The organism is Geomicrobium sp. JSM 1781026 (genome assembly GCF_041949955.1).
Classification (GTDB): Bacteria; Bacillota; Bacilli; order Bacillales; family Marinococcaceae; genus Geomicrobium_A.
On the sequence record NZ_JBHFQF010000011.1, the window covers coordinates 1 to 57,671 of the forward strand.

At 42.5% G+C, this 57,671-nt stretch carries 51 protein-coding genes; 23 read left to right on the plus strand and 28 right to left on the minus strand.

Annotated elements, in window-relative coordinates:
• Nucleotides 1-179: 179 nt before the first annotated feature.
• Entirely contained in the window at nt 180-521 is a 342-nt protein-coding gene (locus tag ACE1TF_RS17260; RefSeq protein ID WP_375018623.1) for a DUF4870 domain-containing protein, read from the minus strand.
• A gap of 77 nt (nt 522-598) precedes the next feature.
• Between ACE1TF_RS17260 and ACE1TF_RS17265 the strand changes: the two genes are divergently transcribed.
• A complete protein-coding gene (locus ACE1TF_RS17265; RefSeq protein ID WP_375018625.1) occupies nt 599-1,387 on the plus strand; it encodes an alpha/beta hydrolase in 789 nt (262 codons plus the stop codon).
• Here ACE1TF_RS17265 and ACE1TF_RS17270 read toward each other — a convergent pair.
• Together ACE1TF_RS17270 and ACE1TF_RS17275 are read right to left on the minus strand one after the other, a co-directional pair.
• A complete protein-coding gene (locus ACE1TF_RS17270) occupies nt 1,373-2,137 on the minus strand; it encodes a dimethylarginine dimethylaminohydrolase family protein (RefSeq protein WP_375018627.1) in 765 nt (254 codons plus the stop codon). The genes ACE1TF_RS17265 and ACE1TF_RS17270 overlap by 15 nt on opposite strands.
• Before the next feature lie 22 nt (nt 2,138-2,159).
• Nucleotides 2,160-2,660 carry a GNAT family N-acetyltransferase gene (locus ACE1TF_RS17275; protein WP_375018629.1) on the minus strand — a complete coding sequence of 167 codons (501 nt, stop codon included), beginning with the start codon at nt 2,658-2,660 and terminating at the stop codon, nt 2,160-2,162.
• A 96-nt stretch (nt 2,661-2,756) separates the two neighbouring features.
• Here ACE1TF_RS17275 and ACE1TF_RS17280 point away from each other — a divergent pair, with 96 nt between their 5' ends.
• On the plus strand, nt 2,757-3,536 hold the full coding sequence (locus tag ACE1TF_RS17280; RefSeq protein ID WP_304412685.1) for a class I SAM-dependent methyltransferase: 780 nt from the start codon (nt 2,757-2,759) through the stop codon (nt 3,534-3,536).
• A gap of 33 nt (nt 3,537-3,569) precedes the next feature.
• Here the strand turns inward: ACE1TF_RS17280 and ACE1TF_RS17285 are convergent, their stop codons facing one another.
• Nucleotides 3,570-4,895 carry a short-chain fatty acid transporter gene (locus tag ACE1TF_RS17285; RefSeq protein ID WP_375018632.1) on the minus strand — a complete coding sequence of 442 codons (1,326 nt, stop codon included), beginning with the start codon at nt 4,893-4,895 and terminating at the stop codon, nt 3,570-3,572.
• 119 nt (nt 4,896-5,014) lie between these two features.
• On the opposite strand from ACE1TF_RS17285, the gene ACE1TF_RS17290 reads away from it, so the two are divergent.
• From ACE1TF_RS17290 to ACE1TF_RS17305, 4 genes are read left to right on the plus strand one after another with little or no spacing between them, the layout of a single operon-like run.
• The gene (locus ACE1TF_RS17290) at nt 5,015-6,079 is read left to right on the plus strand and encodes a M20/M25/M40 family metallo-hydrolase (RefSeq protein ID WP_375018634.1); all 1,065 of its coding nucleotides are present in this window, start codon (nt 5,015-5,017) and stop codon (nt 6,077-6,079) included.
• A 22-nt stretch (nt 6,080-6,101) separates the two neighbouring features.
• The gene (locus tag ACE1TF_RS17295) at nt 6,102-6,653 is read left to right on the plus strand and encodes a DJ-1/PfpI family protein (protein ID WP_375018636.1); all 552 of its coding nucleotides are present in this window, start codon (nt 6,102-6,104) and stop codon (nt 6,651-6,653) included.
• Nucleotides 6,654-6,664: 11 nt separating this feature from the next.
• A complete protein-coding gene (locus tag ACE1TF_RS17300) occupies nt 6,665-6,904 on the plus strand; it encodes a DUF4190 domain-containing protein (protein ID WP_375018638.1) in 240 nt (79 codons plus the stop codon).
• A 54-nt stretch (nt 6,905-6,958) separates the two neighbouring features.
• On the plus strand, nt 6,959-7,489 hold the full coding sequence (locus tag ACE1TF_RS17305) for a DUF4064 domain-containing protein (protein ID WP_375018640.1): 531 nt from the start codon (nt 6,959-6,961) through the stop codon (nt 7,487-7,489).
• A gap of 31 nt (nt 7,490-7,520) precedes the next feature.
• Here the strand turns inward: ACE1TF_RS17305 and ACE1TF_RS17310 are convergent, their stop codons facing one another.
• Genes ACE1TF_RS17310 through ACE1TF_RS17320 form a run of 3 tightly spaced genes read right to left on the minus strand, consistent with a single transcriptional unit; the run spans nt 7,521 to nt 9,728 of the window.
• Nucleotides 7,521-8,792, minus strand: coding sequence for a protoglobin domain-containing protein (locus ACE1TF_RS17310; RefSeq protein WP_375018642.1), 1,272 nt, complete (start codon nt 8,790-8,792; stop codon nt 7,521-7,523).
• 58 nt (nt 8,793-8,850) lie between these two features.
• Entirely contained in the window at nt 8,851-9,264 is a 414-nt protein-coding gene (locus ACE1TF_RS17315; RefSeq protein ID WP_375018644.1) for a DUF3021 domain-containing protein, read from the minus strand.
• A gap of 5 nt (nt 9,265-9,269) precedes the next feature.
• Complete coding sequence (locus ACE1TF_RS17320; protein WP_375018646.1) at nt 9,270-9,728, minus strand: LytTR family DNA-binding domain-containing protein; 459 nt, start codon at nt 9,726-9,728, stop codon at nt 9,270-9,272.
• A gap of 387 nt (nt 9,729-10,115) precedes the next feature.
• Here ACE1TF_RS17320 and ACE1TF_RS17325 point away from each other — a divergent pair, with 387 nt between their 5' ends.
• On the plus strand, nt 10,116-11,609 hold the full coding sequence (locus ACE1TF_RS17325) for a helix-turn-helix domain-containing protein (RefSeq protein ID WP_375018648.1): 1,494 nt from the start codon (nt 10,116-10,118) through the stop codon (nt 11,607-11,609).
• A 207-nt stretch (nt 11,610-11,816) separates the two neighbouring features.
• Here the strand turns inward: ACE1TF_RS17325 and ssb are convergent, their stop codons facing one another.
• The gene (gene ssb / locus ACE1TF_RS17330; protein WP_042397893.1) at nt 11,817-12,203 is read right to left on the minus strand and encodes a single-stranded DNA-binding protein; all 387 of its coding nucleotides are present in this window, start codon (nt 12,201-12,203) and stop codon (nt 11,817-11,819) included.
• Between the two features lie 292 nt (nt 12,204-12,495).
• On the opposite strand from ssb, the gene galU reads away from it, so the two are divergent.
• Complete coding sequence (gene galU, locus ACE1TF_RS17335; RefSeq protein ID WP_042397897.1) at nt 12,496-13,365, plus strand: UTP--glucose-1-phosphate uridylyltransferase GalU; 870 nt, start codon at nt 12,496-12,498, stop codon at nt 13,363-13,365.
• A gap of 346 nt (nt 13,366-13,711) precedes the next feature.
• Here galU and ACE1TF_RS17340 read toward each other — a convergent pair whose 3' ends face one another.
• The 3 genes from ACE1TF_RS17340 to ACE1TF_RS17350 all read right to left on the minus strand — a co-directional run bounded on the left by ACE1TF_RS17340 (nt 13,712) and on the right by ACE1TF_RS17350 (nt 16,456).
• Nucleotides 13,712-14,398 carry a DUF4956 domain-containing protein gene (locus tag ACE1TF_RS17340; protein WP_375018651.1) on the minus strand — a complete coding sequence of 229 codons (687 nt, stop codon included), beginning with the start codon at nt 14,396-14,398 and terminating at the stop codon, nt 13,712-13,714.
• Between the two features lie 52 nt (nt 14,399-14,450).
• On the minus strand, nt 14,451-15,224 hold the full coding sequence (locus tag ACE1TF_RS17345; protein ID WP_375018653.1) for a polyphosphate polymerase domain-containing protein: 774 nt from the start codon (nt 15,222-15,224) through the stop codon (nt 14,451-14,453).
• A 173-nt stretch (nt 15,225-15,397) separates the two neighbouring features.
• On the minus strand, nt 15,398-16,456 hold the full coding sequence (locus ACE1TF_RS17350; RefSeq protein ID WP_375018777.1) for a glycosyltransferase family 4 protein: 1,059 nt from the start codon (nt 16,454-16,456) through the stop codon (nt 15,398-15,400).
• A 256-nt stretch (nt 16,457-16,712) separates the two neighbouring features.
• On the opposite strand from ACE1TF_RS17350, the gene ACE1TF_RS17355 reads away from it, so the two are divergent.
• Nucleotides 16,713-16,931 (plus strand): hypothetical protein, encoded by a 219-nt coding sequence (locus tag ACE1TF_RS17355; RefSeq protein ID WP_375018655.1) that lies wholly within the window; start codon nt 16,713-16,715, stop codon nt 16,929-16,931.
• Between the two features lie 25 nt (nt 16,932-16,956).
• A complete protein-coding gene (locus tag ACE1TF_RS17360; protein ID WP_375018657.1) occupies nt 16,957-18,330 on the plus strand; it encodes a SpoIID/LytB domain-containing protein in 1,374 nt (457 codons plus the stop codon).
• A gap of 61 nt (nt 18,331-18,391) precedes the next feature.
• Here ACE1TF_RS17360 and ACE1TF_RS17365 read toward each other — a convergent pair whose 3' ends face one another.
• From ACE1TF_RS17365 to ACE1TF_RS17400, 8 genes are read right to left on the minus strand one after another with little or no spacing between them, the layout of a single operon-like run.
• Nucleotides 18,392-19,138, minus strand: a complete 747-nt coding sequence (locus ACE1TF_RS17365) for an S-layer homology domain-containing protein (protein WP_375018661.1) — start codon at nt 19,136-19,138, stop codon at nt 18,392-18,394.
• 30 nt (nt 19,139-19,168) lie between these two features.
• A complete protein-coding gene (locus ACE1TF_RS17370; protein WP_375018663.1) occupies nt 19,169-20,476 on the minus strand; it encodes a UDP-glucose dehydrogenase family protein in 1,308 nt (435 codons plus the stop codon).
• Nucleotides 20,473-22,014 carry a murein biosynthesis integral membrane protein MurJ gene (murJ, locus tag ACE1TF_RS17375; protein WP_375018665.1) on the minus strand — a complete coding sequence of 514 codons (1,542 nt, stop codon included), beginning with the start codon at nt 22,012-22,014 and terminating at the stop codon, nt 20,473-20,475. Before murJ ends, ACE1TF_RS17370 begins: the two co-directional genes overlap by 4 nt.
• Before the next feature lie 24 nt (nt 22,015-22,038).
• Entirely contained in the window at nt 22,039-22,518 is a 480-nt protein-coding gene (locus tag ACE1TF_RS17380) for a glycosyltransferase (protein ID WP_375018667.1), read from the minus strand.
• A complete protein-coding gene (gene pssD, locus ACE1TF_RS17385; protein WP_375018669.1) occupies nt 22,515-22,982 on the minus strand; it encodes a PssD/Cps14F family polysaccharide biosynthesis glycosyltransferase in 468 nt (155 codons plus the stop codon). The genes ACE1TF_RS17380 and pssD overlap by 4 nt, the downstream gene beginning before the upstream one ends.
• Nucleotides 22,979-24,067, minus strand: a complete 1,089-nt coding sequence (locus tag ACE1TF_RS17390; protein WP_375018671.1) for a glycosyltransferase — start codon at nt 24,065-24,067, stop codon at nt 22,979-22,981. Before ACE1TF_RS17390 ends, pssD begins: the two co-directional genes overlap by 4 nt.
• Before the next feature lie 3 nt (nt 24,068-24,070).
• The gene (locus tag ACE1TF_RS17395; RefSeq protein ID WP_375018673.1) at nt 24,071-25,411 is read right to left on the minus strand and encodes an O-antigen ligase family protein; all 1,341 of its coding nucleotides are present in this window, start codon (nt 25,409-25,411) and stop codon (nt 24,071-24,073) included.
• The gene (locus ACE1TF_RS17400) at nt 25,411-26,610 is read right to left on the minus strand and encodes a polysaccharide pyruvyl transferase family protein (RefSeq protein WP_375018675.1); all 1,200 of its coding nucleotides are present in this window, start codon (nt 26,608-26,610) and stop codon (nt 25,411-25,413) included. The genes ACE1TF_RS17395 and ACE1TF_RS17400 overlap by 1 nt, the downstream gene beginning before the upstream one ends.
• Nucleotides 26,611-26,886: 276 nt before the next feature.
• Here ACE1TF_RS17400 and ACE1TF_RS17405 point away from each other — a divergent pair, with 276 nt between their 5' ends.
• The gene (locus ACE1TF_RS17405; protein WP_375018677.1) at nt 26,887-29,088 is read left to right on the plus strand and encodes an S-layer homology domain-containing protein; all 2,202 of its coding nucleotides are present in this window, start codon (nt 26,887-26,889) and stop codon (nt 29,086-29,088) included.
• A 59-nt stretch (nt 29,089-29,147) separates the two neighbouring features.
• Here ACE1TF_RS17405 and ACE1TF_RS17410 read toward each other — a convergent pair whose 3' ends face one another.
• From ACE1TF_RS17410 to ACE1TF_RS17425, 4 genes are all read right to left on the minus strand, one after another.
• Complete coding sequence (locus ACE1TF_RS17410; RefSeq protein WP_375018679.1) at nt 29,148-32,135, minus strand: leucine-rich repeat protein; 2,988 nt, start codon at nt 32,133-32,135, stop codon at nt 29,148-29,150.
• A gap of 72 nt (nt 32,136-32,207) precedes the next feature.
• Nucleotides 32,208-33,125, minus strand: coding sequence for an accessory Sec system S-layer assembly protein (locus tag ACE1TF_RS17415; protein WP_375018681.1), 918 nt, complete (start codon nt 33,123-33,125; stop codon nt 32,208-32,210).
• Nucleotides 33,118-35,496, minus strand: coding sequence for an accessory Sec system translocase SecA2 (gene secA2, locus ACE1TF_RS17420; RefSeq protein ID WP_375018683.1), 2,379 nt, complete (start codon nt 35,494-35,496; stop codon nt 33,118-33,120). The genes ACE1TF_RS17415 and secA2 overlap by 8 nt, the downstream gene beginning before the upstream one ends.
• Nucleotides 35,497-35,509: 13 nt before the next feature.
• Nucleotides 35,510-36,325 carry a tetratricopeptide repeat protein gene (locus ACE1TF_RS17425; RefSeq protein ID WP_375018685.1) on the minus strand — a complete coding sequence of 272 codons (816 nt, stop codon included), beginning with the start codon at nt 36,323-36,325 and terminating at the stop codon, nt 35,510-35,512.
• Between the two features lie 302 nt (nt 36,326-36,627).
• Here ACE1TF_RS17425 and ACE1TF_RS17430 point away from each other — a divergent pair, with 302 nt between their 5' ends.
• On the plus strand, nt 36,628-38,679 hold the full coding sequence (locus ACE1TF_RS17430) for an N-acetylmuramoyl-L-alanine amidase family protein (protein WP_375018687.1): 2,052 nt from the start codon (nt 36,628-36,630) through the stop codon (nt 38,677-38,679).
• 146 nt (nt 38,680-38,825) lie between these two features.
• Nucleotides 38,826-40,307, plus strand: coding sequence for an S-layer homology domain-containing protein (locus ACE1TF_RS17435; RefSeq protein WP_375018689.1), 1,482 nt, complete (start codon nt 38,826-38,828; stop codon nt 40,305-40,307).
• A gap of 492 nt (nt 40,308-40,799) precedes the next feature.
• Here the strand turns inward: ACE1TF_RS17435 and ACE1TF_RS17440 are convergent.
• From ACE1TF_RS17440 to ACE1TF_RS17460, 5 genes are all read right to left on the minus strand, one after another.
• Nucleotides 40,800-42,265, minus strand: a protein-coding gene (locus ACE1TF_RS17440; protein WP_375018691.1) for an IS1182 family transposase whose coding sequence is annotated in 2 segments (ribosomal slippage) — nt 40,800-41,443 and nt 41,443-42,265 — 1,467 coding nt in all. Because the reading frame shifts where the segments join, the coding sequence is not laid out codon by codon here.
• Between the two features lie 137 nt (nt 42,266-42,402).
• Complete coding sequence (locus ACE1TF_RS17445) at nt 42,403-45,375, minus strand: CotH kinase family protein (protein ID WP_375018693.1); 2,973 nt, start codon at nt 45,373-45,375, stop codon at nt 42,403-42,405.
• A 143-nt stretch (nt 45,376-45,518) separates the two neighbouring features.
• Complete coding sequence (locus ACE1TF_RS17450; RefSeq protein ID WP_042397956.1) at nt 45,519-46,547, minus strand: LCP family glycopolymer transferase; 1,029 nt, start codon at nt 46,545-46,547, stop codon at nt 45,519-45,521.
• A gap of 105 nt (nt 46,548-46,652) precedes the next feature.
• Nucleotides 46,653-47,678: an LCP family protein gene (locus ACE1TF_RS17455; RefSeq protein ID WP_042397958.1), complete on the minus strand. Its 1,026-nt coding sequence runs from the start codon at nt 47,676-47,678 to the stop codon at nt 46,653-46,655.
• A 70-nt stretch (nt 47,679-47,748) separates the two neighbouring features.
• Entirely contained in the window at nt 47,749-48,381 is a 633-nt protein-coding gene (locus ACE1TF_RS17460) for a YigZ family protein (RefSeq protein WP_375018696.1), read from the minus strand.
• Between the two features lie 242 nt (nt 48,382-48,623).
• On the opposite strand from ACE1TF_RS17460, the gene ACE1TF_RS17465 reads away from it, so the two are divergent.
• From ACE1TF_RS17465 to flgL, 10 genes are all read left to right on the plus strand, one after another.
• Nucleotides 48,624-49,760 carry a sensor histidine kinase gene (locus ACE1TF_RS17465; RefSeq protein ID WP_375018698.1) on the plus strand — a complete coding sequence of 379 codons (1,137 nt, stop codon included), beginning with the start codon at nt 48,624-48,626 and terminating at the stop codon, nt 49,758-49,760.
• A gap of 79 nt (nt 49,761-49,839) precedes the next feature.
• A complete protein-coding gene (locus ACE1TF_RS17470) occupies nt 49,840-50,559 on the plus strand; it encodes a response regulator transcription factor (RefSeq protein WP_042397964.1) in 720 nt (239 codons plus the stop codon).
• 116 nt (nt 50,560-50,675) lie between these two features.
• On the plus strand, nt 50,676-51,521 hold the full coding sequence (locus tag ACE1TF_RS17475; RefSeq protein ID WP_042397967.1) for a DegV family protein: 846 nt from the start codon (nt 50,676-50,678) through the stop codon (nt 51,519-51,521).
• A gap of 58 nt (nt 51,522-51,579) precedes the next feature.
• Nucleotides 51,580-53,031: an ATP-dependent helicase ComFA gene (locus ACE1TF_RS17480; RefSeq protein ID WP_375018701.1), complete on the plus strand. Its 1,452-nt coding sequence runs from the start codon at nt 51,580-51,582 to the stop codon at nt 53,029-53,031.
• On the plus strand, nt 53,028-53,717 hold the full coding sequence (locus ACE1TF_RS17485; protein ID WP_052363507.1) for a ComFC family protein: 690 nt from the start codon (nt 53,028-53,030) through the stop codon (nt 53,715-53,717). The genes ACE1TF_RS17480 and ACE1TF_RS17485 overlap by 4 nt, the downstream gene beginning before the upstream one ends.
• Before the next feature lie 98 nt (nt 53,718-53,815).
• On the plus strand, nt 53,816-54,226 hold the full coding sequence (locus tag ACE1TF_RS17490) for a TIGR03826 family flagellar region protein (RefSeq protein ID WP_042398111.1): 411 nt from the start codon (nt 53,816-53,818) through the stop codon (nt 54,224-54,226).
• Nucleotides 54,223-54,483, plus strand: a complete 261-nt coding sequence (gene flgM, locus ACE1TF_RS17495; RefSeq protein WP_052363509.1) for a flagellar biosynthesis anti-sigma factor FlgM — start codon at nt 54,223-54,225, stop codon at nt 54,481-54,483. Before ACE1TF_RS17490 ends, flgM begins: the two co-directional genes overlap by 4 nt.
• Nucleotides 54,480-55,010 (plus strand): flagellar protein FlgN, encoded by a 531-nt coding sequence (locus tag ACE1TF_RS17500; protein WP_042397972.1) that lies wholly within the window; start codon nt 54,480-54,482, stop codon nt 55,008-55,010. Before flgM ends, ACE1TF_RS17500 begins: the two co-directional genes overlap by 4 nt.
• Nucleotides 55,011-55,025: 15 nt before the next feature.
• Nucleotides 55,026-56,414, plus strand: coding sequence for a flagellar hook-associated protein FlgK (gene flgK, locus ACE1TF_RS17505; RefSeq protein ID WP_375018705.1), 1,389 nt, complete (start codon nt 55,026-55,028; stop codon nt 56,412-56,414).
• Between the two features lie 19 nt (nt 56,415-56,433).
• Nucleotides 56,434-57,504 (plus strand): flagellar hook-associated protein FlgL, encoded by a 1,071-nt coding sequence (gene flgL, locus ACE1TF_RS17510; protein ID WP_375018707.1) that lies wholly within the window; start codon nt 56,434-56,436, stop codon nt 57,502-57,504.
• Nucleotides 57,505-57,671: the final 167 nt, after the last annotated feature.

The following is a 57,671-nucleotide window of genomic DNA, read 5'->3' on the forward strand; positions in this document are numbered from 1 at the left end:
CAAAACTTGCTTGTGATCGCCTGACGGAACGTATGAACGAACATCACGCTTAAATTTTTGAGAGCAACCTTATTCTGATAGGATTTATCTGTGCTTTTTTAAGAGGAAGACTTATGAAATTGATTCATATAGAAAAACGTCCCGATCTTTTTGATCGGGACGTTTTTCAAACCGATGCTCTACCTTATAAATGGAATCGACAGCGGGTATTTGTATAACTCACCGTTCGATGCTTTGACGGTCGCAATGATAACGAATACGATCCAGGCAATGCCAACGATAAATACGAGCACGAAGCCAATGAATACGAATATTAGGATGGAAGACACGATCGCATAAATGAAATATGAGATCTGAAAATTGACAGCGGCTTTTCCGTGCGCATCCACATATTCAGATTCATTACGTTTGATGAGCCAAAGAATGAGAGGGGCGAGAAATGTAGCTAACGGAATGATGAAGCCAGAAAATGCACTTAAATGCAGAAACAACCCATACGTTCGTTCTGTTGAAGCATCCATTGAAAACCACTCCCGATAAAACGTGATTATTCAATGTATTCATGGTATGTTGGCATTATGTTAAGGGGTGTGGACACGTGCGATTCGCAAAGATTCTAACTATGATTGGTAGTGTTTTTCTAGCCATTGTCGGTCTGATCTATTTTTTTCAAGAGCAAATCATTTTTCACCCAACCGCTGTAGATGAGGCACAAACGGCCCGGTTAGAGGCTGCGGACGGTGTGGAAGAGATGATTGTACAAACACCGGACGGCACGCTGTTACACGGGTGGTTCGTTGGAGATTCAAAACAGGACATGATCCTTTATTACGGTGGCAATGCCGAAAATGTGTCGAACAAAGCGGCCGAAGTGAACGAGCGCTGGCCAGAAAGAAATGTCGTACTCATGAATTACCGGGGATACGGTGCAAGCGAAGGTACGCCAGGTGAAGAAGAATTATTTTCGGATGCGCTGTACGTGTATGATGAAGTGGCCGAGAACGCTGAACAAATCACGGTGATGGGCCGAAGCTTAGGAACGGCTGTTGCCGCGTATGTGGCGGACAACCGCGACGTTGACCGTGCGATTTTCGTGACCCCTTTTGATCGGCTAGCAAGCGTAGGTGCCGCGCAATTCCCGTTTTTACCGGTTGATTTGTTGTTGCGCCATCCGTTTGATACGAAGGAACATTTGCAAGACGTGAGCGCACCGATGCTCATGATCGTTGCCGGTGATGATGAAGTAGTCCCCTTCGAGCGTAGCCGTGCCTTGTATGAATCACAAGACACAGCTGAATGGATCGTCATTGGCGAGCACGGGCACAACACGATTCATACAGACCCAACGTATTGGGATCGGATTGAGCGCTTCTTAGAAACGAAGTGATAAACAAGTGAGGCTACCGTCTTGCTTTTCAAACTCAGACATGTCTAGCTCAATAATGGGCAGACCGAGTTTTTGCAATTGTGCACGAGTTTGTGGATAACCTTTTGGCATGATTAAATGATCGTTGATCCGTAGGCAGTTGGCCGCATACGCTTCTTCATCCGGCACAACGATTCGATCAAACGTTGTAAACGCTGGGTCTTGTACGAATTCGCCTGCGACGAGCATGTAATTGTCTCCCATATACGTACAACCTGTTTTAAGGTGAAGAATGTGCTGCACCGGAACGGTCGAACTACTCACATTAAAGCGTGTTAGGATCTCCATTAACTGCGTGGCGCCTTTTTCATTCGTACGAGCTGATATGCCGATGTAAACATGGTTATCCACCCGAAGCACGTCGCCGCCTTCAAGTGTGCCAGGGGAGACGATCGTTTCAGTTGTGTTAAATAACGGCGTGAGCGTGTCTCTCATAAGTGCCGTTTCTTCGATTCGCTCAGGTGTGCCCGGTCGAGTCAAAATCGCGCAATCCGGCAACACGACAGCAGGGTCTTCCACAAAAGTCGAATCAGGAAAACGATCATCAGCAGGAAGAACGGTTATTTGAACTCCGCAGTCTTTAAGCGCTTGAACGTAGTTGGCATGTTGCTCACGGGCGCGGGTAAGATCAGGTTTTCCAAGGGTGGCGTCGGTGAGACCTGAGCTAAAATTTTCACTAACTTCTTTCACGATGGCATGTGTAATCTTCATGGTCTGTTCACCTCATTGATTGTTATGTAAGCAGTTTATAGAAATAGAGTTCATCATGGTAGACATCGTCTATGCAAAGGGAAGCGTAGCGAATGCCTTCCTGTTCATAACCGAGTGATGAATAAAGGGATATGGCGGCGTGATTGTGGACAAGTGTGGTCAGTTCTAATCGGTGCACGCCGGCGTTTTCTGCCCACGTCTCTGCATGTTGCATGAGCAGTGACCCTACACCTTGTCCTCTTGCCCGCTCGTCAACACCGATCACAACAAACGCTCGGTGCTTGGTTCTTCGTAAGTCATTTCCCATCATAAATACATAGCCACAGAGTGCTTGGTTATTATTTACAGCAACAAACCAGCGGCTATGCGGGGTATGTTGAATGTTTTGAATGTGCTTTTCTAATCCATCCGGGCGTGCTTTTCGCTCACCAGGGTGATACAGCATCACATTCGATGCGTCAACGTCCTTTAATAGACGAGCGAGTGGTGCTGCGTCCTCTCGAGTGACCTCTCTCACGAACATACAAAAAACTCCTATCATTTTTTCTTATCCCTACCTATTCGACATCGTTAGTCGTGTTTTCCTTCAAGCTACCGTAAACTATTTATAGAAGGAGTGATGAAAATGAGTGACTTTAAGAAAACCGTTCAACAAACGTTTTCCTCTGCCTCTGCCAATTATGTCACGAGTCAACTGCATGCCAAAGGTGAGGACTTGCGTCTGCTCGTGGCCGAGTTGGAGCATAACAAGTATGAACGTTTGTTAGACATTGCGACCGGGGCGGGTCACGTGAGTTTAGCCGCAGCTCCCCACGTGAATGAAGTAACGGCGATGGACTTAACGAAAGAAATGCTTGGGACGGCCGAGGCGTTCATCACAAAGAACGGTTTTGAGAATGTATCCTACGTTGAAGGGGACGCAGAAAAGCTAGATTTTCCCAATTCATCGTACGATGTTGCTGTATGCCGCATTGCGGCTCACCACTTTGAACGCCCAGATCAATTCCTTGAAGGGGCGCACCGTGTCATCCAAACTGGAGGTAGCTTATACATCTTGGACAACACCGCACCTGAAAATGATGATTGGGACGAGTTTTATAATACGGTTGAAAAGAAGCGTGACCCGAGTCATTTCCGTGCGTGGAAGAAAAGCGAGTGGGTTCAGATGGTTGAACGTGCAGGCTTTACTGTAGAGCGTGTCCAACGCTTTACGAAAACGTTTCTCTTTACAGATTGGTGCGATCGTTTGGACGTACCGAACGAAACGAGAAAAGAATTGACCGATTTGTTGTTAGCATCATCAGACGACCATAAACAGAAATTCAACATCATCACAAAAAGAGATGAACTACATTCGTTTGCTGGGGAGTCCATCCTTTTGCACGCGGTGAAGAACTAGAGAACTGCGGGGACATTTGTCCCCGCAGTTGGTCTATATAAACAGTAAACCGATCGCTATCGGAATGAATGACCAGATGAGAATAATGACGCAAAAGCCCATAATGTCACGGACCTTAAGTCCAGCAATCGCGAGAAGTGGCAACGTCCAAAACGGCTGAATCATGTTCGTCCACGCGTCCCCCCAAGCAACCGCCATCGCAATTCTTGCCGGCTCTGCACCGATTTCATAGGCAGCACTCATCATAATCGGTCCTTGAACAGCCCACTGACCACCACCAGAAGGGACGAAGAAGTTCACAATGGCGGCGCTAATAAATGTGAAAAGTGGGAACGTCGCTTCATTGGAAATGAGGATAAACATTTCCGACATCATATCCGATAAACCTGATTCGACCATCATGCCCATGATCCCTGCGTAAAACGGGAACTGAATAATGATGCCACCGGCGTTACGTACCGCATCACTCACTGTTTTTAGAAATCTTCGTGGCGTTTTGTGCAACAATATACCTAGGAAAAGAAACGTGAAATTAACGATGTTTAAATTAAGATCCAAACCGTTTTGTACGAAATGCATGACGACGAATATGAGTCCAAGGCCCCCGATAACGAGCGAGATGATCTGACTGTTTTCTAATCGATCAGCTGCTGTTTTTGGCTTGTCATCGATCGTTTCTTCCTTAGCCGCGGCTTGCTCGGTAAAGACAGGCTCAATTTTTTGTGATGAGTCTGCAGCTCTCATGAGCAGTCGGTTCATAATGGGCAGTAAGATGACCATTGTAATGACGATGAACAAGTTAAATGGTGAAAACAATGTCTCCCCGATGGGGATTGTCCCCATCATATCTTCGAGAAAGTGACCGGGTGTGGCGATGGTGAGTGGGATGGAGCCAGATAGTCCGCCGTGCCAGACGAGCATCCCACTGTAAGCGGAGGCGACGAGCAAGCGGAAGTTCACTTTGGGCACTTGTTGGACGACGTGGCGTGCGAACAGTGCCCCGATGACTAAGCCAAACCCATAGTTAATGAGGCAGGCAAGGGTTGCGACGAGGGTGACGAGCATGATTGCTTGTCCAGGTGTATTGGCGAACAATGCTAAGCGGGCAAGGATGCTTTTTACGACAGAACTATTTGCGAGTATGTAGCCGGTCACGACGATCAAAGACATTTGCATAGCAAACTCTAGTAAGTCCCAAAACCCTTCTCCCCAAAACTGCACCATGGCAATGGGTGAGCTGTCGGTGATGAAAATGCCGAGCAAAAAGACGATAAAAGTTAAAATAAGGGCGAAAAGAAAGGCATCGGGCAAATAGCGTTGGACAATTTGATCGCAAAAACGTGTTACGTGCGTAAACATGAGCTAGACACCTCTTTTGTTATATTGTTTGAATAATCATACCATTTAATTTATTTGGTTGTGGAAAGAATTTTGCGATCTAAGGTACACTAATACGAGAAGCTTAGGAGGTGGACGGTTTGGAAACAAACCCGCATGATTTTTTGTATGAAATGTTACGTACGCCCTCGCCATCAGGAAGAGAAGAGCAACTGCAAGAGAAATGGTTGGAATACGTGAAGTCTTCCGCAGATGAGCTACGAACTGACGGGGCAGGAAATGCGTATGCGATTTTACAGCCAGAGGCGCCGTTTCGCGTATTGCTTGCTGGGCATAGTGATGAGATTGGATTTATGATTAAGCATATTGATGAGTCTGGCTTTTTGCGTGTGGAACCTCTTGGCGGCATTAGTCCGTTGCCCGCGCTCGGCATGCGTGTAACCATACTCGGAACTAACGGGACAATTACTGGGATTATTGGCACAAATGCTGAACATCATGGCGGGGCAAAAGAGAAAATGACGACCGATGATTTGTACATCGACTGTGGCGTTACGACGAAAGCAGAAATCGAGCGTTACGTACAAATTGGCGATCCTGCTGTATATGAGATTGAACCGCAACGGTTATTGAACGAAAGTTTAAGTGGAAGAGGGCTTGATAATCGTACGGGATCGTATATCGTTGCAGAAGTTATCCGCAGATTAAAGGATGAAACGCTTTCTGTAGGCGTGTATGGTGTAAGTACGGTCAATGAAGAAACGAATATGGGGGGTGCGTTTTTTGCAGGTGCGATGACGAAGCCGACGATCGCGATCGCGCTGGATGTGACGTTTGCGACGGATTTCCCAACTGCTAATCCCCAGAAAAATGGGGATGTCCGCTTACAAAAGGGTCCTGTATTAGCAAAAGGAGCGCCGATTAACCGAAAGATGAATGAATTGCTTGAACGTGCGGCCAAAGATGAAGGGATTTCTCTTCAGTATGAATTGACACCCAAAACAACAGGGACGGATGCTGACCAGTTGCGTTTGACCGGTTCTGGCGTGCCGGTTGCTGTTTTGTCATTGCCACTTCGGTATATGCATGCACCCCGAGAAATGATTTCTCTACAAGACATTGAGCAAGAAATCACACTGTTAACACGTTTCATTTTAAATTTAACGGGAAAAGAAGATGTAAAACCTGTTCACGTTCCGAAGTAAAGGGTAAAGGAGAGGATTGAGCATGGCAAAGATACTTATTCTTACAGGTGACGCAGTAGAAGCGTTGGAAGTATTTTATCCGTACTATCGTTTTCTCGAAGCAGGCATGGAAGCGGACATTGCGTCTCCGTCTGTGAAATCGTTGTACACCGTCAACCATGATTTCATCGAAGGATACGAGACATTTGTGGAAAAGCCTTCGTATGAACTCCAAAGTCATATTGCATTTGCGGACGTTCGCCCCGAAGATTATGATGGATTGATTTTGCCGGGAGGACGCGCCCCTGAGTACATTCGCATGCATGAACATACCCCGGCGATTGTGAATCACTTTCTAGATGAGAACAAACCGGTCGGCGCAATTTGTCACGCGGTACAAGTGTTTGCAGCGGTTGCTGGAGAACGTCTGAAAGGCCGGGAGCTGACCGCGTACGCTGCGTGTAAACCTGAAGTTGAGGCTGTCGGTGCGACGTTTCGATCAGAGAAAGTGTATGTCGACGGCAACCTCGTATCTGGTCATGCGTGGGATGACTTACCTGGCTTCATGAGAGAGTTTATGAAACTCATCCAGTAGAGGAGGCTTCTATGAACGGAAAAGCGATTGCGTCATTCGTATTAGGTATCGCATCTTTCTTTATTTCTTGGTTTGGCTTTTTAACCGCCGTGGTCGGTATCGTTCTCGGCATGATGGCCCGAAGAGAAATTGGTTCCGGAGGCGAAGGGGCCGGAGTAGCGATTTCAGGTATTATTATTAACGGTATTTCTATTTTGCTAAATGTGTTGCTATTAGTGCTAGGTATTGCTTTTTTAGGCATGTTTTTGTAACTTTGTTGACGCTTGCAACGTACATCTGTTGCAAGCTTAATTTTGGGGTGAGAAATGTTGAAAAGAACTGGGGAATTGGTGTTAAGCATTATTGGGCTAACTCTACACGGGTTTATGAGTTTCATCGCTTTAGTCTTCGCGTTACAAATTCACTTTCTTTTCGGAGTAGGAAGAAACTTTGCTGAAGCAGATCCATTCGTAACTCCTGAAGACTTGTATGCGTTTGACCTCGTCCTCGGTATACTTGTCCCTTTTACGTGGTTCGTTACGATTTTGCAATTTATAGCCATCGTTCCCGCAGCAATGGCACTCTATTGGTATCGAAGCAAAGCAAAACGAGCGGGCATTATATTTATTGTTGTCGGTGCTTTAAGCATTATCATCACAGTGGGATTGGGATTCTTTTACGGTGGTTTATACGTAGCAGCGGGCATTATGTTGCTCGTTAGAAAGCCGCCACTGAGAGAAGATAAACCGGTAGAGAACATTTACGGAGCTGACGAGCGCTTGCAAGAAATTGAGGAAGAGCAGATGGAGCGAAAAGAAAGGTTTGAGGACCAAGAAAAAACGGACGAACGCACGTAACAATACGTGTGCTCGCCCGTTTTTTCTTGTTTTATTGTTCATGAACTTCTAAGCGCAAATCGGTAAGCTCTTCTGAGAAACTACCCAGTTTATCAAAAGAAGCCATCAGTTCATGAAAACTGGATTGGAACTGTTCAACGGTCGTCGTAAATCCTTCAATCGCAGCAAAGTTCTCTCCGGCTGCTTCGGTAGAGTCAGCTAAACGCTTTTTAATCGTATTCGTTACATCGTTCATGTGATTCGCTTTGTTACTCAAAGCTTCGATGCTTTCGTGGAATTCACTTACATGGTTTTGTGTCTCTTCGATCTGACTTCGAATCGATTCTAGTGCATGTTGTGTGTTGGCAGCAAGTGTTCCAACTTCATTAGCGACGACCGCGAAGCCACGTCCGTATTCTCCAGCTCGAGAAGCCTCAATACTCGCATTTAATGAGAGCACTTTCGTCTTCTTTGCAATCTCCCAAATGGTTTGAGTCACTTTACCAATATTCATCGAGCTTTCGTTCAACAAAGAGAGCTTATCTCGGGACCTTTCCACATCGGATACCATTGCTTCAAGATTGGTCATTGATTCGCTAATATCAGATTGCGCTTCTAGCATGTTGTTTTGCATGTGCTGAGAATCTTGATACAACGATTGCAACCCGGTCGTCACGCGTTCAGTATCGGACCTTTGATTGCTTACGTGGGCTTTCATGTCACTAGAATGGTCAGCAAGATCTTTCGCTGCTTTTGTGAGTTGTTCATTCTGAGAAAGACGAGCTTCGTTGTATTGTGTAAGCGAGTCTGCGTACGTCCCGATGTATGTGCCAATTGCGATTTGCATATCTAGAGAACAGAGCCGCTGGAAAGATTGAAGGATCGACAAGGCATCCTTTTTTGGAAACTCATTTATTACGAGCGATAGCATTTCATTTTGAATCCGTGTGTAGGCAGCGATATACCATTGTTCACTAAGCCCAATTCGGTAATGAATCGCACCGACGACGTGACGGTGTTTCAAATATTCAGCGCCAATCTTTCCAGAAAACATATCCAAAAGGTAACTTGAAAACGTGCGTTTTAGACGATCAACAGATGAGTGATTGTCAATGATTGAACGAAGATGGGGGTCTTTAACAATGGGTTCATAAAACCGATCAACGAGTGACTCTACATGCTGATTAACGAACGATTGAATGCTGTGCAAGCGTTCTATATCTTCAGCTGTAAACCCTGTAAATCCAATCAAGTCGCGCTCGTTGCCCTGAATCAATTCTTGATAATAATCGGAATACGTGAATGTTTGTGTACTCGTCGTCATCAAACCACCTCTATCTGTTATTTCGGCACATAGAGTAAATTGTTTATTTCTATTTAGATTACAGAGAGTCTCGATTTAAAGATTCATTAAAGTTCTTCGCTAGTCGACGATAATATACATAAAAACCCATCCAATGAAGGGCATAAAAGAGGGTGAAGAGCGCAACAGCTAGCAGTAGCGGTAATGGTCGAAGCGGAACCCAACTTACAATCAAAGCAATGGAAAAATAAACGATGATGGAAGTCGCATAATGAACAATCGTCGCTTTTAACGTGCTCCATTTCTCAAAATCAAAGACGAAAGATGACAGGGAGAAGTATACACCAACAAGCATGCCTCCGAGCATATTTCTCCATATTTCCGCGACCGGAGGGTTGAGATCAATGATCATAAGATACGTCAAAAACACAAACGTGACAATGCCGCCAGCCCCAATTCCAGCAAAAAAGCGGTAAATAATTTCTTTTGCCATGAACATTACCCTCCTGTCAAAATATTGCGCAATGTTTTCACATATTTGCGCGATACGTATTCTTTATTTCCTGATTTGAAAAATACACAAAGATTTCCGTTAAAAGAAACTTCAAATCGGTCAATCTGGTCGATGTTTCCGATTACGGACTTAGAAAACCGCACAAACGTAAAGTCAGTGAGAAGTTCTTCAAGTTCGTACAATTTGTGTTTCATTTCATAACGCTTTTCTCCAATGGCAGCAAACACTTTCCGGTCTTCGGCATACAAATAATCAACGTCGCCAGGCGTGACTACAAACGAAGTATCCCCATCTTCTGCAAGTAAACGAAATGGACTACTTGATGGTTGGCTGTGTTCATTTAATGACCGCATTAATTGCTCTAATTCTTGACTCCATTCTGCTGCGTGGATCGTGATCGACGTTTCCGGATGATTTTCATTAATGTCGATATGAATTCTCATTACCAGCAGCCTCCTCGTTTATAAGTATACGATACACGTCGTTATGTAGAGTTTATCGTGCGTAAGATGCATTCCAGAAGGAATATCATGCACTTTTTAGTTCCTAACAAACAGCTACGTATTCATTATAGAGAAGGTTGTATAAAAACAAAATAAAAAAAGAAGCAAAGAGCGTTGCTCCATCCACTCGAGTAGGTATAAGATACTAATTTTTATCAATGTGAAGATATATTCATCGACCATAAGATCCAAAATTCTATAGTTTTTAAGGGTTTATATTGAATAGTTTATTCATTTTGTATAATAGTCGCATGTCAAAACTCTTGAGGTAGTAACAAATTAATGGTAAATTAGTAATAATGATCGTGATTAGAAGAGGTGGAAATAGTGGCAGTCCAATTTATCGTCGCAGACCAGGACCAAAATAACCATATCGGATTAAAGTGGGCCATTGAAGCTATGGACACCCATTACCAAGTTCAAAGTTTCGTGGCTACGAGCGGGGAACTACAAGACGCCCTTAGGCACCCGTTTCCTCACATATTAATCCTAGAGATTGATTTATTTGATGATGAGCAATTTTCTGATTTGAGTAGAACGCTACAGCACTTTTCTGGGAAATTGATTGTTTTTGTTAATGATGAGACCTTTAAAACGATGCAACGTACCGTTGAGCTCCAAGCGAATGGCGTCATAAGAAAGCCTGTCGATACAGAAGATTTGAAAGAATGCATAGAGTACGTTATGCAAAATGAAGGACGTAAGCACACGTCTTATCAAGACGCGATTCATATGTCTGAAAGCGAACAGTTATCCAAACAACTTCTTTCACTAGAAACACAACATGAGCAAGAATTTAGCATGCTCATGTTTCGGCCAAGAAACCGGGATCCAATTGCGTTATTCCAGTATCTTCAAGAACTGGAGTCATTACATAATTTTGAATATACGTTAACGATGATGGATGACTGTGTAGTCGTTGTTATTCATCATCATTCGACGAAGACATACAACGTTCCAAGTGAATGTTTAAACCAATGGCAACATAAAGAAGAGAACCCACTCGTTGTTGCTTACTTTGTATCTACAGGTAAAAGTACCTATCGTCAAGCATACCTGGCTTGTCGCCAAGCATTTTCTAACACATACTTCAGTGGCCTAGGTAAAGTACTCATTGCCAATCGGGTAAGTAATTCGAACGCCATTGATTTCCCATATTTAACGCATTTAGAGAAAAAACGGTTATTGGACTTTCTGCAATATACCGACGATGGAGGATTCTTAGAATGGGTGAAAGGTTGGTTGTATGAGTGTGAATCATCGTACCGTGGGTTAGTATATACGAGAAATCGTTCAACTTCCGTCATTGAGAGTCTCTATCATGAGCTTGATCATTCAATTGATAAAGAAGAGGAAACGATGCAACGCCTTAGCACTTTACTTAGACGTGTGCACTATGCTGACCATGCTGAGGAAGTACTGGACATATTGCAAACGGGATTTTCACTCATGTTGGAACTTCAAGAAAGTGAAAAGTCTACCGTCTCGGTAGAAATTGTGAAGACAGCAATGAATTATATGAAGAGCCAATATGACAATCCTTATCTTACGCTAAGAGATGTTGCCCTCGTCGTCGATCGAAACCCTTCATATCTGGGCCAGTTGTTCGTTCAGCATGAAGGTGGAACGTTTCGGCAAGTGTTACGAGATATGCGGTTAATCGCTGCTATGAAGAAGCTATCCATGACTCGCCAATCTGTAAAACACTTAGCCTTTGATGTCGGCTATCGTGATCCGAACTATTTCAGTCGTCAGTTTAAAGATAAGACTGGTTTATCTCCTCGTGCATACCGTGATGAATATAAAGAAGTCCGTCCCTGAATTGGCAGTTTTACGTTCAGGGACGGTGTACGAGCAGTTGTGAAAATATGCCCACCTAGATTCATTGTAAGCGCTTTCCGTTATCGTTATTCACATGTCGTACGAGTATTTGGGGGATAAATCTTGATGGAAGGTCTTGCTGTTTGAGAGAGTCAATGTGGGTTTCTAGTATCGGTCGTGGTAATACGATAGTGTGCAGTGTGGTCTTTATGAAGGTGTTGGTGTACTGGTTGTATCGTTCGTGGAGTGTTCAGTGCTCGAGCTCGTCGTAGCGGCCTGTAATTTGAGGAATCGAACATCATCTCCAATAATTTCAGTCACATACGTCCGCTCGTTTTGGTCATTGAGATAGTAGCGTGTTTGAATTCTTCCGGTGATTGACACCAACGCCCCTTTGTGACAGTAATTTGCGGTTGACTCAGCTTGTTTTCGCCAGATGATACATGGAACAAAGTCTGCATCAAATTCTCCTTGCGCATTTCGATAGCGGCGTTGAATGGCGAGGTGAAGTTTTACGTAAGCAACTCCAGAGTTTGTGAAGCGTAGTTGAGGATCTTTTGTAATCCTCCCAATGAGAGAGACTTGATTTAGCATCTTGGCTGCACCTCCTTTCATGGAAGTGAGTTGTAAGTGAGAAGCAAGGAATCAGACTGTGAAGTGTACCACCGAATCATAATTAATTCACTAGATATCCGGCATGTGAATCCTCCTTTCTGTATAATAGTACTGTATCATAAGTCCTAAGTATTATCTATCTAAATATTAAAATAATATAAAATATAATTCGACAATCACAGGCTGAATTGGTAATCTGCGGATGTTGCACAAGTGAGGCATATGATATACTGGAGATATTCGATGTTTGTTTTTTGGAAGGAGAATAATCTTGAAAGTAAAAAAGGCAGTCATTCCTGCAGCAGGTCTAGGAACGAGGTTTTTACCTGCAACGAAAGCACTTCCGAAAGAAATGCTACCCGTCGTTGATAAACCGACCATCCAATACATTGTAGAAGAAGCAATTGCTTCTGGAATTGAAGACATATTAATCATCAGTGGCCGTGGCAAACGTGCAATTGAAGACCACTTTGATGTTTCATACGAACTAGAACAGACGCTAGAGCGAACAGAGAAATGGGATCGTTTGGAAGAAGTCAAGAAAATATCTAACATGGCATCCATTCATTACGTACGTCAGAAAGAACCGAGAGGCTTAGGACACGCCATTGCCTGTGCAAGTACGTTTATTGGCAACGAGCCATTTGCTGTCATGCTCGGCGATGATATCGTTCGCTCCGATGTGCCATGCCTTAAGCAGTTAATGAACATCTACGAAGAAGAAGAGCGTTCTGTGCTCGGTGTTCAACAAGTTCCCGAGCACCGCGTTTCTAGCTACGGCATTGTATCTCCACAGTCCGATATCGATGAATCAGGCACAGTGCCTGTTCGTGATCTCGTTGAAAAGCCGGGACTAGAAGAAGCACCTTCTAATTTAGCAATCATGGGTCGTTACGTCCTTACGCCTGAGATCATGCCAATTCTTAAGACATTGCCACCTGGTGCGGGTAATGAAATTCAATTAACCGACGGCATTCGCAAGCTCATTAATGACCAAGACGTACTTGCTTATCACTTTGAAGGAACGCGCTATGATGTGGGTGATAAATTCGGATTTCTACAAGCGACCATTGACTTCGCCCTTGAAAGAGAAGACTATCGGTCCGACTTAACGTCGTATATACGTGAATTGAATCTATAACAAAGAAGCAGGTGAGGGAATCTATATCCTCAGCCTGCTTTTTGCTTACGGTGTATTGTGATGATTCGAGAGAACTCCTACTATGGGATGGCTAAGGGTGATATTAATTTGTTTTCACGATAAGAAGTGGAGGGATGAATGTCGATATGCCATTACGGTTATGGGAGGATGTGTGCCTGCCCAAGCACCCCCTATTAGACCGTTATGTGGAATGATATTGCAAAAAATTTTTTCTAAATGAAGCAGACTAACCTAAAAAGTTTTGGGGTCGGTTTTATCGAGAAACAGCAACTGCGCATTGCACGTACAAAAAACGCGAAGTCTATACAGACTTCGCGTTTTGCCATCAATCGGGATTTGCCATGCCGATTGATACTTTTAAGTTGGCGTTCAATTGACGGATTGCGTCAATTAAGTCTTTATCGGATACATTGTCGTTTGTCGTAATCATGTACGTCAATTGGTACATCGTACCGAGGTTCGTCGTTTCAACATTTGTCAGCTTATAATCGTGCAAGTATTCATTAAAGGTTTCTTCGAATACATTTTCGTAATGCATGTTTTCGGGGATCGTAATCCTCATGCGCTTTTGAACGGATTGGCCACCACCGTAGTCGATGACGTAAAGGAAGTAAATAATAACACTCACTGTAATCGTAAACAATATGGCTAGTAAATAAAAGCCGAGCCCTGAAGCGATACCAGCTGCCATGCCGAAGAATATGAAGGCAATGTCTTTTGGATCATTCATCGCAGAACGGAAGCGAATAATGGAGAACGCGCCGACAAGACCAAATGCGACAGCTATGTTATTGCCAATCACGATCATAATGACAGAAACAACCATCGACATAATTACGATCGTATGTATAAATGATTGTGCGTACCGTGCGCCTTTATGTGTTTTTTGGTAAAGGAATGTAATAATCATTGAAAGAACAAACGTCAATGATATAGCTAAAAAGCCGTCAACAATCGACGATTGCGTCGTCATATCGGTGAAGTTACGTAGTTCATCTAAAAAGCCTTCCATCGTCATTCTCCTTGATTAGTAGGATTACCATTACATGCAAATAGCTGGATGACTAGAAGCCAGAGCCAGCAGCGCTTGCAACTTGTGGGTTTATTGGTTGATAAGGTTTTATGAGTCCGTTCGCCATATCAATGCATGTGCAAAACTTGGACACAGATTTGCGCTCGCATTCATAATCACTGAGCATTCGTGAGAGCCAGTATGGAACGCTGTTCGAGACTTTGACTTCCATGATGACCATGTTTTGATCAACAAACAAATTACCGTTTGGACCGTCTTCAATACTCAAGTTATCATTTCTCGTCATGAGATTGAAATCAAATGTGACGCGTAAGTCCGGCTCATCGATTCCGGCGAGAGCTTGACGGTCGTAACTGACAACGACAGAGGGTTCTAATTCATACAACGAGCTAAACGCATTCACCTCTCCAAGAATTTGGCGGTTAGAAACGTTGTAATTGGCTTCATTTTTGGCGTTGTTATAAAAGAAATCGTACGCATCACTTAACGTAATTAACGTTCGCCGCTTATTCACAACTCGGTTGTATTTCTGCTTAATCTCTAGAAAAGATGTACTGTTCAAGTCAGACTCACCGTATACTCGCAGTCGCAGTTTCTGCCTGAAGTTTAAGTTGTTGCGGGTTTCATTGTATATCTTATCGTCTTTTGAATCAAAATACAGACTGACAATATTGTAACACCCGTTTTCATCTCCATAAGGGTCGAACTTCATTCGCTTCTGAAGTTGTCCGGTAACCTGCTCGTAAACATCGTAAGGAATTAAATATTTAAGCTCATAGCGTTGAAAGATTTCTAAAGCTTCCATCGTTCTTTACACCACCTTGCTACGCATACGTGTATAACCATAAGCATTTTAATATTATATCATTTCTCATATACTGTGTCTTAAAAATGATGAAATTAAGTTGCAATCAATAGCCCCTTCACTCGTCAACAAATAGCAAAGGGGCATACCTTTGTTATACGAATGAGAATCGCTTACCTTCGTGTTATATTATCTCCAATCTTCGTGAAGAACTTCATAAATGGACGATATTCTTTACTCACGAGACCGACTTTCTCGGCGAATATTTCAATGCAGGTGAGTAAGGCTAATACGACGAGTACCGTCACCCAAAGCTCAGAGAGTGTTAACACGATGGCTGCAATGCCGAACAATGCACTCATCGCGTAAATAATTAATACGGTATGTTTATGGCTGTAGCCTAAGTTTAATAAGCAATGATGCAGGTGAGACTTATCGGCAATTGACAACGGCTTCTTGTTAACAATTCGGCGTATGATCGCAAAAAGCGTGTCCGAAATCGGCACTGCTAGTAAAATTGCTGGAATGAGCAAAGAGAACACCGTTATGTTTTTAAAGCCAAGCAGTGAAATTACTGAAATCATAAAGCCAAGAAATAAGGCGCCAGTGTCACCCATAAAAATCTTGGCAGGGTTAAAGTTATGCACTAAAAACCCGAGCGTACTTCCGAGCATTACCGCTCCGAGTGCCATTACAAAAACGTTAGAGTCAATGATGGCAACAATTGTAATGGTCGCGAGTACGATCGAGGATACACCGGCTGCCAGTCCATCAAGCCCGTCGATAAGATTAATGGCGTTTGTTACCCCGATAATCCAAAGCATTGTAAGCGGGATGCTCAGCCAACCGAGATGCCATTGCATATCAAACGGCAAGTTAATAAATTCAACATGAATGCCGCCAATAACAACTGCAGAAGCGGCAGCAATTTGTCCGAGCAATTTCCATTTAGCAGATAGTTCAAACAGGTCATCCAAAAATCCAGTAAGCGTAATAATAAACGCACCAATTAATATCGGATAGAAAAATTCATGTGTATGTGCTTGAGGTATAAAAATTCCGGCAATAAAGGCGATAAAGATTGCCAAACCACCGATTCTAGCCATCACCTTTTGGTGTACTTTTCGGTCATTTGGCTGATCAGTTGCGCCGATTTTAATGGCAAACTTTTTTATGATGGGTGTCATTACAAGTGCAATAATAAAACAGACGACCAAAGAAATAGCTGTGATCATGGTTTGACCCTCCCTTATTACCTTTTCCCAAACCACAAGGCAACATATATAGTAAAAAACGGTATTTGTTTCGTTTGGTTACAACTGACAGACCCTTTCGAAATTATAGCATAGATTGTAATTTCACACGGCTGTTTTCACCAATTTACACATTACAGACACAATATCAAATTACACTATGAAAATATGAAACTATCTAACAGATAGGAAATTTGGTATAATTTTCATATCATTTAAGTTGGAGGTTTGTGACATGTTTAAGAAATTAGTTATCATCTCTGGCATCTTTGTCGCTGTGATCGCTTCTTCAGGAATGCTATTAAAGAACGAGTCGATCGCACAAGCGCAACCTGTAGTCGCAAGTGTGGACTGGGTACTCGAGCAATTGGCACCTTACAGTGATCGCATTTCAAGCCTTGAAGATGAGATTGATCGCCTTGAAGCTGAAGTGAATGAATTGAAAAATCGCTAGAAATGAGTGAAAGGAATCGATGAAAATGAAAGCCATATATCAATCATTGTTCGCGGTTTTATTCATTGTCTCTGGATTCATTCTGTTTGAGACGAATGGCGCAGATGCAGCGGAGTATCGTGACCCGATTAATGTCCGACTCGTCCCTGATGATACGTTCACTTTGACACCGGCAGGTTCCTACCGACTCGTGAATTTGGGAAATGGTCAATCGGTCTCTTATAGCGGTCCACTGCAGTTTCGCTATGCCAATTCCTCTGGGCAGGTTGGGGTACGTGATGCAAGAAGTGACAGTTACATATACTCGAGTAGAGGGTTTCGTCTAGAAGAACGCTCACCAGGGTCTAGCAGTAATGATGTCACCGTAAATCGTGTGCGCGCTGCAGGTAGCTCCTCTTATACGCAGAATACATACAGAGGAACAATGGAGGTTACTTCTCCTGGAAGTCATCGTGGTTTGCGGTTACACAATATCTTAGGGATTGATGACTATTTAAAGGGAGTTGTTCCACGTGAAATGAGCGGAGGTTGGCCTCTTGAAGCACTTAAGGCCCAATCTGTCGCTGCTCGTAATTATGCGAAGTCAAATATGAACAGTAATGATTTCCTCGTCGATACAACGGTTCATCAAGTGTATGTAGGGAAAACTGGTGAACACCCGAATAGCAATCGTGCGGTTGACGAAACGAGAGGGATCTATGCCACCCATAACGGTTCATTGATCACCGCATTTTATCATTCAAGTTCAGGTGGTTATACAGACGACAGTGAAAACGTATGGTTAACTACAGTTCCGTACATTCGCGCCGTTGAAGACCCATACGATAATAATCCTGGGAATAGCAGACATACGTGGACGACGACGATGACCCGTTCAGATATCGGTGCCCATGTGTTCGGCAATGGCTGGACGGTAAGTAACTTAGAAGTTAATGAGAGAAGTGAAGCAGGCAGAGTTCAGAAACTTACGGTCGTTGGAGTCAACAACAATGGTCAAACCCGTACAAAAACGTTTCCTGAACGTGGGGGACCAGACTCGATTAGAAGTGCTCTCGGCCAATCATTAAACAGCACGAAGTTTGACATTCGTTTTCCTGACCAAGATGCCCAAGTTAGACTGCCAGGTGGCGGCACGACGTCCATTGATCTAAATGGCGCAAGTATGGCATTGCCTAACAATGAGCAGATTAACTTGCATACGAACCACCTGTCTGTCCGGACAGCAAATGGCAGTCAAACGATCCAACCGAGTGGAGGGACGATTACATTTGAAGGTGGCGGTTGGGGCCATGGGCTTGGAATGAGTCAGTGGGGAGCATTAACGATGGCGCAACAAGGTTATTCGTACGAGGATATTTTGCATCATTACTACACGAATATAAGAATCGAACGAAGATAGAGAATTAAAAAAGCAGAACTTTTAGCGCGATCAGCGCTCTAAAAGTTCTGCTTTTAATTTACTATCTAAAGTCTTCGTTAATAGTTCTCGAAATGAAAATTGAAAATTGAGCACGACTTGTTGATTCATTAGGTCGATATGCTGTATTTACTTGGGTTGTAATTCTACTATCAGCAATGCGATTTACTTCTGTGTAACCAGAATCGCCTTCTTGTATATCAGTAAATGTATAATGATTGTCTGTTTCTGGAATCTTATTCGGGTAGGCTCTTACTAAAACTCTTGCCATTTGTGAGCGGGTAAGGGGATTGCCTGGAGTTAATTTTCCGTTATTGCCAGTCATAATCTTATTATATTCAGCAATACGTAATGCTTCAATGTTTGCGTGATTTGGACTCACATCAACTGCTTGAAGTTCATAATCACTTGGTGCCGTTAACCCTAATTCTCTCACTAGCATTGTTGCAGTTTGACCTCTTGTTATTGAATTGTTAGGTTTAAAAGTGCCATCGGAATAGCCATTAATAACTGATAAGCTGGTCAGATACTCAATTTCTTCGAAAGCATAAAAATTGGTACGAACATCACTAAAAGAACGCCCTTCTTGCAATAACTGGATGTCGATTGCAAGCTTTTCTGCTCGATCTTCAGTATTAGATATTTTATCATTCAATTCATTTAATTCAGTATCCACCCAGTCATCACCTGCTGCTTGAGGTATTTCATCGGCTGTGGCGCTATCTCCAGAGCATGCGGTAAGAAGCAAGAGCGTACCAATTATAAGAAATATTCCACGGTATGATCTCATGATTTCCCTCCTAGTATGTATAAGACCTGACTAGCTACGGCCAATGCCGTAGTAGTCAAATCCTGCTTGTTTATACGCAACATCATCCAAAGCGTTTCTTCCATCAACCATAACTAGCTGATGCATGTGCTTTGAAATTTCTTTAGGATCTAGCTGTTTATATTCATTCCACTCAGTTACTAATATAATTGCATCTGCTTCTTTTAATGCATCTTCAGCTGTGTTTAATAATGCAACCGATCGTGGAAGTAATGGCTCTGCAGCATGAATAGCAATAGGGTCATGCGCACGTACTATGGCACCTCGCTTGTTAAGTTCATGGATAATATCAATGCTCGGTGCATCGCGCATATCATTAGTATTTGGTTTAAAGGCAAGGCCTAATATTGCTATAGTTTTACCATTAAGACTGCTCTTAAAGTGAACATCTAACTGCTCTATAGGTCGCTGCCTTTGCCTATTGTTCACCTCGTCAACAACCTGTAGCATGGCAGGGTCATATTCTTTGTTATTTGCCATATTCATAAGGGCTCGAACATCTTTTGGAAAGCATGAGCCTCCATATCCAAGGCCAGCATTTAAGAAGTGGGGACTTATCCTTCTATCAGAACCAATACCACGAACTACGTCGTCAATATTTGCACCTAGGTAATCACTAATGTTAGCAATTTCATTAATGAAAGATATCTTTGTTGCCAAAAACGAGTTAGCTGCGTATTTAATCATTTCAGCACTAGGTTCATCTGTTAAAACAACCTTCTCTCCAGATGCAAGAGGTGAATGAAGCTTGATCAATAATTCTGTAGCCCAATCTGATGAAGATCCAATGACAATTCGATCTGGATTCATTGTATCATATATAGCTGAGCCTTCTCGCAGAAATTCAGGCACTGAGCAGACAGCTATATTTGCATCAGGGCGTTCATCTAAAATAATATTACGGACAGTTTGTGTAGTACCAACAGGAACAGTAGATTTATTTACTATGACATATCTAGAGCTTGATGGTATAGATTCTCCAATTTCTTTAGCTACTTGACGAACATATGATAGGTCTGCTGATCCATCTGCTGCCTGAGGAGTTCCTACAGCTATCAATATCACATCACTATCTAAGACTTCTTGTCGAAGGTCTGTTGTAAAAGATATATTTCCTTTATTTATATTCTTTTGAAGTAGCTCTTCTAAACCAGGTTCGTAAATGGGACTTACACCCTTTTGAAGCTCTTTAACTTTTGATGAAACTTTGTCAACACACACGACAGTGTTTCCAAGTTCAGCAAAACAAACGCCTGATACTAGTCCTACATAACCAGTGCCGATTATTGTTAACTTCATCGGTCATCTCCTACTTTCCTTTGCAATAACTGCTTTAATTCCTTACGCTCATTAAAACGTAATAAGTAGAGAATTAATATATATAGAAATACAGATAGTAATCCTCCAACAATCAATGATACTAGTGGAAGGTCAAACGTGTACAAACTCTTAAAACCATAAATCGTTAAAGTCATAATAAAAATTAATAAGAAAAGCTTTATGACAGTAAGTAATATACTTTTCCATTGTTCTAGGGTTTTCTTCTGCCATTTTAGCACATGGCCAATACCAGCCAAAAGAAGAAGAAAATTAATTGAAGCACTTATTGTCATTGCCCAAGCCAATCCTTCTGCACCAAAGGGTCCTATCAGTAACACACTTAGCGTTATGTTAAGACCTAAAACACACATTAGACTAACGATAAGAGGGTAGATAGAGCGTTCATATGCATAATAAAACCTTGTAATGTAAAAGTTTGCTGCATGAAAAAACATACCAATTACGAAGATTTGTAGTAAAGGAGTGGCGGTTATCGTATTCTCTCTAGTAAAATCTTGGTACTCAAAGAATGTAATAAGAATTTCTTCAGCATAAAGTACAATGTATACTGAAGCAGGTAAAATCGCCAGTGCAAGTAGGCGCAGACCCTTTCCATGGATTTGCGCTACACTATCATGCTTATTGGCAGCGACTCTCCTCGCCAGCATTGGGAATATCACAGCTGTTACGGCCATCATTAAAACGGTCTGAGGCAATTGAACAAACTTGGATGTGAGGTTCAAAGCCATAATCGTTCCTTCATATAGATGGGCTCCAAAGATCCTATAAATTAGAAAGTAAAGTTGTAAAGCTGCACCACCCAGCATAATGTGAAACGTCAAACGAAAAGTACGAAATACTTCAGGTGAACGACCGAGCGATGGCTTGAAATCAAAAAAGCCCTTTCTTAAGTTATAGATAACAAGAAATAGGAACATAAAAAAAGAACTAATTAATGCCCCATAAGCATGAGAATAAGAACCAATCATAGGATAAAACACAAAGGCTATCAACACAAAGGACCCATTCATAATAAGTGTAGAAAATGCAGCAATTGAAAACCGGTCATTAACATTTAATAATCCTTGTAGCCACATAGACAGGATCAAAAATAATGTAGCTGGAGCCATAATTGTGAACAGTTGTATTGACAAGTCGATTGTCTCAGGTGCGTCTCGAAAAATAAACGGAATTATATTGTCAGAGAAAAACACAAAGAAAAGTGAGAGAACAACCAAAACGACAGTTAACCATCCGAAGATATTTTTTAGATACTGCTTTTTTTGTTCATGATCTTCAATTTTACTGTAAACAGAAACAAATGCACTTGTTAGTGCACCCCCGAGAACAATGTATAAAAAATTAGGGATGGTATAAGCGGTTACGATGCTGTCTGCTTGAAAGCTAAAGCCGAATTGAAAACCGACGAGCATCTCTCGGAAGTAACCAATTAGACGCGATAAAAGGTTAATAACCGTAACTGCCCCGATGATTGCAATAAAATGCTTGCCTTTCATTATTCTCAGCCTTTCTGAGTAAACTTATGCTTGGTTATGCACGAAATTTCGAATCATATTTACAATATGGTCGCGCCCGCTTACGAAAGGTGCAGGAGAAAAACCTTCATTAACTTTATCTATATCTAATTTTAAATTACCGCTTCCTAATATATGGCCTGTAGAGGAGAATTGTTTAACTATTTCGAGCTGGTGGTCATCATTGTGCTCACCATATTTTGAAAGACGCGGAACAGCAATGACAGGCTTTTGCTTTTTGACTCCAGTAATTATAGATCCTGTACCACCATGGGAAATTATAAACCTTGCTCTATTGTAGAGGTTGTCCATCTCGTCATAACTAAAAAAGGGCCTTGATTCTATACATTCGAATTCATGAGTGGTTGTGTGACCTGATTGGACGATAATATCTTCGGTGATATCTCCATCTAGTGCCATTTGGTTTACATTTATCAAAAGTCGTTTAAATGGAAGTTCTTGGGTGCCTAGTACTACAAGTATCAATAGATCGACCCCCCGTAAACAGCCTTTGGATAATGTTTCAGCATAGCTTCCCACTGAACAATGAATAGATCAGAAATAGGATAGACCATTCTACCCGAGAGTGTTGGGGAAGTTGTTTTTGCAAAGCTTTCTATATAGATCACTTTTTTTCTGAATAACTTAGCAATGTAGCACATCGGCACGGCTGTATGCGTACCTGTTGTAATAACTACATCGGGACGAATTTTTAAGAAGAGCACAATGGATTTAAGGATATTAAATGAAAACTTAAATACATATCGAATTGGGTAATTCCTAGCGCCATATACAAGATACGAAATGTTATCATGCTCTTCTCGTAAAGGTTTAGTCACCTCTGTTTTTTCTGTTATCAAGTGGTAGTCGTATTCTTTCATCAGCGGTTTTAATTGCATAAGCTGTGTTAAATGACCACCAACAGAAGATATTAAGAGTAGTTTTTTCATCTTATTCCCCTCGGAGCAGTATCATAATAAATGTTGACAACTTGTTCAATAATTTTTTCTGAGTCATACTGATCTGCTTTTTTATATCCAGCAGTAATTATCTCCTGGAATTCAGAGTCGTTGTTTAATAACGAAGAAATGCCCTCAGCTAAGCTGTTTGGGTTTTGGGGTTCCACAAGTACTCCAGCTCCATGAGATAATAGTGACGGTAGGCCACCGACTCGGCTAGCAACAACAGGAGTTCCCGTAGCCATTGCTTCTAGAGCAACGAGACCAAACCCCTCAATGTGTGATGGCAGAACAAATATATCAGCGTGTGTCATGAAATTGGCAAGCTCATCTTGTGATTTTGTTCCATGAAATATTACTGTATCATCGGAAAATGCACAAGAACTTAATAATGAGAGCAGACGGTTTTTATAGTCATCAGTGCCAAATGCACCAACAAAGTGAAGCCTTAAAGACGAATCGTTTTTGTATAGCAGTTCAAAACTTTGAAGTAACTCCTCTACCCCTTTTTGTTTTATTAGATTTCCAGCGAATAGAATGTTTTTATGGTCCAAATTAAAAGGCGAAGACTCTTGCATTCGAGGAAAGAAAGTATGGCGGTTGACACCCATGTTAATTATTGAAACATTTAATTCATCAACTTCATAATCAGTAACAATTTCCTCGTACAGGGCTGGACCCACTGCGATAACATGACTGGCATCTTGGAGGATTTTTTTCGTTTCTTTCTTGAAAAAAGAGCTCTTTTTAGCCATTTTGTTTAGGTCGCCACCATGAACAGTTACAATATATGGGACTTTTCGAATTCGAAAATATAATCGGGCCAGCCAGCCAGAGGGAAAGGCATAGTGGGCATGAACTAAATCATAACGAGTGCTGAAACGAGTCACGGTGCCTAATCCCCAACGTAAATATTTCTTAAATACATTCTTTTTGCCTGTTCTAGGATCACGAATGGCAGCAATAGTAAAATCAATATTGGATTCTTGTAATTGTTCCACTTGATTGCGAACAAAAATCCCAAATGTGGGTGCACGATGACTAGGATACATATTGCTAATGAGAAGCACACGCATCCCTTACACCTCCCCGGTTTTTTCATGTTTGTCATTTTGATACCAATTTAGTACAATCCCTAAAAATAGCCAGAAGAAGATGGATATTGGGTGATTCTCCCAAGCTGTGGATAGTGTGCCCATGACTAAGAAGGCGATACCGAATGTGATAACAAAAACCGAGAGCCAACGAACCGATGCGTTTGTGCTATCGGACAACGAAAACATTAAGCGGAAAATCTTCCAAAACATAAATACAAACAAAGCAGTACCAACGATGCCATACTCAACGAGAACTGCTAAAGCGTTATTATCAACCGTAGTCATTATGATTGGAAGCATGTCGTGAATAAATTGGTGGAATGGAGAGTCAAATACGAACGCGGCGTTGCTTCCAAACATCCCTGGTCCAGCACCAATTAGTGGACTAAACATAAATACTTGAAGGCCAGCAATCATCATTAATACTCGATAGTTTCTGGTGAAGTCAAACGTATAGAAATTCCTTTGAGCAAAACCTTCTAAGAATATGAGCGAAAGGCTATAGCCTATAACGAATAATACACCCAGACCAAGGGATACAAAGAGCATAATTCGAAACATCTTGTTGTGGCGAAAAAGTAGGCCGATGAGCCCGAGGCAGCCTATGAGTGCAAGAAAGGCTTGTCTAGAGAAAGTTAGCGTTAATGCAATTAGCATAACAGCTAGAATTCCAGCAAAAATGAACTTATGTTTATTTGGAATCTCTGATCTATACATAAAAACATATAGTGCAACTAATAAAATCGCGACTAGGAGGAATCCTGCAAGCGTATTACTAGAATCCATAAAACCAAATGCGCGAATTTCTTCTCCAATGGCTATACTTCTGCGTTCTTCCATATTGCTTAACGGCAAAGGAATGCCCGCAACTACTTGCCCTATGCCGACTATGGATTGGATAAGAGCCATCCCAACAATAGAGTAGAACAATGTCATTACCCACTTAAAAGGAACATCTAGCATTAAGATAATAATGGTAAGTAGGACAAATTGAAATAGGGCTCGTACACCAAAGACGCCTTGAGCAAAAGGCACATTGTTTAAAAACATGCTGATTAAAGCAAAGCCAACAAATAACAAGAAGCTGAAGTTAATCGGATTTTTAAGTTTACTCCATATATGCTTCTGACCAATTTCAGGATGTAAAAGTACATATCCGAGAATAAGAACAAGAAGTCCCTCTCCTAAAAAGCCAATAATTCCAGGGAAAATAGACCAAACCCTTGTAAATAAAAGGTTGACGGTTGTCCATAGAACAAGTAATAGTACACCATTCAGAGCAAGTCGATTAGCTTTTTCTTTAGAGTAGGCAAAAATGTTCATTAAGGTTTTCCACCACCACTTTTTTTATGTTCCGTTCGATGCTGTTTGCCTGATAGAAGTTGTTGATCAATATTCTCTAAACTACTATAAGATCGGCGGCGAAGTTCTATTGATTTTTCTTCAAATCGTTTTTGTGTGTCTTCCCAGTTATTATAGAAAGATGCGACTGATTGAACAATTGAGCTCGGATGGTTACCGATCTCGCATGAGAAAGTGTCCTCACCAATGGTTTGCATAAAATGTTTTACTTTATGGTGGTATTCGACCCCGATGACAGGAGTACCGGCAGTTACAGAAAGTATTAAGGAATGAAGTCGTGTCCCAATGACTACATCTTGTTGTGAAGCTACTCGTAAAATATCATGTGGTAATAGTTCTTCATCGATAATCGAAGAATTTTCCTTATGTTTCATATATGACCGTATATCACTACTCACGTCCGTATCTTGGGGGTGCTTAGTGGAAAAAAAGGATACTTCTGCATCATATTGATCAATTAGCTGATCTGCAGCCTCTGCCATCCCTTTTATGTAGTTTTGGTACTTACCTTCATCATGTACTGGCCAATATTGACTACTGAAATATGGAGCGGCAGTAATGCCGATTTTCTTAAGTTCTTTAGAGAACTTACGCTTTGCACCGTCTTGAATCGCAAAAGCTGGATCTGTAACAACAGTAATATCTTCACGGTCTGTTACTTGTTCTATGAGTTGTTTAGAGGAGTCGTCACGAACACTTACAGAATCAGCAATCTTTACTAGACGTCGTATGAAAAAGTGACCAGCTTTTGTTTTTATCGGCCCGGCACCGACTGCATGAATAATTACACGACAACCAGACCGTTTAGCCATCCTACCAAGAGAGCTATATAGAGGAGCGTCTCTTCGATACATGTCCATTAGCAGTCCGCCACCACCAATTATTACAAGGTCAAGACCTTTCATAATAGTCTTTGCTTGATTAAGGGTAGCTCTCGCAGAAAATAACGCATTCCCCTTTTTTATGAGTAATGGAACTGCATGGACTTTGTATTGTTGTGTAGTTTGAGTTGGGTTATTGCTAAAGATTACAATATTATGTTTTTGTATACCTAAGGCTTCTAGTTGTGCTAATACACCAATTAAAATTGCCTCATCTCCATTGTTGCTATGACCGTAATTCCCTATGATACCTACTTTCATATATAAAGCTGTTTCCATAGTAGAAGACAGCTGTTCACCTCACAAATAGTAATCTCTAAAAGAGTCTTAAAGTGCGACAAGCACAATGCTTTTATTATACACTGCTACACACAAAATCGATAGATGATTTTTCAAATGTAATGATATCCTTATTATAGTAGTACGCTGTTATAAGAAAAGCGTTACAGTATTATATGCAGGAATTTTTTTCTGATTATTCTCCAAGTATTGACAGTTTGTGACATTTCACTTACGCTACATCTATAAATCTATGAAAAAGGAAGGTGGACCTGCGTGAGGTCAAAATTGTTTCGTGCTTTAGGGGTGTTTGCACTCGCTGCCCCGCTTCTTGTTACTGAAGCGAATGCACAATCTCTCTCGCCTGGAGTAAACCATCACTCTAATGGAAATAATCATCATCTTAAAGTGGATTTAAAAGATCCTGATACACAGATGGGTGTATCATATTCGGATCCTTTAAGCAGCTTGAAAACAACGTTGCAGCACGCAAAAGATTCATCTAGGGAAGGGTTTGCAGTCATTGGTGGAGTCAATGCCTCTTTTTTTGATATGCAACACACGCATCGTTTGCCTTTTAGCTTGATTACAGATAATAATCATATTATCAACTATGGTATAAATTCACCTGATAGTAGCCATTATCGTCAGCATCCCATTGCATTTGGTGTCACTGAAGATGGACGAGCAAGAATTGACCGCTTTAATAGTAGTATATCAGGAGAGGTAGCCGGGAAGACTCTCAAAATACATAATATGAATGCTCAGCGAGCTGCGAATACGATAACGTTATACACTCCTCAGTTTGTTACCGAACGAAGTGGAACAAACGAGTACGGAGTAGATGTAGTCATCCGAGGAGTCGACCGAGACGCGCTGAATACATTTGGATTCGGAGATCGAGTAGAAGGAACAGTAGAAAGCGTTCATCGGTATGGAGAACCTGGAAATCAACGGATTCCAAGCTCAGGCTTTATTTTGTCTGGCCATGGAAATGCTGCAGATCAGCTTCGCCATTTGGAGCCAGGGGATACAGTCTCTGTTGAAGCATCTGTTAACTCTACATGGAGAAATGCCGAACTGTTACTTGGTAGTGGTCCGCAACTCGTGCGAAACGGTCAAGTTGACATTAGTATGGATACTAATTCATGGCGGGCAAGAAATGCGACGCAACGCTCAGCTGTCGGTGTGAGTCGTGACGGTGATGAAGTATTTATGGTTACTGTTGACAATATGAATCTTATGGATCTAGCGCGGCATATGAGAGATCTTGGTGCTCACACAGCCCTTAATTTTGATGGTGGAGGTTCAACGACGCTCGTAGGTCTTAAGCAAGGGGATTTACGTGTGCTTAATTCATTGCCTGGTAGTCAGCGCTCGGTTCCGTCTACATTGCAAGTTGGGTTTACCGGTGACCGCAATACCCCTATTCAAGGAACAATTGACTTTGGTAGTGGGAATCAGTTTTTGATCGGTTCATCATTTACACCAGACGTATCTCTTCTTAATGCGCTTGGTGAAGCAGTGTCCACCCGAGCAGACTTAAATGTAAGCTCATCAATTGGAACAGTAGAAGGTGGTACAGTGCATGTCAATTCTGTAGCTAGCAGTGCGCGAATATTTGTTGAACATGGCGGCGAGGAATTATCGGGAAGAACCGTACGTTCAACGGGTACTATTCATGATTGGGGAGTCCCAACAGAAATCACTGTCGGAGTGGACGAGCGTGTCGCATTAGATGTATCTCCAAAAGATGGTGAAGGCACAAGAATACGTCATGATGGTCTGGACGTTGAAAAAGAAGTTGTAGGGAATGTCGGGAGAATTGATAGCCGAGGTAGATTTGCTGCAACGAGACCTGGAGAAGGAGAGGTCACCATTACGATTGGAGAAGTTTCAACGACGATTCCGGTCGTTGTTGAAGAGCCCCCAGCTTTTGAATTCACAGATGTAAGCTCAAGTCACCCGAATAGAGAAGCCATATATTTCGGCGTAGATAGAGGCTTCTTCCAAGGGCATTCAGATGGCACATTCCGTCCGAGCAATGATGTAGCCAGACAACAAATAGCTGCTGTTCTTGTAAGAGAGTTTGGCTTAGTCGGTGAAACAGCGCCAAACCCTGGGTACGTGGATGTACGTGAAAGTCACCCATCTTTTGGTGTGATTGCTATCGCTACAGAGCAAGGATGGATACAAGGCCGGTCTTCGACAAATGAATTTAATCCTGGCAACAATTTGACTCGTGGTCAAATGGCGTTGATTTTAACGCGTGCATATGGTCTAGAGGCAGATGATACTGCGCAAGATTTTACAGACGTATCAAGCCGAGATCCTGAGCAACTGGAAGCCGTTCGCGCCTTGTCATCAGCAGGTATTACTACGGGCTATAGCGACGGCACATTCCGTCCAGGAGAGCCAATCTCTCGAGGTCACTTCGCTGAGTTTATGAAGAGGTTGCTTGATTATCAAGCCGAATAAATAATGATATAACGCTAGCAAAAAAGCTGCACAATCCATTTGGATGTGCAGCTTTTTTGCTATTCGTCAATTGTAATTTGGCTTAAATAGATATTCCGATCGTGAGAAGCTGGGTTGTTCTCTTCATTAATCTCTATGGTGACAGTGTAGGTGTCGAATTCGAGATCCGACAGTTCAAACAGTTGTACATTTGTATCGGTAGAACCGTACGTGTTAACGGTATCGATTTCCTCGCCATTCACAGAGATGGTAGCTGTTCCGGCGTGTTGATCACGCACACCGTACCATTGAAAGCCAGTCCCTTGAAATTGGAAACTAACAGATTCACCAGGTTGTCTGGAGGTGAACGCAACATGATCGGTAATATCGTCACGGTCCGCCCTCTCCCATTGAGAACTAAACTGCAAGTAGCTGCTCGTTGCCGGTAGTTCGTCTCCAGGTTGGGCAATGCCTGTAACCGAATACTCATAAATGGCTAAGAGTTGTTCGTTTTCATCGTAAGCAGTAAGTGTTGTATCTCCTGGTTCTAAAGCATTGAATGAACCTTCATCATCGACTTCAATGATGTCAGGTGATGAACTCATCCATGTGCTTGCGTTCGGTTGTTCAATCGTTCCACTTGTTTCTGTATCAATCGTTTCGTTGTCATAGGTTTCATAATGACTCACGGTAAATGATAATACGAGGAGCTCATTGTCGTTTTCATCAAAGAAGGAAACCTCAGCCGTTCCTTCATCTATCAAAATGATCTCATGGTCGTCTGTCACAGACGCAATATCTTCATCACTTGAGCTTGCATATGCGGTAGCGTCAGGAAAATGAACAGGAAGTTTTGTGTTTGTAAAGTATTGACCTGTCCAGCCTTCTTGCAGTTCTCCACCGTATTGTCCGGCAATTGACCAGTGATCAATGTTGCTACTTTCTACGGTCATTTGTGCATCGCCTTGCAATTCAAAATAGCTAATGAGATGCGAGCGTACATACTCGGGGCGTACGTCTTGGAAGTTTCTCAAACGTTCAACATGCAGCTCCCATTCTTCCATCGATGCCGGCTCGCCCCAACGGTCAATGTGTGCTTGCATTTCTGGTTCAAGCTCAGTTTTCATCTCGTCAATGGTAGAAAGAACTCTGTTATCAGAGAAAACCGTGTTCGTATAATGTGCAAAACGCTGGATGAATTCATCTCTAAAAGATGGGTTGTCAAGCAATGAGCTGAACAAGGAAGTCGACCATTCAGGTGCTCCTTCGGTTGCCCAGTGCAGTGTATTATGAGCGAATGTATGTCCGGTAGCGGGTAAACCAAAACCAGAATCTGTGTCATACAATGCCCAACGCCATTTCCCTTCAGGGCGTTCGCGCCACATGTTCACATTATTTTGTGGCCAATCCATATTTCCAAAATAGATTTGGGCGATATAGTAATCCAAAAAGTTATCCATGTCCATTTGATTAGAGACGACGGTAAAGTGTTCATCGTTTTCCATATCGTTCGTATCAACGTAATCAATGAGAGCCCGATAATCTCGGTTATCCCCTTCAACAACTTCCCCATTTCCTTCCAATAGGTCGAGGTCTTCTTCTTCGACATCGTGAGCGAAGCGGAAGTAGTGATTATCGAAACGTTCGCGTATGTTGAACACACCCCAGTTTTCACCATTCACGTATAGGTTGGTAGGCTGAGAGAGCTGGGTTTCCATGTTTAGATCGCTTACAAGCTCTTGCATCATTGCATCACGGAAAAGTGTACGATTCCAATCTTGTCCTGAATTGCGTAGAATGAATCGATTAAAAACGCCACGTTCACCTTCACCGAACAGTTCGTGGTTAAATCGTGCATTGCCGTAATCTTCTCGGGCATAAAAGCGCAGCGATTTGCGATCTACCGTACGTGAATGGCCACCGTGAATCCGGATGCCGGCGTGTTGAGACAAAACGGTTTTATCGTCTTCAAACATTTGCATAAATACCGGTCGTTCCCACTCCCGGCCGCTTTGCATATAATTGCCGGTCGGCTCAAGTGAGTCCGGATTGTAATAAACCCCTGGTGTGTAGATTCCGTATTCTTCATCAAACAAATTGGCTCGATCAGTTGAGATGGAGATGATCGGCAATGAAGGTGACTCAGAAATGATGTACGATTGTCCGTACTCACGTGTTGCATCCTCATTGTTCGTGAACAACTGGGCACGAATCGTTGTACTATTTGCTACAGGTATTGGTGAGCTATACTCTTGATCTTCTGCCGTTACTTCGCTACCGTCAGTTGTGTAGCGGATTGTTCCGTCGGCCTCTCCTCGAGTGGACAGCTCAATATCTTGACGATCCTCATAAACGCCACCCGCTTCTGAAAAAACGATGCCATATTCAGGTCGAGGGATGTCAATATCTAGAATAAGATCATACACCTCTGATAATAGCATCGCATCTTCAAGCGGGTTGCCATTCACATACAAACGTTGTCGCAACTCCGGAAGATGGATTATGGGTTCAATAGAAGTTATTTCGTTATAGCGAGCATTGAGGTCTTCTAATAACTCCATGTCTGAAAGAGGGCTCAAGTCTACAATTTGATTTTCGCGAATGTTTATGTTTACTAAATTTTCTAGCTCAGCTAATGGTTCAAGTGTTTGTATGTTGTTTTCTCTCAAGTTAATAGTGTGCAGTTGTGATAACTCTTCAAGGGGTGAGAGGTCATGCACTTGGTTGTTCCGTATATTCACTTGTTCTAGCGTGTCTATGGAACGAATAGATTCTAAATCACTAATCTTATTATCTGATAAATCAATTGTGGTGAGACGGTCTAACTGCTCAATTCCTTCGATGCTCTCAATTTGCATTCCAGAAGCATCTAGGCTCGTTAACGTCTGAATCCTATCAACAGTCGGGGTTTCATGTTCCTCTAACTGTAGTTCTTGCTGAACAGCATGCAATAAGTTTGGATCTTTAATTGCGGTGTTTTGGCTTTCTGCTAGAAAGTAAGCAAACATCCATAACCCAAGTGAAAAGACAAATAACAACATAATAAAAAATATAGATTTTACGCGCATTTTTCCTCCTGATAGAACACAAGGCTGATGATTCATATCAGCCTTGTGTTGGATCATAGATCGGGTGGCTGTTTAAGAAGATTTAGGCATGTAAACTTTCCACTGATCAATTGAATATTCTTCTTTCTTTATCATCTTCTCAGGAAAAATAAAGACCCATGGCTTGCTTGTGTTCGCCTTTACTTTCAAGTCTTTTGGAGAAAAAACAGCTTTCGCTAATTCATCACCTTCAGCATCTTCTAACACGAGAGGTACCTTTTCTAAGTTGACGGTTTTTTCCGAACCATTCCGGATGAGAATGATGAGTTGAATGTCTCCATTGTCACGTTTGGCTGCCTTTAACCCGAGTAAGTTAACCTCTGTCGCTTTTGGTTTGTCTAGTCGCTCGACAAGTGATTCTAGATCTTGAATATCCTTACTCGGCAATGTTTTTTGCCACTTTTCGTCGAGGTCTAAAGAGTGTTTGCGTGCAGATGGCTTTAACTGAAAGACGACTTTCCATCCTTCTTCGGGTTTTTCCTCGATGTTTAGTTCATCTTTTGTAAACGGAATGACCCACGGGCGGCTGCTTTTTGGTGGGAGTTTACCGACTTCTTTTAGGCTCAGTGTTTTTCGACCCAGTACTTGGTCGTTCTGATCCAGTAGGGCGAGGGTAGTTTCTCCAAGCTCAATCGTTTTATTCATGCTATGACGAAAGAAAACAGTCGCATCAAGCCCCCAATCTTCACTATCTTTATCGTCCAGTTTAATGCCAGCAATAGATAGTTGATTTGGAAGTAGCGAATCACATTCTATGTTTAAAAACCGGAATGAATAGACGTCTTCTTGGGGGAGTTTCCAATCTGGGTGAATGGATAACTCTGTGTCAACGTGCGCAGTTGTTGTGTCTTCACCAGCCGCGTCTCCAGAAAAATAATCACCAGAAGCTACAGGTGTTTCACTGCCTTCCATTTTTACATCTGCATTTTTCTTAGAAAAAAAATTACGCATGGTTCTTCACTCCTTTAGTTACGGATGTTAACGGTCGTAAAATGCGTGCCAGATACATCGAAGCATCGCGCTCAATTTGGTCATACATTCGAGTAAACAATTCAAAGCCTTCTTTGTTATACGTGCGCAAAGGGTCTTCTTGACCGTAAGAGCGTAAGTTAATGCCTTCTTTTAGCTTGGCCATGTCTTCTAGCTGTTTTAACCAATAAGCGTCGATGACACTTAGCAGTACTTTCCGCGCTTGTGCTTGAACGCCACTTTTTTCTTTCAAAGGGTCTAAGATTTCTAGATAACGATCGAGCGCTTCATGTGTCGTCCGGTGAATGTCTTTCGCCTCTTCTACACCTGCGAATGTGTACTCAGACATGACGGGTACCATAACCGATAGCGTTTCTTTTAGTTGATCAAGGTGCCAGTTTTCAGGAACGTCATCCTCTGGGGTATGTTCAGTAATCAGTTTATCAGTGGCTGATGTTAAGCTTTCAATCCATAGAGAAAGAGGGTCGTCAGACGCCATCACTTTATCGCGCCACTCGTAAATAACTTTTCGTTGATCATAAATGACGTTATCCAATTTCAAGTTGTATTCACGAATCGAGAAGTTTCCTTGTTCGCTCATTTCTTGTGCTTTATCAATAATGATTTTTGCTTCTTTGTTTTTAACAACGCCGTCGTCGTCCATCTCGAGCGATGGATATAAGTCTTCAATGTCTTCGCGAGAAAAGCGTTGCACCATATCATCTTCTAGTGAAATGTATAGTTGCGTTTCTCCAGGGTCACCTTGCCTGCCAGAACGGCCTTTAAGTTGATTGTCAATACGTCGGCTGTCGTGACGCTCCGTTCCAAGAATAAAAAGGCCTCCGAGCTCTGCCACGCCCTCACCGAGCATAATGTCGGTGCCCCTTCCTGCCATGTTTGTTGCGATGGTCACTTGTTCTTTTTGGCCAGCAAGAGAAATGAGTTGTACTTCATTTTCCACGCTTTTCGCGTTGAGAAGTTCATATGGTATTTCTGCTCCATCTAGATAAGTAGCCACCGTCTCTGATTGAATGATGGAAGCTGTGCCTACAATAACAGGTTGACCCTTCTTATGAAGGGTTTTCACTTTTTCAGCGACTGCTCGGTATTTTTGATCAACGGTTGAAAACACAACGTCTTCGTGATCTTCCCGAATACGCAGACGATTTGGTGGTATTTGGATCACATCCATACCGTACAATTGTTGCATTTCTTCCTCTTCCGTTTTCGCGGTCCCGGTCATTCCTGACAAGGTAGGGTACATCCGGAAGTAGTTTTGAACGGTAATCGTCGCTTGAGTTTTATTCTCTTGCGTAATTTCCAAATCTTCTTTAGCTTCAATGGCTTGGTGAAGTCCTTCACCGAGGCTTCTACCTTCCATGATTCTTCCTGTAAACATATCAACGAGCTTGATTGCGCCCTCGTCAATAATGTAGTCAACATCTTTATGGAACATGACTTTTGCACGCAGTGCTTGAAGGACGAAATGGTAAAGCACGTGGTGATCAAGGTCATACAGATTATCAATACCAAAAGCGCGTTCGACTTTCGTAATGCCTTGATCCGTAAGGTTTACTGAGCGAGCGATCCGATCATAGGAATAGTCTTTATCTTCTTTGAAAGAGCGTGCCATCCTGGCGCACACATAGTAAAGGTTCGGATGGACGATCGTTTTTCCGGCTATGACGAGGGGTGTCTTCGCTTCATCTATCAATACCGAGTCAATCTCGTCAATAATGGCATAGTGGAACGGACGTTGTACGCGCTCACTCGCTGAAGTCGCCATATTATCTCTTAAGTAATCAAAACCGAATTCGCTTCCTACACCATACGTAATGTCAGCATTGTACGCCTCTTGTTTGCCTTCTGGTGCAAGTTGAGCATAATTTAGACCGACGGTCAGTCCGAGAAATTCATGAACTTGACCAATTGTTTCAAAATCACGTTTGGCTAAATAGTCATTTACGGTAATGACGTGTACGCCTTTGCCTTCAAGTGCACGTAAGTAGCTAGGAAGTGCCGCGACGAGCGTCTTCCCCTCACCTGTGCCCATCTCCGCGATATCGCCTTGACTAATGGCAATGCCTCCGAAAAGTTGTACGTCAAAAGGGCGCATGCCGAGAACGCGGTGGGCAGCTTCCCTTACGAGTGCAAATGCTTCAGCTGTCACATCTTCAATCGATGCCCCTTCTTGAACTCTATATCTAAGGTCATGACTCTTTTCCTTGAGTTCATCGTCGGTTAACGTTTGAAGACCCTCTTCCCGTGCATTAACATCTTCAGTAATCCGTTCGTATTTCTTTAATTGTTTTTGTTGATGGTCTGGCATGAATTTCTTGACGGTCTTAAACATTTTGAAGCCCCTCTCATTCCGAACTTTCATCTAGAAATTGTAGATAGAAGTCATAAGTGTTGTCGCCATAATTGTTTAGAAGGCTACGGCTTGGGGAGAAAGCGAGATCCATAGCTTCCTGTGCATTTTCTTCATCCCCCATTTCGCGATATGCTTGGCTTTGAAGGTAATATATTCTGGCATCATCTGGAGATAATTCAGCAATTTGGTCATAGGTTTGTACACTTTCTTCGAAGTCGCCTATTAATTGATGGGCACGAGCAATGGTAAATAGTCCTTCAATTCCTCTCTCCTCATCAGGGACGTTGTCACGCCATCTGAAAACTAAATCGGCTCCTTGCTCTACATCATACCCAGACTCCATTAATGAGCGAGCATATCGGAGTAGCCGAGTGTCGTCCTCTGGATCAGCTGAATATTGTGATTCAAATGTTGCAATGGCATCAGGAATTAATTGCTGAGAGGATGGAGAAGGGCTTTCTATATGCGACAATAGAGCATTGTAATAATCCGACGTGAACGGAGCAGCCTCTTCCGGTTCTTCATTGCTCCAATCACGGAAAAATACAATAAACTCATTGTAATTACCTGCCTCGATCTCATCACTAAAAATACTTTGCAAATTTCTTGTAGATAATTGGTCCTCTCGACTTAATGCAGCAATATGGTTCATAACAGATTCATTGAGTATAAAGTCCTCATCTTCTTCATAACCGTATTTCTCAGTATCAATTTCTTGTTCCGTCGCAATATAACGATCCATCCCTAGGGTGGAGCAGCCTGTTAATAGAAGGGCAGTAAGTGAAAGTGCTGAAACATGCTTTTTCATGTCGGACTCCTTTGTATGTTTAAGAAAGATACTTTTAGTAAGTTCATCTTATCCATTTTAAAAGAATAGGAGGAAAAAGAAAAGAGTGTACAATTAAGAAGACTGTTATGTATAACGATTGATTAGAAGACAAGGGAATATATGACTAGTGATTGCGCAAACTTTCGACATAATTGTAATATAATTGTTATGTTATGACATGTTTTACCATGATATGCTATATTTCAGGGTAAAATAATATAGTAATAAGGAAGGAGTGTAATTGGAAAACGACTAAATTGAATAAAGGAGTTTTGGCACAAATGCGTCGTAAAGCTTCCATGCTGGCTCTGTTGGCAGTATTTGTATGTGCATCATGGTTCACTGATATCAATGGAGGAGTTTTTGGGGAGGCATCAATTGCAGAAGCAGCTGTTGAAGAAGTGCCTTTTGAGGGAACGGTTGTCGTTTCTTCAACTCTCAATGTTAGATCAGGTCCTGGTACATCAAATGCGGCAATTGGCCAGTTAAGAAACGGTCAAGTTGTAACTGTCGTTGATATTCATGAAGATGGTACATGGTATGAAATAGAATATCAATCTAGTACGGGATATGTACATAGTTCTTATATTGTTCAAGCAAACAATGAACCAGAAGATGAAGAAATAGATGAGGAACAAGACAATACCATTGATGAAGGTGAAGTAATTGATCGCGCTCTTGTTGATCACCATTCGCTTTCAGTAAGAAGTTCTGCGAGTGGAACTTCAGAGAGGCTTGGAGTATTGAGCCTAGGAGATGAAGTGAATATCTATGAATATACCGAGGGTAGTCAATGGGTTAAAATTTTGTTTAATGGTCAATATGCTTACACTAGTTTGGACTATCTTCAAGTGCTAGATGATGACGATGAGATTACTTCTCCCCCATCGACTGAAGAACCACTTGAAGTTATTGAAAGAGCAGTCGTTACTCATCGCAATCTAACGGTTCGAGATTCAGCAAGTGGGGTTGCCAATCGCCTAGGTAGTGTTCATGAAGGTGATATAATTGAAATTTATGAATATGTAAACGGTGGGCCGTGGGTGAAGTTTGACTTTAATGGATCTATAGGTTATACACACCTCGACCATTTAAATGTTCTCCCGCCAGAGGATGACGAAGAATACGAAGTGGTAGAGAGGGCTGTTGTTAGCCACCATACGCTATCTGTTCGCGATGCAGCGAATGGAACAGCAACAAGGCTTGGTGTTCTTACTGAAGGTGACCAGATTGAGATTTATGAATATGTAAACGGTGGACCGTGGGTCAAGTTCAACTATAATGGTGTCGTTGCATATACGCACTCTGATTATCTTAGATCTGTCACAAGTGAGCCTAATCCAACGCCTCCTGACGAAGAGGCTATTGGTGAAAAGATTGCAACAGGTATAGTGAATGCATCAACTAGACTTGCTGTTCGTTCGCTACCAAGTGGATCTAGTGAAATGATTACCCGATTGTCTAATGGAGACAGGGTCGATATCTATGAGTTCGTAAACGGTGGCCCATGGGTGAAGATAATACACAACGGGGACGTTGCCTATACACATGCAGATTATTTAGACATCATTAGGCAAGGTGAGGTTTTGGATACAGGTACAGTAACCTTTGATGGTCTAGTCGTAAGGGAGCGTCCAAGTGGTTCATCATCCAACATTGGCCGTCTTGCTAGAGGAACACAGGTTGACATTTACGACTTTGTAAATGGGGGTCCATGGGTGGAAATTCGTTATCGTGGAGGTACTGCATTTACTCACATGGATCATTTAAACCTAGCATCTAACGGTACAGGTCCACTTGCCGGCCGTACGATCGTCGTTGACGCCGGTCATGGTGGTAGAGATCCTGGTGCTGTAGGTAACGGGCTTGTAGAGAAGACGATCAATCTTCAAGTATCTCGTGAGTATGCACAACGTCTAGAAAATGGCGGCGCAAACGTCATTATGACGAGAACCAATGATACATTTATTGAATTAATCGATCGTGCGAGAATTGCAAACCGTGCGGATGCAGACTTATTCGTTAGTGTGCATGCGAATGCATTTCACTCAAGTGCTAGAGGAGCGGAAACGTTCTATCACACTAATGCTGGTCCAGATAGCCGAAGATTAGCAACAGTCATGCAAAATCGTCTCGTTCGCGACACCGGTATGCACCATCGCCGTGTTGATAGTGCGAACTTTGCGGTATTGCGTAATACGAATATGACGGCAACATTGGTAGAGTTAGGGTTCCTTACGAATAGTGGAGATGCAGCGATCATGCGTCAACCAGGCTACCCTGCTAGAGCAGGTGAAGCACTCTATCAAGGCACATTAGACTTTTATCGCTAGAATTAAACCACACCAACTCGGTGTGGTTTTTTTAAGTAATATGAAACATTAATTAAATGAAAACGTACATTAATATAAGGGAATCATACCTAATTTCTAGCAATCTTTGTTATTATAAAACTAACAATTGCATAGGAGGACTATTTGTGAAGAAGCCATTTGTTGCTCTATTATCTATTTCGCTTTTGTTTGTGTCAATTTCGGTTGCTGATGCACAAACGTTTCATGACGTTACAGAGAGTTACTGGGCAGAAGAAGAAATACATTACATAAGTGATGAAGGAATTATTCGTGGTTTCAGTGATGGGAATTTCCGTCCAGGTCAAGAGATTACCCGATCACAGACAGCTGTCATGTTGTCTAGAGCGCTTAATCTTGAAGGCTCTGGATCAGCTAGTTTTAATGATGTGGATGAATCCCATGCGAACTATGACGCCATTCAGCAAGTAAATGAAGCGGGAATTATGACAGGGAGAAGTAATGGTGACTTTAACCCTGGTGAGCCGCTAAATCGTGCGCAGATGAGTGCTGTACTAACGAGAGCTTTTGAACTTGAAGCAGACCGTTCCGTACAGTTTAGAGACTTGAGTCCCTTGCATTATGCATACGATGAAATTGAACCTGTAGTCACGAATTTCATTTCAACGGGTAAAAGTGATGGGAGTTATGCGCCTCAGGAACACGTCAGCCGTGCCCAATTCAGTGTGTTTATGGCAAGGGCAATAAATGAAGAGTATCGCCCAGTACATACGAATGAAACGTTTTATGGAGTTGAAGGTTCGTTTGCGGGAGTTCAGCTAGGAGATTCAGAACAAAGGCTCGTAAATTTACACGGTAATCCCGAGAAAACATTACAAAGTGTTTATGGTTTTGATTGGCACGTTTACCATGACGATTATTCCAACTACATGCAATACGGCGTGAGTAATGGAGAAGTGGTTGCTGCGCTGACACCACAAGGAAATTGGCGAGCGGACAACGATATTACAAAAGGCACAGATCAATCCGTTGTGGAAAGCGAATACGGTCAACCCGAAACATCAATCTTAAAAGGGAATACGCGTTATCGAATTACAAACGAAAATAAAGGTCTCTATAACATCAATGGAAACTATGTGACATTTTATTATGACAGTCATACAGAAAACACCGTTTCTAGCGTATTTGCCATTGACCAAGTAGTAGAAGATGCGTATGACCAATATTATCCAGATGCAACAAGGCATGTACGGGACCTCTTTGAAGAGGAGTTGTCCACACTTGTGAACGCGATGAGAGTAGGGCATGACTTAGGTACACTTGAAAATCATGCAGGAGCAAGTGAAACGGCTTTGGCGCATAGTAGAGATATGGCAAGTAATCAATATTTTAGTCACTATGATCCTAACGGTGTTGGGCCGTTTGATCGAATGGAAAATAATAATATAGAATTTCGATCGGCAGCGGAGAACTTAGCCAGAGGCCAAGTTTTACCAATTGATGTCGTTGAAGGGTGGATGAACTCTCAGCACGGCCATCGAGAGGCTTTGCTTGGTCATTATACGCATAAAGGCATTGGTATCGCTTTTGATGAACGAAATGCGAACCGTCCGTATTTCACTCAGCTATATTTTACAAAACCAAATTAGAAAAGGGTTTTATTGTATGTTTTTGGGGTTGCCTCTGTTTAATATGAGAGGTGACCCCCTTTGAATTGATGATTAATTAAAATACGTTGATGAATACCCAGGTATTTTTTATAGTCATATGTAGTACTATTCATCCCCTTTTAACATTTAATATGTAACCTACGTTCCGACGGTCGGATGACTCAATGTGCTGTTGTGAGTGCCAAAGTTGTTTGTTAGATTTTCTATTAAGCATGGTTTTCATGCGTTTACGCTTCTTAGATCATAATCGTTAGAATCATGCTGTTTTTCACATCGAACCCTCATACAAAGACCAATACACATGATGTGAGAAGTGATAGCAGTTAGCCACAATTAACCACTGTCCCAACACTTTTTTACCGCTTTCATGTGCGTAGGGAGCATATCCATGATCAGCGTAAAAATCTGTTGTCCGTCCTTAAAATTTCACGGTAACCAAAAAATAGTTTAAAATAAAAAACAGAGTACCCATTAAAGGGTACTCTCAGCTTGTCGAGGAACCCCCTGTTTTTGAAAACAGAGGGTTCCTCTTTTTAAATTGATTACGATTTTTGATGGGAAATAAAGCCGCAAACCTAAAAAAAGCTTTCCTGAGGGTGAGGAAAGGTGCATCGCGATCTTCTTGATGTTCTGTACGACGGCGGTCATGAGCGCTTGTTCCGTCGCTCCTTCCAGCCTCCGCAACCGGCAATAGCGAAGCCCATGGAGTTCTTTCGAATCCGCAAAGCTTCGCTCAATCTTATATTTTCGCATGCGATACACCTGTTTTCCGGCATGAGATAACCGATTTTCCCGCACCCGTTCTTTACTCGCTTCCCAAACATGGCGGCTGATCACTTTTTTATGATTTTTAGCCGTCGTGCATTGGCTGAGTAATGGGCAAGCTTGGCAATCCTCTGGATTGGAATGATACTGGCGGTACCCTTCACGATTCGTCGTGCTGTACGTCAACGTTTTGCCATTCGGACAGGTGTAGGTATTGGCTTCGGGATCATAGTGGTATTTCCATTTGGGCATCCGTCCTTTGACCGGTGCATAGCGGCGATGGCCAATGACCGCCATAATCCCCAGGGTTTCAATGCCTTTACAGATGGGTGTCGTGAGATATCCGGAACTAAAGCAACCGCTTCGACGGGAAACGAGAACGTGTTCAGCGGGTGCTTCAATCGCTCGAGATAAGGTTGGGAATCATGGACATTCCCAGGGGTCACGTGAACATCGGTAATGATGTTCATCTTCATGTCTGTCGTGCGATGGTCAAGATAATAGAACCCTTCCGGCTTCCCTTCGCGGTACAAGTAGCCACTTTCAGGATCCGTTGTACTTTGACGAATGGTTTTCGTCTCCTCCTTTTCTTTCTTGGCTAAGGGCTTTTTTCCATGCGCGGCGCGATCCTCATTCACCGCTTCGTCCAAGTCCTCCAGATAAGCTTTCGTTTCCACGCCGACGGTCTCACGCGTAAATCTGTGCCGGTTTGCATTTGCCTTAAGGTGGGTGGAATCGGTAAAGAGCACACGCCCTCCAACCATGTTCTGCTCCATCGCCATGAACACCACATCGTCAAAAATCTTTTGAAACACATCGGTGCCTTTGAATCGCTTATGTCGGTTGAAGCTAATCGTGGAGTGATGGGGGACTTTTTCCGTCAAGCCTAACCCTAAAAACCATCGGTACGCCACATTGATTTGAATCTCACGTTCCAATTGACGCTCCGATCGAATGCCATAGAGGTATCCCACAAACATCATTTTAAAAAGCATCACCGGATCAATCGGGGGCCGACCGTTATCCTTACTATAGTAGCCTTCGACCTTGTCATAGATAAAGGAAAAATCAATCTGCTCATCAATCGTGCGCAACAAGTGATCGTCCGGTATTAACTGATCAATCGACACCATTTCTAATTCGATTTGCTTTTCTTGATTGCGGCGTAACATCGCATTCCCTCCGTACATCCCTCTTTTCTCAATTTTACCATTTCCGATTGTTCCGATGGTGATAAGACAAAAAAAGCTGCCGAGAAGTTTTACTTTCTCAACAGCCTGAGAGTACCCATTAAAGGGTACTCTGTTTTTTACTCTAAAATGTCTAATTGAGTAATGTTTACGTGCTCATTATCATCGGATTTAGCTACTTCTATCTTAACAGTGTGTTGCTCGTCTTCAAGATCTGAAATTTCATAGATGAAATTGTTAGTTGGTTCACCCTGTGTGATTGTTTCAATTAGTTCTCCATTCAAATAGATGTTTGCAGCCCCATAAAAATCGTCAGAAACACCAAGCCATTTAAATCCTGTACCGTTAAATGTGAACTCTGCAGATGCATTGACTTCTCTAGAATTTCTGCTTAAGTTACCGTTACTTAATTCATCTGTTGACCAACCACCAATGTAATTAATAATATCCTCTTGATCAGCATTAATTGTAGATCCCTTCTCAGCAATCTCTACAACGTGTGTATGATGAATTTCAAGAATTTCATTGGTATCGCTTAAGCCAAAAAGTGTAGCTGTTCCGAGTTGGTCTGAAGAGTATGTCCCATCATCATGAATAGCTACATACCGCTCATTGCTGCTTACCCAATGTTCAACAGCATCAGATTGTGGTAGTTCACCACTGCTTCCTGGCTCAATGAAATGTTCCTCTTGTTGTAAGTGGCTTGTATTAAAGGTGACGGTCAATAGTTCCTGATCACCACTACTGAACGTCACACTTGCCTCGCCAGCATCTTGCAGTTCAATTGAAGTGTCTTCATTGATGAAGGCTACATCTTCATTTGTGGAAGTCACTTCAACTACATCTTCGTCAAAATCAAAAGAAATTGGGGTATTTGTGAAATATTCACCCGTCCATCCTTCTTGAAGTGCAGACGCATCCTGGTTAGCAATTGACCAATAATCTGTGTTTACATTATCTATCGTCATCTTGCCAGTTCCGTCAAGGGCGAAATGGTTTGCGATATGTGCACGGTTATATGCTGGACGATCGACTGCAAATTCTCTCAGAATTTCAACCTGATACTCCCATTCTTCCATGGATTCTGGTTCACTCCATTTATCGATATGTCCTGGTAGTTCAGGTGCAATGTCCGCTTGCATATCATCTATACGCTGAACAACATGCTCTTCCTCAAAACGTGTATTTAAATAGTGTGCAAAACGGTTTACAAACTCTATTTGCATATCTTCGTTTTCAAGAACTTTTCTAAGCATAAAAGTTGACCAACCAACTGCTTTATTTGTTGCGTGGTCCATCGTGTTGTGTTGTGCAGATGATCTCGTAGTTGGTAGTGCAAAGCCGAAATCAGTATCAAACATTGCCCATCGCCATTGCCCATTCGGCCTTTCTCGCCAAATGTTTACATTATTGTTTGGCCAATCGACATTCGCGAAGTAAATTTGTGAAATATGGTAGTCTAAAAAGTTATCAATGTCGACTTCGCTTGTAAAATGTTTTAATGCTTCTGATGTGTTAAGGTCCATAGAAGCTAACACATACAATAGTTCTGAATAGTCTTGGTTTGAACCTTCAACAATCTCTGCATTGTTCTCAAGTAGATCAAGATCTTCTTGATTCACATCATGAGCAAATCTAAAATAATGATGGTCATAACGTTCACGGATGTTAAATACACCCCAGTTTTCACCATTCATATAGAGTTTTAAGGGCCGAGATAATTGGGTTTCCATATTCAAGTCTTCAACGAGTGATTGCATCAATGCATCACGAAAGAGTGTTCGATTCCAATCTTGGCCTGAATTTCTAACGATAAAACGATTAAAAACATCTCGTTCTTCTTCTCCGAAAAGATCGTGTCTGAATCGATTTTCACCATAATCAGATCGGGCATAAAAGCGCAATGATTTTCGATCTAATGCTCGAGATGACCCACCGTGAATTCTTATTCCAGCGTGCTGGGATAGAGCAATTTCATTATCTTCTTCAAACATTTGCATAAAAACGGGTCTTTCCCAATGTTGACCACTTTGAAAGTAATTCCCTGTTCGACTAGGGTTTTCGGCATCGGCGTTGTAATAAACGCCTGGTGTATAAATACCATATTCATCGTTAAATAAGTTACCTTCCTCTGTAGCGAGTGCTAGAACAGGTAAATCGGTGTCCTCGTCAATAATATACGCATTTCCAACTTCGGGGCTAGTGTCCCCGTTTTCTGAGAAAAACTGCGCACGAATGGTTTGGCTTTCTGTAACTTCAATGGGCCCTTCATAGACAGGGGAATCCTCGTCAACAGTAGTGCCGTCCACAGTGTAATGGATGACTCCTTCAGCGTCACCCAATGTGTCAAGTTCTACAGTTTGTGCTTGTTGATAAACTGCGCCATCGGCAGAAAAATCGATGTGATATTCCGGTCTGCTGATATCAATGTCTTGAACCTCATCGTATAAATCTGTCAACACCGTAATGTTTTCTATTGGATTCCCCTCAATGTAGAGTCGTTCCCTTAACATAGGTAAATTCAAGACTGGCTCAATATCAATAATGTTATTGTACCGTGCATTCAAATCTTCCAGTTGTTCCATCGCCAAAAGTGGGTTAAGTGACTCGATACGATTCTCTCTGATGTTCAATTCGGTCAGGTGAATTAGCTCTGAAATAGGTTCCAAAGTTTCAATATGATTTTCTCGCACGTTTAGAGAAGTCAATGTTGAAAGTCCAGCAATAGGCTCAAGGTCTGTTATGCGATTCCCTGTGAGGGTGAGGGTGTCCAATCGCTCTAAATCACCTAGCGGAGAAAGGTTTTCAATGTTGTTCTCTGACAAATCGAGTGCAGTTAGGCGGTTAAATACTCCTAAACCCGTAACATTACTAATTTGTTGATTGGAAAGGTCCAATGTTGTTGTTGCTTGTACATGATCGTGTGTAATCGGTTCGCCATCTGGCAGTTGTAGTTCTTCTCGTACAGCATGCTCTAAATTAGGGTCATCAAATGTTATGTTTTGAGTTTGGGCAATGATGTATGCCCCGCCCCAAGCGGTGCCAGCTATAAGAAGAAGAATAACAAGAATCAACGATTGTTTGATTTTCATCTTGTCCTCCATGCTTACAATGTTCTTTTAAGTTTATTACATATATACATGTGTTGACCAGCTGTTATGAACATTCCTTTTTTCGCAACAAAACGACGAAGGATTTTGCCATCGTCGTTTTGTTCATGTGCTCCTATAGAGCACTAGTCGTTTCCTTGATTTTCACCTGCGGTTTCTGTTCGGTTCATCGGATTTTCATCGTCGAGTTCGAGGTGATCTCTTAACATGTTCCTTGAATTAGCAAGGGATGTGTCGTCCACATCAAAATAAAATACGCCGTTTACATACGTACCTTCGCCTTCAAGTTGGTGCCGCTCAATATCACTGACCGCAGACGCATAATTATGAAATGACATGATATTCTCAAAGGATTCGAAGTTGTGGTTCATGTTGTTTTGTAAGTCTAGAAATACTTGGTTGTAGTTTGAGATGTTTGAAATGGACGTCGCTTCCTCGATTAACGCCTCAATCACTTCCGTTTGGCGTTCGCCTCTTGCTAAGTCACCGTCGCTTTTGCGGTGGCGTACGTATGCAAGAGCTTCTTCACCAGACAACGTTTGCTCACCGGCTTGAATCTGGTGAACATCGTGGTTGCCATCGGCATCTTGCTCAGTGAAGGCGTGGCTAGCTTCCACATCAACACCATCAAACGTATTCACAATGTCGATGAACGCTTGGAAATTTAATGTCACATAGTAGTCAACAGGTATGTCCAAAAAGTTCTCCACAGTTTCAACAGCCAAATCGGTTCCGCCAAATGAATGGGCGTGGTTAATCTTATCGTTGGAGGCTCTGCCAGGGATACTAACGTAAGAGTCACGTGGAATGCTAAGCATCTTCACAGACTCCTCGCTGTGATTAAATGTAGCGAGTATCATTGCGTCAGAGATGCCTGCGACTTCACCACTACGGTCATCCACACCTAAAAACAGGACAGAGATGTTATCTTCGGCAGGATCAACCGCAGCTTCACGCTGTTTCGACACGCTTCCGCGCTCCAGCTGTATATCGGTATCACTCACAAACTGATCTGTTTTCCAAGTCGCATAGCCCAGCCCGGCGCCGATTGCTATAAGTGCCACAGAAGCAAGGGTGATTAGTGTAGCGATCACTCTTTTTCTTCGGCGTCTCTTTTTTTGTAAACGTAATGATCGCGTCGTTGCTCTTGCCATACAGTGGGCCCCTTCCGAGCTTACTTCATTCCGTAAATACACATAATGTCTATTTTACATGATTCAAAGAATAAAAGTAAATATCCATTTGCAGGAAATGTCAGATTATGTTTGTTCGTCTTCCGATGGTTCTGCATTATTTTGAATGGCGGATGGATCATAATCCAGGTCTAAATGACGCCTTAGCAAGTTTGAAGCGTGTGTGAGTGACTGATCATCAACAACGATGTATTCGGAACCTTCGATTCTTGTTGGTTCTCCTTCTAATTGAAAACGTTCCAACTCATCAAGTGATGACGCGTACGAATGGAACGCTGTGAGTTGTTGAAACGACTCGAAATTATGGCGCATATTGTTTTGGAGGTTATCAAACACTTGATTGTAACTTCCGATGTTTGAGATGGATGCGGCTTCTTGAATTAAAGCGACCATCACTTCCGTATGGCGCTCTCCTCGTGCAAGGACTCCGTCGGTTTGACGATGTCTCGCATATGCGAGCGCCTCTTCTCCGGAAAGGGTTTGTTCTCCTTGCTCGATGTATATTTGATCGTGGTTACCGTCGGCGTCTTGTTCACTAAAGGAAATATCAGAATCAATATTGATGCCTCCGAAAGTATCAACAATATCTATAAATGCTTGAAAGTTTACCGTTACATAATAATCAATGGGAACATCCAGAAAGTTCTCAACCGTTTCAATGGCAAGATTGTGACCGCCGTACGCATGGGCATGGTTGATCTTTTCATGGCCAGGTCGTCCTGGGATGTCAACATAGGAGTCGCGTGGGATGCTTAACATTTTCACTGACTGTTCTTCTTGATTAAATGTCGTCAAAATCATCGCATCACTAATTCCAGAAACTTCTCCGTCTCGATTATCTACACCGAGAAATAAAACCGAAACGTTGTCGTCGGCGATGTTTCCTACTTCTTGACCATTCGGGTTATTGAATCGGTCAATTTCTTCAAATGTATCACCCATGAGGCCGGTTGCTTGCTGCCACATCCATAACAACCCGAGACCTGCGGTCGCAAAGATCATAAATGCGCTCAGGAGGAGGAAGATGGCGAGTCGCTTCCTCCTCCGCTTCTTACGCATCCTTATTCTAGATTTATGGGAACGCTCTTCCATGCTTCTCCTCCTTCAAGACCGATATTACATCATTTATTTCCCGGGAAATTTGTCAGATTGCGTCGAGCAGTTATCGATCTTCTTCTAAATAAGACGTTCCTTCTGCCTGAAACGTTACGCGATCATTTGAAACTTCTACCATCCAGCTTTCAAAGGTGGACCTTTCCTCGAAAGGAACAGCGATGTGAAACGTGACTTGTTCATTATATTCAATGTCTGTCAGTAAATAGCTCGATTGTCGAATTTCATTTTCTAATTTACCGAGCAATTCATACGTACAGTGTACATCATATTTTTGCATCAATCGACGATTAACGACACCAATTTCTTCTGTTCCGAGTGACACTGAACTTCCATAAGCGCGAATGAGCCCTCCGGCACCAAGTTTGATGCCGCCAAAGTAGCGGGTAACAACGACGACAGTATCTTTTAAATTCTGCTTTAGGAGGACGTTAAGCATAGGGACACCGGCGGTGCCAGATGGCTCACCATCATCATTTGCTTTTTGAATGTCGTCGTTCTCACCAATTACATACGCAGAGCAATTATGAGCTGCGTTCCAATGGTCTTTTTTGATCGTATCAATAAATTCTTTCGCTGCATCTTCTGTTGACACACGCTTCATATGTGTAATGAAACGTGATTTTTGGATAGTCTGTTCGGCTGAGCCTGTTTTTTTGATCGTATAGTACGAATTGAGCATAAAGTGGAAATTCCCCTTTCGAGACTGTAACTGCATTATAATCTTTTTGTAACACACGAAAAGCGATAAAAATGATACTGTCAGACATGTCAGCAGTTTGTATTAGAACTGTCGCAGAATATGGTATTTCTTGAACTTTTCTTCTTATTAGCCGTTTAGACCCTGAAGAATGTGCTAAAATAATCATATCGAATCGCAGCAAGCTGTCAATTTTATCGATTCGAAAGACTGGTGGGTTTGGATTGAGTTCAAAGAAATCGCTCGACCAAATCATCGAGCAAATGATGGAAACTGTTAGAGATAGTAAAGAGCAAATCTTTGAGATTTGCGAGAAAACACGTAGGGAATATGCGGGGCTGGAAGTCGAATTAAAGGATCTCCGACTCAAAGTAGCCGAGATTATTCGACAAACAGACTATAAGGAAATGCATGCACGATTAGCCCGCAATCGTCTTGCAGAAGTAAGTAAGGAATTCGGTAAGTATAGTAATGAGGAAGTTCGCAAAGCTTACGAGCATGCTAACGAACATCAAATACAACTCGCAGTACTGAACCAAGAAGAAAAGCAACATCGAGAACGAAGGGACCATATTGAGCGAAGGTTGCTTGAATTAGAAGATACAATTTCACGAGCTGAGCTGCTTGTTGGACAAGTTTCAGTCGTTCATAACTTTCTCATCGGTGATTTGCGAGAAGTAGGAGAAATCGTTGAGGATGCGAAAGAAAAGCAAGAGTTTGGATTGAAGATTATTGAAGCTCAAGAAGCGGAACGAAAACGGGTCGCTAGAGATATTCATGACGGCCCTGCCCAATTACTTGCGAATGTTTTACTTCGCGCCGAGCTCATCGAACGGGCATATAATGATAAAGGAATTGAAAGCGCACTGAAAGAAGTGAAAGATGTTCGACATGCGATTAAGGCAAGTCTCGCTGATGTCCGAAGAATCATATATGATTTAAGACCGATGGCGCTTGATGACCTTGGGCTCATTCCCACATTAAAGAAATATTTAAGTTCTGTATCTGAGCGTGTCGAGGATAAGACAGAAGTGCGCTTTATTGTGATCGGTAATGAAACACGTATGGAACCGAATTTAGAAGTTGCTCTTTTTCGCCTCGTACAAGAAGCGGTCCAGAATGGTTTGAAACATGCAGAAGCCAATCAAATCTTAGTAAAGGTTCAAGTAACAACAGACCGAATCATGCTAATCATTTCGGATGACGGCAAAGGATTTGATCATACAGAAAAGAAAGATGACAGTTTTGGAATTATGGGCATGAAAGAACGTGTAAACATGCTTAAAGGTGAATTTGCGATCGAATCAGCGATGGGTCGAGGAACCAAACTCGTCATCACAGTGCCAACGAGCGATGATTAGGAGAGAAGTTTGGGTTATAGTTTAACGCGATAAACGGGTGAAGTGAATTTACCTGAAATGCGGAGAGGTGAGTTGAGTAATGATAGAACAACAACAAGATCAAATTAAACTACTATTAATTGATGATCATAAGTTATTCCGTGAAGGGGTTAAGCGGATATTAACCATGGAGCACGACTTTGATGTTGTAGCCGAAGGGGACGACGGTGGTGAAGCTGCTGACCTTGTTGCGAGACACCGTCCTGACGTTGTGCTCATGGACATTAATATGCCAGGAGTTAATGGGGTTGAAGCGACAAAGCAACTAATTGAACGTTTTCCAGAAATCAAAGTGCTTATTTTGTCCATTCACGATGATGAAACGTACGTGACGCATGTTCTTAAGACAGGAGCTGCTGGCTACTTGTTAAAAGAAATGGATGCAGATGCTTTAATTGAAGCCGTCAAAGTTGTCGGCTCTGGTGGGGCGTACATTCACCCTAAAGTGACGCATAACTTAATTAAAGAGTACAGAAGGTTAGCGTCTGGAAACGGTGCAAATGCGGACCATGACAGCCATGAAGTAGGGTTTCGAGAGGTCGAATACAGGAAACCTCTTCATATCTTAACGAGGCGTGAATGTGAAGTGTTGCAATTAATGACAGATGGCTTTAGCAACCGGATGATCGGTGAGGATCTGTATATTAGTGAGAAGACCGTAAAGAACCACGTAAGTAATATTTTACAGAAGATGAACGTGAACGACCGTACTCAAGCAGTTGTTGAATCGATTAAAAAAGGTTGGGTAAAGGTTAGGTAAATAAAAATGTCGAAGCATAACGATCTGCTTCGACATTTTTTTATGTAATAACTTTCAATTCATTTCAAAAGGCCTTATAGTTAATATAGGAACAAAACTGAGAAGTGAGGTCCAGCATGTCTAAAATAGCGATTGTTACCGACAGCACAGCGTACCTAGACGAAGATACCATTGAACGTTACAATATTACGGTTTTGCCTCTAAGTGTGAATTTTGGTGAGGAAACAATTGAAGAGACGGAGTTAACACCGGAAGCATTTTATGACAAAATGCGCAACGCTCCGGATCTACCAACAACGTCCCAACCTGCATTGGGTCATTTCATTGAGAAGTTTGAGCAACTGTCAAAAGATCATGATGCGATTCTTTCTTTTCATCTATCAAGTGGGATTAGTGGCACGTACCAGACGGCAGTAAGCGCTGCGCGTTCCATTGAGTCTGCGAAAGTGTATCCATTTGATAGTGAAATCAGTTGTGAGCCGCAAGCTTTTTACGTGAAACGAGCCGCGGAAATGGCTGAGCGTGGTGACGATATTGACCGGATTTTTGCGAGTCTGACAGAGTTAAAACAAGCAATACGTGCGTACTTTATCGTTGACGACCTTAATCATCTTCATCGCGGAGGCCGGCTAAGCAGTGCCCAGCGCTTGATTGGTAGTGCACTGAAGATCAAACCAATCTTAGCTTTTGAGAATAAAGTTATCGTTCCATACGAGAAGGTAAGGACATACAAGAAAGCGTTAAATCGTGTGCTTGAGATGTTAGATGAAACTGCGAAAAAAGGGCGGAAAATGAAAGCATGTGTCATTCATGCAAATGCTCCTGAAGAAGCAGAAAGAATAAAAGCGACGTTAGCGTCGAAGTACGATGAAATTGAAGTGTCTATTTCTTACTTCGGCCCGGTCATAGGCACGCATCTTGGCGAGAAGTCCATTGGCCTTACGTGGTATGATTATGAATAAAGGCAGTGTAAGCTGTCTCTGTGTATAAATCAGAATATTCTTTAATTGGAGGTGTCGAATGATTTGTGCTTGGGTTCGCTCTAGCTTACATAATCAACCGTTTATTGTGCCTGTAGATTGGATAGAAGCGGATGATGAACGACAATCAGCAGAAGGGTGGATTGCTGAACTTGAAGAACCAGACAAGTATACATATACGGGACGCGTTCTGCTCATGAATGAATTAGAACAGACGCAAACTGAAATTAGAGGACGTGTCCGATCTAGAGAATATATGCTTGTCCAAGGAATCTCCGTCCAAAAAGGGAAACGCCCGGAATGTCGTCGGTGTGGCAACCATAACCGAAAACGTTTTGCTACGAATCGATGTAGTTGGTGTAAATCAAATGATTGTCTGTATTGTCGTGAGTGTATTGGAATGGGCAAAGTGACTCGTTGCACCCCGCTCGTGGCAGAAACCGCCCGACCGGCGTTCCCTGAACAACAACTTCATTGGTCTGGCGCATTAACCGCCATGCAAATAAAAGCGTCAGAACGGATGGTCCAGTCTTTAAAAGGCGAAGCACATCAAGAACAGCTCATCTGGGCAGTTTGTGGTGCTGGGAAAACAGAAATGTTATTCCCTGCCTTAATCGAAGCGGTTCGCCAACAAAAAATCATTCTAATTGCAACACCGAGAACGGACGTCGTTTTAGAGTTAATCCCTCGTTTGAAGAAAGCTTTCCCCACTCTCCAGATTGCTGGTCTTTATGGCGGCAGTGATCAACGTTTCCACAGTGCACAGCTCTTTATTTCCACTACCCATCAAACACGACGATTTCATAATTATTTTGACGTTGTTATTGTCGATGAAGTCGATGCCTTTCCTTATAGTTATGACTCTACACTTGCCTTCGCTGTCCAAAAATCCTCCACGCGCACAGCACATACATTTTATTTAAGTGCAACACCAGACAAAAAGTTAGCGAAGCGCCTCGGATCGACAGGGCAAATTGTGAAAGTGAAACGTAGGTTTCACGGCTATCCATTACCGACTCCGAGATTTTGCTGGATCGGAAATTGGAAACGAGAATATGAAAAGACGAAGACAAGTCGGTATTTATTAAATTGGATTTCAAAAAAAGACGAGGCACGGAGGAGAACATTAATTTTTGTCCCTAATCGGTCGATGGCAGAGAAACTAGCTGAGTTCATTGGTCGTTCGGACATTACATCCGTGCATAGTGAAGATCCCAGCCGTAAAGAGATTGTTGAACAGTTTCGAAGAGGTGAGTATCAACATTTATTTACGACGACGATTTTAGAGCGAGGTGTTACGTTTCCGTCGATTGACGTCGCTGTGTTCGGTGCAGAAGATGATATCTTTACAACAGCAGCACTTGTGCAAATTGCAGGAAGAGCAGGCAGAAGCGCCGCTGACCCAACTGGGGATGTCGTGTTTTTTCATTACGGAAAAACGAAGGCAATGGCGAGTGCTGTGAGAATGATTAAGGAGATGAATCGCTCATGAATACTTGCGTCTATTGTGGTATAGAAGAAACTCGTCATCCAAGTTGGGCGACATTTTTTGTCGTAAACGACCACAACCTTTGCGGTCGATGTGCCGAGCATCTAGAAAAGCTCGGATCACCGTGGTGTGAAGTGTGTAGTAGACCGATGAAAGAAAACGGCATTTGTAGTGATTGCAACCGTTGGGAATCGAGTGCGAAGTGGGCTGGGTTAATCCAAAGGAATCGGTCGGTTTTTCAGTATAATGAGTGGATGCAAGGATATTTGGCGCAGCTCAAATATCGGGGAGATGCTGCACTTGCTAATGTGTTTGCCCGTAACCTGCAACGTATTTACTGTCAACAATTCGACCGATGTTTACTCGTCCCGATCCCGTTAAGTGAACAACGAATGAGCGAAAGAGGGTTCAATCAGAGTGAGGCTCTAGCAAATTTTTCCCCTGAGAAAATAGCGGATGTATTAGTACGAACCGTCCATGAAGATAAGATGAGTAAACAAGGCCGTAAGGGTAGGCTTTCAGGGAGTGCCCGACCTTTCGTTGTCGTAAATGCTAACCCAATTCTGAATCAACATGTTCTACTCATCGATGACGTATATACGACGGGAAGCACCGTTAGAAAAGCCGCAAAGCCATTGCTTGAAAAAGGAGCGATAAGTGTTTCTTCATTAACATTAGTGCGTAGTTGATTTCTGTTTCTTTTGTCCTATTATTGCATGAGTTACTAAACCGCAACCCGAAGTTGACCGATAGTAATAGTAGAAGAGTGCTTTTGGAGGTGCCGAGCATGGCAGAGTTGATGAATTGCAAATCGTGTGGCAATCTGTACGTAAAGACGATTCGAGATGTTTGTGATTCATGCTGGGGTGAGGCAGAAAAGCGATTTGAACGTGTCTACCAATTTGTAAAGAAGAAAGAAAACCGTAAAGCGACCATACAAGAGACCTCAGACCATACGGATGTAACAGAAAGCGAGATCTTGGATTATGTGCGCACCGGACGAATTCAACTAACAGACTTACCTGGATTCAATTGGCCATGTCACTTTTGTGGAAAACCAACTCGAAGCGGCCAACTGTGTCCTGCGTGTGAAAAACGGTTGTCTGAAGATCTTCATGAAAGCATGTCCCCAGTCGAAGGTTCAGGGCAGCGAGCATACTGGGTAAAAAACGAGCATCACGAAAGGAGAAAATCATGAAAATCCCTTCTTTTGGATCAATTAATCAGTACTATAAACAATCGCAAGTGAAGTCAACACCCGCAAGTAAAGGGGAAGCAAAACAAGATCGTGTAGAAATTTCTCAAGCGGCAAAAGAGATGCAATTAGGAAAAGTAGACCCGGCAAGAGAGCAGAGGGTACAAGAGTTGCAAGCGAAGATTGATGCGGGTGAGTACCGAGTAGATGAGCGAGCGGTAGCAAAGAAATTTTATGATTATTGGAATGAAGAACGATGAGTGGTAGAGAGGAAGCTGGCATGAGTGTCGTAAACGAATTAGCTAACGCATTCGAACAGCTTGAACAACGGCATCTTTATCTTTTGGAGTTAGCTGAGCGGAAAACAGAAGAAATAAAGCAAGCCAATGTAAAGGCGATCCAAGAGGTAGTGAAATTTGAACGAGAGCAAGTAAAAGAGGTTCGGCGACTTGAACGTGATCGTCAACAAATGACAGCGCGTGTCATGAAAGAATTTGTACCACACGAGCCTTCGGATGTACCGATGAGTGAGTGGGTTAACAAGTTGCCTGACGAGGAACAATCTCTGCTTACGCAACGTTCATCCACGCTTCTTGCAGCCATTGAACGATTGAAAGAGCGAAATGAGTTGAATCAAGAATTGCTGTCCGATAGCTTAGCTGTCGTTCAATCGACACTACAAATGATTCAGCCTGATGAAGAGGCGATTGCTTATGCACCTGCAGGGTCTTCGGCGAAAGGGAAAAACGATTATCAACGATATTCAGCCTTTGATTCAAAGGCGTAGAAAGGGGAGGTTGTGATGGGTTCTACATTCCATGGTTTGCACACCGCATACAAAGGGTTAATGGCACAACAACAAGCGTTAAAGACGACTGGACATAATATTGCAAATGCCAATACCCCAGGCTATTCACGTCAACGTGTGAATTTTTCAGCCTCACAAGCATTCCCGGCACCGGGTATGAATGCACCCTCGATTCCAGGTCAAATTGGCACGGGTGTAGACGTGGATTCTGTACAACGGATTCGTAATGAATTTCTTGATCAGCAATTTCGCGGAGAACACGGCAAAGCTGGGTATTGGGAGAAGGTTCACGAATCGTACATACGAATGGAAGACATTATGAACGAACCAACCGATCATGGACTTAGCAGCGTGATGGACGAGTTTTGGCAGGCGTTGCAAGTGCTCGCTGATAATCCGAACGATAACAGTGCGAGAGAAGTCGTTCGCCAACAAGGGGAAGCGCTCGCAGATACGTACAACTATATGCAAAGTTCACTACAGACTGTTCAAATCGAACTGGACAAAGAACTTGAAGCATCGGTTAATAAAGTGAACAACTTGATGCAACAAATTCAAGACTTGAGCAACGATATTAATCGGATGGAACCTCACGGATATGTTCCGAATGACTTGTACGATCAAAGAGACCGCCTCATTGATGAACTTTCGGAGTATTTGCCGATCGAAGTTGAGCGGGTAGGGGAAGCTGGTGGGAACAGCCACCCGATTGCGATGGGACCGATTCAAATTCACCTTACTGATGCGAATGGTGACCGTATCGAGGATGGGCTGATTGTTCCTTTTGATGATCTCCCTGCGTTAGTGTATGAAGATGGTGGAATTTCCATCAACGAGATCACAGACTTAGGCAACTTAGGCAAGATTAGCGCATTGCATCAAAGCGTTCACGACACGTACCCGAATATGATGGGTGATCTTCAGGACATGATGAGTTCGTTTGTTGATGCGTTTAACGGTGTACACAATGATGGAAGTGATGAGTCAGTCGACTTCTTTAATTTCTCAGGTGACACCCTTGAGCTCAGCGAAGCGATTCGTAATAATATTCAAAACATCAATGCAGGTTCGTCTGGCAGTAGTGACGGCTCGAACGCTTTGTTACTTGCAGCTGAGATTGATGAACTAGCTGAAGGATACCGCACGATCATCGGACAGATGGCAGTCAAGACGAGCAATGCTGCTCGAAATGACTATAACAGCCAATCACGGTTATCAACGATTGATGGCAACCGGATGGCGATGAGTGCGGTTAGTTTGGACGAAGAGATGGTCAACATGATTACTTTTCAGCATGCGTACAATGCCGCTGCGCGCCAAATTACAGTCATTGATGAAATGCTCGATACGATTATTAACCGTATGGGTGTGGTCGGACGATAATGGAAAGTGAGGGAGAACGATGCGGGTAACGCAAACGATGATTGCCAATCAGACGCTTCGCCACATTCAGAGCAACTATTCACAGATCTCAAAATATCAAGACCAACTTGCGACAGGAAAGAAGATTAGCCGCGCGTCTCAAGACCCGGTTGCTGCGACAAGTGGGATGTTTTATCGCACGCAAGTCCGGGAGATCGAACAGTTTCAGAGAAACATTTCTTCGGCACAAACGTGGGTAGAGACGAGTGATCAGGCGGTTTATGACGTAAACCTTGCGATGCAGCGGGTACGAGAGCTGACTGTACAAGCGTCTAATGATACATACGATGAGACGCAACGGGCGGCTGTTGCTGAAGAGATTGCACAAATTATCGATCATATTGCCGATGTCGGTAATACACAAGTAAATAAGAAATATATTTTTAACGGGACGGATGCAGGGGAGAAGCCTATCGCCCAAGCTGAATTCGACATAAGCATTGAGCAGTTAACGGAAATGGAAGGCCAGGAAGAAGGATCCATAGATGGTGCGGTGCTTTATTACGAAGGCAACGTTTATGTTTGGAGTGATGGCGCCTTCTCCTCAGACAATGAAGATCTTCCCGATATAAGCATTGAAGATTTCGGTGAAAGTGTCGATCCCGACAAGGCGGTTCTATTTGGACCGAATGCAATTCAGATGAACGGTGAAAACGTTAATCTTGAACTCATGAAAGATGTAGAAATTCCAGTGAATGTTAACGGGAATGACGTATTCAGTCATCAAATGTTTGGTGATCTCATTCTATTGCAGCGAGCGATGACCGATGAAGAAGCAGATATCGGTCATCACCTGCAAACGGTGGACGAGCATATGGACGATATTCTTACGGTAGAAGCGCAAATTGGGGCGAAACAAAACCGTATCGACCTCACTGAGGCGCGTATGGACCAGCAATTTGTTACGGCGACAAGAATTATGTCTGATAATGAGGATGCAGATATATCAGCTGCAATCATAAATCTCGTTATCCACGAAAGTGTCTTGAACGCTTCTTTAGGTGCAGGTGCCAGAATTATGCAACCGAGCCTTATGGATTTTCTCCGCTAAAAGAACCGTAACAGGATTTTAACGATCCTTGTTACGGTTCTTTTATTTGTGGCGAAACATTATACCTGTGTAAACGATATCAAGTCTCTTTAAGCACGAGAAGTGCTATTTCGCCTTTCGAACGAATCATAAATCAGTTAGAATAGAGGAAAGTTTATCCAATAAAG

Bases quoted from the DNA above. Each gene is read 5' to 3' on its own strand.
- ACE1TF_RS17410 (WP_375018679.1), bottom strand. From the start codon at position 32,135: ATGCGCGTAAAATCTATATTTTTTATTATGTTGTTATTTGTCTTTTCA.
- ACE1TF_RS17285 (WP_375018632.1), bottom strand. From the start codon at position 4,895: ATGTTTACGCACGTAACACGTTTTTGCGATCAAATTGTCCAACGCTAT.
- ACE1TF_RS17295 (WP_375018636.1), top strand. From the start codon at position 6,102: ATGGCAAAGATACTTATTCTTACAGGTGACGCAGTAGAAGCGTTGGAA.
- ACE1TF_RS17370 (WP_375018663.1), bottom strand. From the start codon at position 20,476: ATGAAGTTAACAATAATCGGCACTGGTTATGTAGGACTAGTATCAGGC.
- ACE1TF_RS17445 (WP_375018693.1), bottom strand. From the start codon at position 45,375: ATGAAAATCAAACAATCGTTGATTCTTGTTATTCTTCTTCTTATAGCT.
- secA2 (WP_375018683.1), bottom strand. From the start codon at position 35,496: ATGTTTAAGACCGTCAAGAAATTCATGCCAGACCATCAACAAAAACAA.
- ACE1TF_RS17315 (WP_375018644.1), bottom strand. From the start codon at position 9,264: ATGGCAAAAGAAATTATTTACCGCTTTTTTGCTGGAATTGGGGCTGGC.
- ACE1TF_RS17320 (WP_375018646.1), bottom strand. From the start codon at position 9,728: ATGAGAATTCATATCGACATTAATGAAAATCATCCGGAAACGTCGATC.
- ACE1TF_RS17360 (WP_375018657.1), top strand. From the start codon at position 16,957: ATGAAAGCCATATATCAATCATTGTTCGCGGTTTTATTCATTGTCTCT.
- flgL (WP_375018707.1), top strand. From the start codon at position 56,434: ATGCGGGTAACGCAAACGATGATTGCCAATCAGACGCTTCGCCACATT.
- murJ (WP_375018665.1), bottom strand. From the start codon at position 22,014: ATGAAAGGCAAGCATTTTATTGCAATCATCGGGGCAGTTACGGTTATT.
- ACE1TF_RS17485 (WP_052363507.1), top strand. From the start codon at position 53,028: ATGAATACTTGCGTCTATTGTGGTATAGAAGAAACTCGTCATCCAAGT.
- ACE1TF_RS17450 (WP_042397956.1), bottom strand. From the start codon at position 46,547: ATGGCAAGAGCAACGACGCGATCATTACGTTTACAAAAAAAGAGACGC.
- ssb (WP_042397893.1), bottom strand. From the start codon at position 12,203: ATGCTAAATCAAGTCTCTCTCATTGGGAGGATTACAAAAGATCCTCAA.
- ACE1TF_RS17260 (WP_375018623.1), bottom strand. From the start codon at position 521: ATGGATGCTTCAACAGAACGAACGTATGGGTTGTTTCTGCATTTAAGT.
- ACE1TF_RS17415 (WP_375018681.1), bottom strand. From the start codon at position 33,125: ATGCGTAATTTTTTTTCTAAGAAAAATGCAGATGTAAAAATGGAAGGC.
- ACE1TF_RS17355 (WP_375018655.1), top strand. From the start codon at position 16,713: ATGTTTAAGAAATTAGTTATCATCTCTGGCATCTTTGTCGCTGTGATC.
- pssD (WP_375018669.1), bottom strand. From the start codon at position 22,982: ATGAAAAAACTACTCTTAATATCTTCTGTTGGTGGTCATTTAACACAG.
- flgM (WP_052363509.1), top strand. From the start codon at position 54,223: ATGAAAATCCCTTCTTTTGGATCAATTAATCAGTACTATAAACAATCG.
- ACE1TF_RS17395 (WP_375018673.1), bottom strand. From the start codon at position 25,411: ATGAACATTTTTGCCTACTCTAAAGAAAAAGCTAATCGACTTGCTCTG.
- ACE1TF_RS17300 (WP_375018638.1), top strand. From the start codon at position 6,665: ATGAACGGAAAAGCGATTGCGTCATTCGTATTAGGTATCGCATCTTTC.
- ACE1TF_RS17500 (WP_042397972.1), top strand. From the start codon at position 54,480: ATGAGTGGTAGAGAGGAAGCTGGCATGAGTGTCGTAAACGAATTAGCT.
- ACE1TF_RS17470 (WP_042397964.1), top strand. From the start codon at position 49,840: ATGATAGAACAACAACAAGATCAAATTAAACTACTATTAATTGATGAT.
- ACE1TF_RS17460 (WP_375018696.1), bottom strand. From the start codon at position 48,381: ATGCTCAATTCGTACTATACGATCAAAAAAACAGGCTCAGCCGAACAG.
- ACE1TF_RS17480 (WP_375018701.1), top strand. From the start codon at position 51,580: ATGATTTGTGCTTGGGTTCGCTCTAGCTTACATAATCAACCGTTTATT.
- ACE1TF_RS17345 (WP_375018653.1), bottom strand. From the start codon at position 15,224: ATGGAAGCTTTAGAAATCTTTCAACGCTATGAGCTTAAATATTTAATT.
- ACE1TF_RS17310 (WP_375018642.1), bottom strand. From the start codon at position 8,792: ATGACGACGAGTACACAAACATTCACGTATTCCGATTATTATCAAGAA.
- ACE1TF_RS17455 (WP_042397958.1), bottom strand. From the start codon at position 47,678: ATGGAAGAGCGTTCCCATAAATCTAGAATAAGGATGCGTAAGAAGCGG.
- ACE1TF_RS17390 (WP_375018671.1), bottom strand. From the start codon at position 24,067: ATGCGTGTGCTTCTCATTAGCAATATGTATCCTAGTCATCGTGCACCC.
- ACE1TF_RS17340 (WP_375018651.1), bottom strand. From the start codon at position 14,398: ATGGAAGGCTTTTTAGATGAACTACGTAACTTCACCGATATGACGACG.
- ACE1TF_RS17270 (WP_375018627.1), bottom strand. From the start codon at position 2,137: ATGAAGATTACACATGCCATCGTGAAAGAAGTTAGTGAAAATTTTAGC.
- ACE1TF_RS17430 (WP_375018687.1), top strand. From the start codon at position 36,628: ATGCGTCGTAAAGCTTCCATGCTGGCTCTGTTGGCAGTATTTGTATGT.
- flgK (WP_375018705.1), top strand. From the start codon at position 55,026: ATGGGTTCTACATTCCATGGTTTGCACACCGCATACAAAGGGTTAATG.
- ACE1TF_RS17490 (WP_042398111.1), top strand. From the start codon at position 53,816: ATGGCAGAGTTGATGAATTGCAAATCGTGTGGCAATCTGTACGTAAAG.
- ACE1TF_RS17365 (WP_375018661.1), bottom strand. From the start codon at position 19,138: ATGAGATCATACCGTGGAATATTTCTTATAATTGGTACGCTCTTGCTT.
- ACE1TF_RS17275 (WP_375018629.1), bottom strand. From the start codon at position 2,660: ATGTTCGTGAGAGAGGTCACTCGAGAGGACGCAGCACCACTCGCTCGT.
- ACE1TF_RS17475 (WP_042397967.1), top strand. From the start codon at position 50,676: ATGTCTAAAATAGCGATTGTTACCGACAGCACAGCGTACCTAGACGAA.
- ACE1TF_RS17280 (WP_304412685.1), top strand. From the start codon at position 2,757: ATGAAAATGAGTGACTTTAAGAAAACCGTTCAACAAACGTTTTCCTCT.
- ACE1TF_RS17305 (WP_375018640.1), top strand. From the start codon at position 6,959: ATGTTGAAAAGAACTGGGGAATTGGTGTTAAGCATTATTGGGCTAACT.
- ACE1TF_RS17400 (WP_375018675.1), bottom strand. From the start codon at position 26,610: ATGGAAACAGCTTTATATATGAAAGTAGGTATCATAGGGAATTACGGT.
- ACE1TF_RS17425 (WP_375018685.1), bottom strand. From the start codon at position 36,325: ATGAAAAAGCATGTTTCAGCACTTTCACTTACTGCCCTTCTATTAACA.